The sequence below is a fragment of the Streptomyces sp. NPDC048516 genome, from assembly GCF_043199875.1.
In the GTDB taxonomy this organism is placed as follows: Bacteria; Actinomycetota; Actinomycetes; order Streptomycetales; family Streptomycetaceae; genus Streptomyces.
In genome coordinates, this window is sequence record NZ_JBICWS010000017.1 from 1 (window position 1) to 57,671 (window position 57,671).

Below are 57,671 nucleotides of genomic sequence, written 5' to 3' on the forward strand. Positions count from 1 at the left end.
GGGGCCGCGGCGGTCGGCCCAACCCCGGGTTAAACCCCCCGGCCGGCCCCCCCCCGGGGGCCCCCCCCCCCCCCCGGGGGGGGGGGGCCGCCGTCGTACCGCCTACAGCGCGGCGAACGCCGCGCCCAGCAACACCGCCCCCAACAAACCCATCACCCACGCCGTACGCCGCAGCCGCATCCCCCCGGCCACCACCAGCGCCGCCAGCAGCAACGACCCCGCGAACGGCACCCACGCATGCAGGATCCCGGCCGCCCCGGTCCGCACCGCACGCGCCGTCCCCGGCTCGACCGTCACCTCGACCCGCTCGCCCTTGCCCCCCGCCGCAGCCTCCGCGATCGTCACCCTGGGCCGCGGCCGGCCATCGCCCCCGGTCGGCACATACGAGCCGGTGCACCGCTCCGCCTCACACGCCGACACCGTCATCATCCCGCGCTCCCGCGCCTTGACGAGCATCGCGTACTGCGCCGTGTGCCACGAGGTCCACACCCCCGCCACCAGCAGCAGCAACGCCAGCAGCCCCATCACCCCGGTCCGGGCGAGAAGCAGCGCCCCATAGGCGCTCTCACCGGCCCGCCGGGTACGACTACGTCTGACCGGACGGGTGCGCGTACTGCTTCTGGGCATGGCGGAGATCCTTGGCCATAACCCGCACCCGGTCAACCTCCGACAACGGTTCGTCAGAGCCTGACCCCCGCTGCCCCATTCAGGAGTTGTACGTACTCTGCGCCCGTTCCAGACCGTCCACGATCAGCGTCTCCACCGCATCCGCGGCACGGTCCACGAAGTAGTCCAGCTCGCGCCGCTCCGCCGAGGAAAAATCCTTCAGCACGAAATCAGCGACCTGCATACGGCCCGGCGGACGCCCGATCCCGAACCGCACCCGGTGATACTCCGCACCCAGCGACTTCGTGATCGACTTCAAACCGTTGTGACCGTTGTCACCGCCACCCAGCTTCAGCCGCAACGCGCCGTAATCGATGTCCAACTCATCATGAATCGCAATGATGTTGCCGACCGGCACCTTGTAGAAATCCCGCAACGCCGTCGTCGGCCCACCCGACAGATTCATGAAAGACAACGGCTTCGCCACCACGACACGACGACTCGACGGACCGGGCGCACCACAACGCCCCTCCACCACCTGCGCCCTCGCCTTGTGCGCCTTGAAACGGCCCCCCATCCGCTCCGCCAGCAAATCCGCCACCATGAAACCCACATTGTGGCGATTACGCGCATACTCCGGGCCCGGATTACCCAGCCCCACCACCAGCCACGGATCAGCGTCCGCCATCTCAGCCACTCCCACATCCGCCGGCGACCCCGCACCGGCCCCGACCGCAACTGCCCATGAAACAGCCCAACCGCCACCCCGCGCCCCAAGGCGCGCGGCAGCGGCTGGACCACTCGCCGAGAAAATCCCTCAGCGAAAAACGACTCAGGCCTCGGCGCCTTCGCCCTCACCCTCGGCGGCCTCCTCGGCCGGAGCCTCGGCCTGCGCCGCGACAACCTGCAGCACGACCGCGTCCTCGTCCACGGCCAGCGTCGAACCCGACGGCAGCGTGACGTCCTTGGCCAGCACCGAAGCGCCCGCGTCCAGACCCTGGACGGAAATCGTGACCGACTCCGGGATGTGGGTGGCCTCGGCCTCGATCGGCAGCGCGTTCAGGACGTGCTCCAGAACGTGCTGGCCCGGCGCCAGGTCGCCCTCGACGTGGATCGGAATCTCGACGGAGACCTTCTCGCCCTTCTTCACGGCCAGGAAGTCCACGTGCACCAGGAACTGGCGGATCGCCTCACGCTGCACGGCCTTGGGGATGACCAGCTCGGTCTTGCCCTCGAAGTCCAGACGGATCAGGGCGTTCGGCGTCTTCAGCGCCATCATCAGCGCGTGGTTGTTGATCGCCACGTGCTGCGGCTCGGCACCGTGGCCGTAGATGACAGCCGGAACCAGGTCGGCGCGGCGCGCACGACGCGCGGCACCCTTACCGAAGTCGGTACGAACCTGGGCGGCGAGCTTGACCTCAGCCATAACGGCACTCCTCGTATCGCAGAAAACATCTGGTGGGCGTCACCCGGCCCACGACAGACCTGCTACGAAGAGCGCGTCGATAACGGACAGCCACCACAAAAGGGCGGCCTCCCTCGCCGAGCAACTCGATGAGTCTACCCGGCCGGAAGGCCGCCCCAAAGTCGATCAGCCCCGGACTACCTCACAGGCCGCCCGGAGCCGTCGCTCACTGCTCCTCGAAGAGGCTCGTCACCGAGCCGTCCTCGAACACCTCACGGAGCGCGCGGGCGATCGTCGGTGCCATCGACAGCACCGTGATCTTGTCAAGCTCCAGCTCCGAAGGCGTCGGCAGCGTATTCGTGAACACGAACTCGCTCACCTTCGAATTCTTCAGCCGGTCCGCCGCCGGACCCGACAGCACGCCGTGCGTCGCCGTCACGATCACATCCGACGCGCCATTCGCGAACAGCGCGTCCGCCGCCGCACAGATCGTGCCACCGGTGTCGATCATGTCGTCGACCAGGACACACACCCGGTCCTTCACATCGCCGACGACCTCGTGCACGGTGACCTGGTTCGCCACGTCCTTGTCACGCCGCTTGTGGACGATCGCCAGCGGCGCACCGAGGCGGTCGCACCAGCGGTCCGCGACCCGCACCCGGCCGGCGTCCGGCGACACCACCGTCAGCTTGTCGCGGTCCACCTTCGCGCCCACGTAGTCCGCGAGGACCGGCAGCGCGAAAAGATGATCCACCGGACCGTCGAAGAAGCCCATGATCTGGTCCGTGTGCAGATCCACGGTCACCACACGGTCCGCACCCGCGGTCTTCATCAGATCCGCGATCAGCCGCGCCGAAATCGGCTCACGGCCACGGTGCTTCTTGTCCTGCCGCGCATAACCGTAGAACGGCACGACCACCGTGATGCTCCGGGCCGAAGCCCGCTTCAGCGCATCAATCATGATCAACTGTTCCATGATCCACTTATTGATCGGAGCCGTGTGGCTCTGAATCAAAAAGCAGTCCGCGCCACGCGCCGACTCCTGATAGCGGACATAGATCTCGCCATTGGCGAAGTCGAATGCCTTCGTCGGGACCAGGCCCACACCCAGCTGGTGCGCGACCTCCTCGGCAAGCTCGGGGTGGGCGCGGCCGGAGAAGAGCATCAGCTTCTTCTCGCCGGTCGTCTTGATCCCGGTCACAGCAAATCTCCTCGAATCACAGTTTGCGTGCGTTCATCACGGTACGCCCCGCACGACGCACCCCTTGCACGGTCACCGCTCGCCCTCGGCATCCTGGCGAGCGGCCGAAGCCGCCTGCGCGGCGGCGCTTCCGGGCCGCTTCCGCGCGACCCAACCCTCGATATTCCGCTGCTGGCCACGCGCGACCGCCAGCGAACCCGGGGGCACATCCTTGGTGATGACCGAGCCCGCCGCCGTATAAGCGCCGTCCCCGACCGTGACCGGAGCCACAAACATGTTGTCCGACCCCGTCTTGCAATGCGACCCGACCGTCGTGTGGTGTTTCGCCTCACCGTCGTAGTTCACAAAAACACTCGCCGCACCGATATTGGTGAAGTCACCGATCGTGGCATCTCCCACATACGAAAGATGCGGCACCTTCGTGCCCTCGCCGATCGACGCGTTCTTCATCTCCACATACGTGCCGGCCTTCGCCTTGGGACCCAGATCCGTCCCCGGCCGCAGATAGGCATACGGGCCGACCTGCGCACCCTCACCGATCCGCGCACCCTCGGCCACCGTGAACGACGCCACCGCGCCCGCACCCACCGACGTGTCCGTCAGCCGGGATTGCGGACCCACCTCGGCACCGGTGGCGATATGCGTGGCACCCCGCAGCTCCGTACCCGGGTGGACCGTCGCGTCCGGCTCGAACGTCACCGACACATCCACCCACGTCGACGCCGGATCCACCACCGTCACACCGGCCAGCATCGCCCGCTCCAGCAGCCGGTCGTTCAGCAGCCGCCGCGCCTGCGCCAACTGCACGCGGTTGTTGATCCCCAGGGTCTCCCGGTGGTCGGGGGAGACCGCCGCACCGACCCGGTGCCCGGCCTCCCGCACGATCCCCAGCACGTCGGTCAGGTACTCCTCGCCCTGGCTGTTGTCCGTACGGACCTTGCCGAGCGCATCCACCAGGAGCTGCGCGTCAAAGGCGAAGACACCCGAGTTGATCTCCCGGATCGCGCGCTGGCCCGCGGTGGCGTCCTTGTGCTCGACGATCGCGGTCACCGCGCCGGTACCCGCCTCGCGCACGATGCGCCCGTAGCCCGTGGAGTCCGGGACCTCGGCGGACAGGACGGTCACGGCATTGCCGTCCGCCGCGTGCGTCTCGCTGAGCAGCCGCAGGGTCTCGCCGGTCAGCAGCGGGGTGTCGCCGCAGACGACGATGACGGTGCCGTCGAGGGCGACACCGCTGTTGCTCAGCTCTTCCAGGGCGGTGCGGACCGCGTGGCCGGTGCCCTTCTGCTCGTGCTGCACGGCGGTGCGGGCGGCGGGGTCGACCTCGGCCAGATGCGCCTGCACCTGCTCACGGGCATGGCCGACGACCACGACGAGATGCTCGGGATCCAGCTCTCGGGAGGCGGCGACGACATGTCCGACGAGGGAGCGGCCGCAGAGTGCGTGCAGGACCTTGGGGGTCGCCGACTTCATACGGGTGCCCTCACCCGCTGCGAGAACGACGACGGCTGCCGGGCGGTTGGCGCTCACGGGGATGCCCTTCGGCTTCTTGGCTACTTCGGGTGGTGGTCACCCGAAGGATACCGGTGCGTATAGCAGCCGAAACGCGGGCGGGTCCTGACTTGGTAGTCAGGACCCGAAATTTGCTTGCCCGTAGCAGTTGCTCCCCCACGAGGATTCGAACCTCGACCGACGACACCAAAAGACGTTGTGCTGCCCTTACACCATGGGGGAGGGCATTGTCAAGCGGTCGGCATTTCGCTACGTCGACCGCTTGGCACCCAACACTATGCCGTACCACCAGCCTTCAATGCGACGGTATAGGTCGGCGCTTTGCAGGACGCGGATCACCAGGCAGCCGTGGTACGCCTTCCCGGCGTTCTTGCGGACGGTCTTGGGGTTGTGCTTCTTGATGGTGGTCTTCTGGAGTGCGGCCACATCGACTCCGACGAGATCGGCCCAGTAGTGCTCGGCACCCGCCACGTCGGCGGTGCGGTGGATCATTACCCGGTAGCCGATTCGTTCCGCTTCCACGCCGAGCAGGCTCAACCAGGCCAGGTAGAGCTGGATCACGTTCGGGTCGCTGTTGACGAAGGTGACGCCCTCCCGTCGGGCATGCGGCTTGTCCTTCGTGCCTTCCGCCCAGTAGAGGGCTACACCGGCGATGAAGAGCTCGCGGTCCGAGAGTGCGCCGATTTCCTGCGTGGCGTAGGCCTTGGTCCGCTGCCGCTCCTCGTCGCGCCGCTTGAGGGTTGCCTCCCAGCCGCGCCGGGCGATGGCCGAGGCCTCTTCGGGGGTGCGGGGTGGCGGCTTCGGCAGGTCCCGTACCCACAGCGAGATCGAACTCTTCGAGCAGCCCAGTTCCACCTGGATCTCGTCGTAGGTCCGGCCCTGCTTCCGCAGTGCGCGGGCGCGGTCGCGCAGGCCGTCCTTGGCGTTCGGGCGGCGGGTCCAGTCGGGGGCGGGGACGCCTTCGAGGAGGCGGTTGAGGATGTCGTTGTTGTGGACGTGGAGGCGGTCGCGGATCTGGCGGCGGCTGAGGCCGGCGCGGCGCAGGGCGACGGCCTGGGTGCGTAACGCGTCGTAGTCCGGGCGGCTCCGATGGGTGTTCGGCATGGGAACAGGGTGCCGTGACCAGGCGTGCGGAAGGGGCGAAAATGTGGGCGATTCAACAGTTCGAGCGATAACCGGTGGTAAGGGCTGGTAATGGGCCTGGTCTATGACCGGTAACGGGGCGGGGAATCGGGGGCGGGCGCCCGTAGGCTGGGCGGTATGACCGCGACGGGGGCAAGTGAAGGTGTGGGCGCGCGGGGTGCGCCGGTGACGGGGCCGTGGTGGTGGGCCCGGCGGCGGAGTGCGGCGCTGGATGTGTTTCTGGCGGTGGCTTCCGCGGCGGAGTGTATGTGGGAGGGCATCGATTTCGCGCATGAGGCGCAGGTGCCCGAGCTGCTGGGGATCGTGCTCGGCCTGCTGGCGGGGCCGGTGCTGCTGGTGCGCCGGCGGTGGCCTGTGGTGGTGGTGCTGGTCTCGATCGCGGTGATGCCCGCGGAGATGGGCGGGCTGCTGAGCGTGGTGGGGCTGTACACGCTGGCCGCGTCGGATGTGCCGCGCCGGATCACGGCCCTGCTGGCGGGCATGACGGTGACGGGGACGTTGGTGACGACGTTCCTCAGCCTGCGGGAGGATGTCGCGGCGCAGCAGGACTTCCATCCGCCGATGTGGTTCGTGCCTTTGATGGCGCTGGCGGTGGGGCTGGTGCTGACGGCGCCGCCGGTGCTGTGGGGGATGTATATCGCGGCCCGGCGGCGGCTGGTGGAGAGCTTGCGGGAGCGGGCGGACGGTCTGGAGCGCGAGCTGTCGCTGCTGGCGGACCGGGCCGAGGAGCGGGCCGAGTGGGCCCGTAACGAGGAGCGGACCCGGATCGCGCGGGAGATGCACGATGTGGTCGCGCACCGGGTGAGTCTGATGGTGGTGCACGCGGCCGCGCTGCAGGCGGTGGCACTGAAGGATCCGGAGAAGGCCTCGAAGAACGCGGGGCTGGTGGGCGACATGGGGCGCCAGGCGCTGACCGAGCTGCGGGAGATGCTGGGGGTGTTGCGTACGGCCGAGGCGGCGGGGCGCGGCGGCGCGGCGTCGGGCGCGCCGGAGCGGCTGGCGGCGGTGGCGTCGCAGGCGGGCGCGAAGGCGACGGTGCAGGCGCGGGCGTCCGAGCCGTCCGCGGGCGGGGCATCGGCCTCGTCCGCGGCGACCGGTGGTTCCGGTCCCGGGGCGGCGGCGTCGCCGGTGTCCGGGGCGGGGGACGCGGATGGCGAGGGACCGTGTCTGAGGGAGCTGGCGGATCTGGTGGGCCAGTCCCGGGCGGCCGGGATGGCGGTCGAGCTGATGGTGGACGGGGCTGCGGAAGACGGGTCTGCGGAGGACGGGGCCGCGGAGGGCGGGTCCGCGGGGGAGGGGACGCCTGCCGTGGCCGGGCGCCGGTATGCGGCGCGGGTGGAGCGGACCGTGTACCGCGTGGTGCAGGAAGCGCTCACGAATGTGCACAAGCATGCGCCGGGTGCGCGGGCGCGGGTGCGGCTGGCGCATCGCGACGGCGAGCTCGCCGTGCAGGTGGAGAACGGGCCCTGTGAGGGCGGCGCGGCCGATGCGGGGTTGCCGAGCGGCGGCAACGGCCTGGTGGGGATGCGGGAGCGGGTGACGGCGCTGGGGGGCGTTTTCGTCTCGGGGCCGACGGAGGCGGGTGGGTTCCGGGTGTCGGCGGTTGTTCCGGCCTCCGACGTGGCCGTGCCGCCACGGCCGTGACTTCCCACGTGGCCGTGCCGCGACGGCCGTGACTTCCCACGTGGCCGTGCCGCCCCGGCCGTGACTTCCCACGGTGCCGGGTGATCCGCCGTTTTTCCTTCTGTGGTTCTTTCCCGCCCCCTCCTGTCCGTTGTGGGCTCCACCCCCGGAGGCCCGCCACCGGCACCCACCACGAACAGCAAGCGGCCCGGCCGACGCCTACGGCGTCAGCCGTAAGTCGCGAAGCCGAGCCGGCCCGGCCTCGTGCCCAGCACCAGTGTTCCGAGGGCGCTGTCGAGGTCGGGGCCCAGGTACCAGTCGCCGGTGTGGTCGAGGCTGTAGACGCGGCCTTCGGTGTCGATGGCGAGGGTGGCCTGGCCGTAGGTGGTGCCGTCGGTGGTGAGTTCTTCGCGGCCGAGGGGGGCCACGTCGGTTTGCAGTGCGCGGCCGAGGTCGCCGAGGGTGCGGGCGAGGTGGAGTCCGTGCAGGGGGTTGATGGCGAACGGGGTGGGGGCGATGTGGCGCCCGGGGCCGGGGCCGGTGATGTGCAGGTCGCCGAATTCGGCCCAGGCCTCGACGGCCGCGGGGAAGACGGTGTGGCGGTGGCCGGCGGGGGAGGTGTGGGCGCGGAGGGTGTCGGCCCAGTGTTCGGCCTGCTGTATGTCCCAGCGGCCGGGCTGCCAGCCGGCTTCCTGGAGGGCGACGTCGACGGCGGCGGGGAAGCGGGTCGAGTCGACGCGGTCGTGGGCCGGGGTGCGGGGGCCGGGGGTGGTGGGCGGCATGGTGGCGGTCAGCTTCCTGTGGGCGTGGTGCCGCTGATGGGCATGACGCCGAAGTGGGCGAGGAGTGCGTCGCAGGAGCGACAGGGCGGGGCGTAGCTGCCGTGCTGGGGGTCGCCGTCCTCGCGGATGTGGCGTGCGGTGATCTTGGAGTGTTTCAGGGAGCGGCGGGCTTCGCCATTGGTGAGGGGTTTGCGGGAGGCGCGTTTGCCGCGGTTGCCCTCGACGGCCGTGAGGTGGCGGGAGAGCAGGACGGCTTCGGGGCAGCGTCCGGTGAAACGTTCGCGCTGTGCGGTGGCGAGGGTGTCGAGGAAATCCTGGACCAGCGGGTGCAGCGCGGGGGGCTGTTCGGCCTTGCTCGCGGTGCAGGTGAGGGTTTGTCCGCGTACGGACAGGGCGGCGCCGATGGTGGGGAGGATGCCGTCGCGGCGGTGGTGGAGGGCGGGCGCGCTATGGGCGTCTGTGGTGCCGCTCCAGCCGATGCGTGGGTCGCCGGCGGCGGTGCGGGGATCGCCGGCGGCTGAGTTGTGGTGGCGTGCGGTGGTGCTCATGGTGGTGCTTTCCCTCCCCGAATCCCCGTGGTGCTGGGGGTCTCCCCGCCAATGGTGGGGGAGGGTCAGCCTGCCAAATGTGCTGGGTGTTGCGGTAGTCGGGCGGCCTGTCGGCGATGTCACGGCGAGCTGACGGGGCGTCGGGCGCGGTGGAACGCGGCTGGTGGGCGGGGTGGTGCGCGGGGGGCTCGGGGGTGGTGTGCCGGTGGGTGACGCCGGTGTGTCGCGGGGCTGACGTGTGGGGCAGGCGGGCGGGGGCGGGTGTTGCGGTACGGCATAGGCTGTGCCCCAAAGCCAGCTTTCAGCCAGGGGGCAACCGCGATGACGACAGGTCGGCAAGGGCTGGGGGCACACCCCGGCCCCCAGGTGGTGGGGGGTACCGTCCCACCGAATGCGGCCTATGCCGGACAGGTCGTGCATTTTCCGGATCCGGTCCGGGCCACGCGGTACCCCGCCGGGGTGCGGATGGACGCCCGCGGCTTCCCGGAGTTCTCGCCGTATGCGCGCGCCGCGGCGGAGATCGCCGAGCCGCCGGAGGGTTTCGGCGTCGACGAGCTGCGGCTGACGGACTATGTGTCGGCGAATGCGGCCCTGCACGCGCAGGGGCACGAGCTGTGGATAGATGTACCGGCCGTGGCGACGCCGCACGGCTGGACCTGGCATCACGTGGCCGGTACCCGGCGGATGGAGCTGATCCCGGTCGAGGTGAAGGCGCTGTTGCGCCATCACGGCGGGCTGGCGACGGCCGCGGTGGCACACGACCGGCGTGGTACCCGGCCGCTGCAGGAGACCCGGCCGGTGCATTTCGGGCTGCCGCACCGCGATCTGTCGGTGGGTGAGGAGCAGGTGGCGCAGGCCGAGGAGGCGCTGGGCTACCGGCTGCCGGGTGCCTACCGGTCGTTCCTGAAGGCCGCGGGCGGCTGCGCTCCGGTGGGCGCGGCGCTGGACGCGGAGTTGGGGCTGCTGCTCGACCAGCCGTTCTTCACGGTGCGCGACGACGCGGCGGTCAACGACTTGATCTATGTGAACAAGTGCCTGCGGGACCACTTCACCAAGGACTACCTGGGCGTGGCGTTCGTCCAGGGCGGTGTGGTCGCGGTGAAGGTGCGCGGCGAGGCGCTCGGTTCGGTGTGGTTCTGCCCGTACGACGACGCGCGGGACCAGGACGGCTGGACGGTGCAGGAGCGGGTGGAGCGGCTGCTGTTGCCGTGCGGCGCGGATTTCGATGACTTTCTGCAGCGGCTGGTGGGCAATCCGCCGGAGCTGGACACCGTGGCGAACCTGATGGTCGACGGCGGTTTTGCGTACGCGGTTGCGGTGGGGGGCTGAGCACGGTGGTGACGTTCGCGCAGGCGCAGGAGCGCGCGGAGCTGTGGGTGAACGGCGACGTCCCGGCGCCGCTGCATCGTGAGGTGCGGGTGCGGGAGTTCGATCTGGGCTTCGTGGCCTGGGCCGAGGACCGGGAGGGTGGTCCGTCGACGGACGGCGGCCGGGCCCGGATGGTGATCGCGCGGGACAGCGGGGAGACGACGCTGTGGCCGGGGCTGCCGGTGGGTGAGGTGATCCGGCGTTACGAGGAGACGTACGGCGCTCCCGCGGACGGCGGGTACGGCGCGCCCGAGGTGCCGCCGCAGCGGATCGACCTGGAGGCCACGTCGTTTCTGCTGACGCCGCCGGAGTGGCTGCAGGAGGTGGCGGACACGATCGGCGGGCCGGGCCGGCGGGGTGCCGGGAGCACGGGTGCGACGGGAGCTGCGGGCCCGGCGCCGGCGGCTTCGCCCGGGGCTTCTCCGTCCGCTGCGCCCGCGTCCGCTGGGCCTGCGCCCGCTGCGCCCGCGTCCGCTGCCGAGCCGCCGGCCTCGGACGCCTGGGCGGGGGTGAACGTGAACGGCACCGAGGGTGCGGCCGCCCACGCAGGTGAGGAGGCGGCCGCGGCCCCCGGCGCGGCCGGTGCGCCGACGCCGTGGGCCGGGACGGACACGACCGCCGGTGCGGGGGGCGACGACCGCTCGGTGGGGCTGCCCGCGACGGTCTTCGCGCCGCCGCTGGCCGGTTTCGACGAGGAGGACGACACCCCGCAGGTGCCCCGCGCCCGGCCGGAGGCGAAGACCGAACTGCTGCACGGCGGCAGTCAGTTGCCGCGTACGCAGGTGGCGCCCGCGCTGGACCTGCCGCACGAGGCCGGTCCCGGTGCGGGCCCCGGGGCCGGTCCCGGGGCCGGTCAGGTGCGCCCGGCCGGCGGGCCGGGCGGCGTCCCCGTACCGCCGCCGATGCCTGCCGCGCCGCCCGCCGCTGCGGGGCTGCCGGATCTGCCGCCGCCGTCCGGCCCGCCGGTCGCCGACGTACCGCCCCCGCCGGGTGCCCCTGCGCCCGGTCCCGGGACGCCGCCCGCGCCGCCCGCGGGCGGTGGGGATGCCGGGGTGCATGCCGCGGCGACGATGCTGGCCGATGGTTCGTCGCTGCCCGGTAACGCCGCCGCGGCTCCGCCGCCTCCCGGTGTGCCCGGTCCCGCCGGTGCGGGCCCGTCCGGCGGGCCCGCGGCGTCCGGTCCCGGCGCGTCCGGAGCCCCGGCCGGTGGCTACGTACCGACGCAGATGGTCTCGCAGCTGGATGCGGCGGAGCTGGATCTCAGTGCGGTGGACGGACCGGGCGGGACGGACGGGCCGGGTGCGACCGGTGGTCCCGAGGGGCCCGGCGCTTCCGGCTCCGGCAGTCCGGACGGTCCGCCTCCGCCTCCGCCCGCCGCGCCACCCGCCCCGCCCGCCGCGGGTGGCGCCGGTGGTGGGGTGCATGCCGCGGCGACGATGCTGGCCGATGGTGCGTCGCTGCAGGCCGGTCTCGCGGGTGCCAACGGGCCGGGTGCCAATGGTCCCGGTGCCCACGGGCCCGGCGGCGGTACCGGCGGCCCCGGTATGCCGCCGCCGGCCGGCCCCGTCGCCCCGCCCCAGGCCCCGCCCCAGGCCCCGCCCGGTCAGCCCGCCCAGCCCGCGCCTCCGCAGGGACAGCCCGGAGCGCAGCAGGGTCCCGGTGCCCCGCCCGCCGGCGGCAGCGGCGCGTACGGCTATCCGCAGGCGCCCAGCGGTCAGCCGACCGTCGGTCCGGGCTATATGGCCGTGCTCAGCTACCGCGCGCCGGACGGCTCCGAGCAGAAGATCGTGCGTCGTTCGGCGCCCGGTACGCCGCATCCGGAGTGGCAGCTGCTGCACGAGCTGCGCGGGATGAACGTTCCCCCGCAGCAGGTGCTGGAGCTGCACACGGAGCTGGAGTGCTGCGATCTGCCGGGCGGCTACTGCGCCCGGATGATCCGGGACACCTGGCCGCAGGTGCGGATCAGCCATACCGCCGCGTACGGCAGGGACCATGCCTCCCGCCAGCAGGGCGTACGGCATCTCGTCGAGCATCAGGGCGAGTTGCACCAGGTCGCGGACGGTCCGGCGCGGCCGGCGCCGGTGCGGGTGCCGTTGCCGCATCCGTCGCAGGTGCAGCCGGTGCCCCCGGTGCCGCCGCAGGCGATCGGACAGGAGCTGGAGCAGGCGTTCGGACCGCAGGGGATCTTCCGTTTCGATCAGCGGGCGGTCTCCCGGCACGGCGTGCCCGAGGTGGTGGCGCAGACGCTGGTGTGGTCCGGGCTGCCGGTCGACTTCGGGCCGTTCTTCTGGGCGCAGGCGCAGCCGCACCGGCCGGTGCCGACGCTGGCGGAGCTGGCGGCGGAGCGGATGGTGCAGCCCGCCTCGGATGCCGGGTCGTATCTGGTGATGGGCAATGACTTCGGCCGTCAGTTGTGTGTGCAGTACGGGACCGCGCACATCGTGGCGGTGCCGATGGAGGCCGGTCCCGGCGGTGCGCCCGCGACACCGCAGTTCGTGAACTCCGGTCTGCCGGAGTTCGCGCGGTGTCTGGCGATGCTGGGGCGGATGTGGCGACTGCGGTACGGGCTGACGCCCGAGCAGGCGGGCCGCTGGACCGTGGACTTCCAGGCGCAGCTGGTCGCGCTGGACCCGCCGGCGCTGGGGTCGCCGGAGACCTGGTGGTCGGTGCTGCTGGAGCAGATGTGGGACGGGCTGCTGTAGGGACGGTGGCGGCGCTCCACCGGGGGCGGCGGCGGACTCCGCGGTAGCGGCATGGTCAGGGCGTTCGACGAGCGGTACGGGTCGGGTGCCCTGACCATGCCTATATGGGCCGTCCGATACCCCCGTTGTCGCAGCCGTCGTCGTCGACGCCGGCGACGCTGTACCGGGCGGGGCGGCCGCGCTGGTGGCACCGGCGGCGGACGGCCAGGTCACTGCGCGGGCCGGGCCCGCCCCGGCGCCGGTGGGCGTGGCTCGTCTGGCTCCTGGTGACGCTGCTGGTGCTGGCCGTGGTGGTGGTCGCGATCGGGGCCTGGCTGTACGTCTCGGCGGGGCGGCAGCTGCGGCACCGGGACGCGCTGGCCGACTATCCGGGGCGGCCGCCCGCGGGCAAGGGCACGAACTGGCTGCTGGTCGGCTCGGACAGCCGCGGTGCGCTGACCCCGCGGCAGCGCAAGGACCTGCACGTCGGCAACAACGAGGTGCAGAACACCGACACGATCATGGTGCTGCACTACGGCGATCACGGACCGGCGCTGGTCAGCCTGCCGCGCGACAGCTATGTCCCGATACCGGGCCACGGCAGCCGCAAGATCAACGAGGCCTATGCGGACGGCGGGCCCCAGCTGCTCACCCGAACGGTGGAGCAGGCGACCGGGCTGCGGATGGACCGCTATGCCGAGGTGGACTTCCTGGGCTTCGTGCAGGTCGTGGACGCCCTGGACGGTGTGCGGCTGTGTCTGGACAAGCCGCTGCGGGACGAGAAGTCGGGGGCGGACTTCGCGGCGGGCTGCCGGCGGATGAACGGCGCCCAGGCGCTGGCGTACGTACGGGCCCGGTATGCCGACCCCGACGGTGACCTCGGACGGGTGAAGCGCCAGCGGCAATTGCTCGGTGCGGTTGCCGACGAGATGGCCTCCCCGGACGTCCTGCTCGATCCGTCCCGGCTGCAGCGGGTGCTGCACACCTCGCTGGCGGCGCTGACCGTGGACCGGGGCGCCGACATGGCGCGGGTGCTGGATATGGGCTGGTCGATGAAGCAGATCGCCGGGGGCGGCGGGACGGCGACGACGGTTCCGGTGGTGCGGCCCGGGGTGATGGTGAGCGGCGTCGGGGCGGTGCTGCAGTGGGACGAAACCGGGGCGAGGCGGTTGTTCCAGGCGCTGCGCGCAGATGATCGGATTCCGACTTCTGGCGATAAATAACGCATCCTGGTGGGTGGATTGGACGGAGTGCCGCGAGGTTGCGGCTTTCGGTGCGATCCGCGGGAAGTGCGGGTCACTGCACGGTGCTGCACGGAATCATGCGAGATGAAGCGGAACGCTGCGGGTCGCGCGACTGCTGTGCGCGGCGGAGAGGGGCTTGAGGGATGAGTGCATCGGTTTCGCCTCACGGGTTCGAGGCCGTACGAGGACGTGGCTACCGGCCGGAGGACGTGGACCGCCGGGTCACGGGGCTCTCGGTGGACCGCGACTCCTGCTGGGAGCGCGCCGCACGGCTCACCGTCCTGTCCAAGCAGATGGAGGCCGAACTCGCGGAGCTGCGTGCCTATCTGGCGCAGCAGCCGCCGCAGACGTATGAATCGCTCGGCAGCGACGCCCGGCTGATCCTGACGACCGCGGAGTCCGAGGCGGCACGGCTGCGGGCCGAGGCGGAGCAGGCGGCCGAGCGGACGCGCGGGGAGGCCGCCGCCCACGCGGACGACGTCCGGGACGCGGCCGAGCGGGCGGCCTACGCGCTGCGGGCCGAGGCGGATACCCGGGCCCGGCGCACGGACCGGGCGGCGCGCGGGGAGGCCGCGGAACTGGCGGCCGAGGCGGCCGAGGACGCCGAGCGGCTGCGCAGTGAGGCGGCCGAGGGGCTGGCGGAGGTGCGCCGGCGCACCGCGCAGTTGCTCAGCGATCAGGAGAAGCGGCAGACGGACGAGTGGGACGCGGCCGGGCGGGAGCTCGTGGCGCTGGAGGCGGAGACGGACCGGCACGTCGCGGAGCTGGACGCCCGCGGGAAGGCCCTCCGCGCCGATGCCCGGCGGCTGTACGCGGAGGCGGAGGAAGCCGCCCGGCACCGTCAGGAGGACGGCGAGGACCGCGCCGCCGGACTCCTGGCCCAGGCCCGGGCGGAGGAGGAACGCGCCGAGCGGACCACGGAGCGGATCCTGCGCGAACACGACGCGGAGCGCGAAGAGGTACGCGTCCATATGACCCATGTCCGCAACAGCCTGGCGGTGCTCACCGGGAAGGCGCCGGTGGCGGAGGGGGGCGACGAGGGCGCCGGGAGCGTGGAGGACGGCGGACGGCACGAGGCCACCGGCACCGCCACCGCAGCCGTCACCGCCGCCGGTTCCGGTTCCGGTTCCGGTCCCGGCTCCGACGAGGACGACACCCTGGAGACGCAGCTGCCCCGTCGGCGCGGCGGCCCGGGAGCCTGACCGCACCGCCCGCCCCGCCCGGCCTGCCGCCCGCCCGCGGAGGTAGCCGGTGGCATGGGCGGTGAGGGCGCCGGGGTGCCGGCGCGCATCCGGCCCGGCGCGACACGGCAGGCCCCGGTGTACGGCATGCCGGGGGGCCGCGGCGCGAGGGTGTCCCGGATCACAATGATCCGCGCGCGTCAGGGGTTTGCGTGCATGGAGCCCCTTTTGTGCACCGGACGCATTCGGACATAGTGATCAAGTTGTCTCCTGGGCCGCCATGTCCGGCCTTGCGGAATGCAGGGTTCCCGTGAGGGCGCCCGGGCATTTCCGTTAATTCCCCCTGTGAAACCGCGCCACCACGCTATTTTCCTCCCCGGGGCCGATTTCGTATACGGCTCCTCTGCAGCATGAAATCGGGGAAGGAAACAAGTGAACACGATGCGGACCTCTTTCGGAGGTGTCGTACTGGCCGGCGTCCTCGCTCTGGGGACGGCGGCACCCGCGCTCGCCGCGGCGCCGGCAAAGGAGGCGGTCACGACCGGACCGTCCACCGTGGCGCGGCAGATCTCCGCGGCGGACGTGGCCGGTCCCGCGGTCGGCGGGGCGTACCGGCTGAAGAAGCTCAAGTCGCTGACCAGCAAGGGGCAGGCGTCCCAGGACGCCTGGTTCAAGTACCTCGGGCTGTACCGCTCGGGCTCGAATTACTTCCGTTTCAACTGGAGCACCAACGGCTGCAACAGCTCGCCCGAGAAGCTGCCGGGCGGCTACGACTTCACCTACTCCTGCCACCGCCACGACTTCGGTTACCGCAACTACAAAACCATTGTGGGCAAGCCGGCCTGGCGCCGGGACCACAAGAAGCGCATCGACGACGTATTCCTGCAGGACATGCGCAAGGCCTGCCAGTACAAGCCCTGGGCCGACCCGCTCACCCCGGCGATGCGGAAGAAAATGAAGTCCGCCTGCCTCAAGACCGCGGACAAGTACTACGCCGCGGTCAGGGTCGCCGGCTGATCTGCCGCTCCTGGCTGATCTGCGCCGCTCCGGGCCGGCGGCTCGCGCCGCGGCCGGGAGCGCGTCCCCGGCGCGTGCTGTCCGGCGCGCCGGGGCCCTCCCGGGCTTGCGGCCCGCCCGGGTCGCGGGCGGGCGTACGCTTGGCAACCCCGGCCCGTGAGACGTGTCGGGCTGCTGCGTTGTTCGCCTCGCTGGGACGGAATCTTCTGATGAGCCTGACTGGTCTGCTCGACGCCGTCGTACGGGACCCGGCGCTCGCCGAAGCGCTGCAGGCCGCGGCCGACGGGAACCGGCCGCATCTGGACCTGGTGGGGCCGCCCGCCGCCCGCCCCCTCGCGGTCGCCGCGCTGGCCCGGCAGGCCGGCCGCCCGGTGCTCGCGGTGACCGCCACCGGCCGGGAGGCGGAGGATCTCGCCGCCACGCTGCGCAGCCTGATGCCGGCCGGCGAGGACAACTCCGTCGTGGAGTTCCCGTCCTGGGAGACGCTGCCGCACGAGCGGCTCTCGCCGCGCTCCGACACCGTCGGCCGGCGCCTGGCGGTGCTGCGCCGGCTCGCCCACCCGCGCACCGACGACCCGACGGCCGGCCCCGTCTCCGTCGTCGTCGCGCCCATCCGCTCCGTGCTCCAGCCGCAGGTCAAGGGCCTGGGCGACCTGGAGCCCGTGAGCCTGCGCACCGGGCAGAGCGCCGACCTCGAAGAGATCGTCGACGGCCTGGCGGCGGCTGCGTACGCCCGTGTCGAGCTGGTCGAGAAGCGCGGTGAGTTCGCGGTCCGCGGCGGGATCCTGGACGTCTTCCCGCCGACCGAGGAGCACCCGCTGCGGGTGGAGTTCTGGGGCGACGACGTCGAGGAGATCCGCTACTTCAAGGTCGCCGACCAGCGGTCCCTGGAGGTCGCCGAGCACGGCGTGTGGGCGCCGCCGTGCCGTGAGCTGCTGCTGACCGACACCGTCAGGGAGCGGGCGGCGGCGCTCGCCGAGAAGCATCCCGAACTGGGCGAACTGCTCGGCAAGATCGCCGAGGGGATCGCCGTCGACGGCATGGAGTCGCTGGCCCCGGTCCTGGTGGACGACATGGAGCTGCTGCTGGACGTGCTGCCGGCCGGGAGCATGACGCTGGTGTGCGACCCGGAGCGGGTCCGTACCCGGGCCGCCGACCTGGTGGCGACCAGCCAGGAGTTCCTGCAGGCGTCCTGGGCGGCCAGCGCCGGCGGCGGAGAGGCGCCGATCGATGTGGGCGCGGCCTCCCTGTGGGGCCTCGCGGACGTCCGGGACCGGGCGCGCGAGCTGGGGATGATGTGGTGGTCGGTCAGCCCCTTCGCGTCCGGCGAGGAGCTGGAGGGCGACGGCGACACCCTCAAGCTGGGCATGCACGCCCCCGACACCTACCGCGGAGACACCCAGCGGGCGCTGGCCGACACCAAGCAGTGGCTGGCGGACGGCTGGCGCACGCTGTTCCTCACCGAGGGACACGGCCCGGCGGCCCGTACGGTCGAGGTCCTGGGCGGCGAGGGCATCCCGGCCCGCCTGGACGCCGACCTCGCCACGCTCTCCCCCTCCCTCGTCCATGTCTCCTGCAGCACCCTCGACAACGGCTTCATCGACCCCGGCCTGCGGATCGCGGTCCTCACCGAGACCGACCTCTCCGGCCAGAAGGCGGCCGGCAAGGACGGCGCCCGGATGCCGGCCCGCCGCCGCAAGACCATCGACCCGCTGACCCTGGAAGCCGGCGACTTCATCGTCCACGAGCAGCACGGTGTCGGCCGCTACATCGAGATGGTGCAGCGCACGGTCCAGGGCGCCACCCGCGAATACCTCCTCGTCGAGTACGCGCCCGCCAAGCGCGGCCAGCCCGGCGACCGCCTCTACATTCCCACCGACCAGCTGGAGCAGGTCACCAAGTACGTGGGCGGCGAGGCCCCCACCCTGCACCGGCTCGGCGGCGCCGACTGGACCAAGACCAAGGCGCGCGCCAAGAAGGCCGTCAAGGAGATCGCCGCCGACCTCATCAAGCTGTACTCCGCCCGGATGGCGGCGCCCGGCCACACCTTCGGACCGGACACCCCCTGGCAGCGCGAGCTGGAGGACGCCTTCCCCTACGCGGAGACGCCCGACCAGCTCTCCACCATCGCCGAGGTCAAGGAGGACATGGAGAAGTCGGTCCCCATGGACCGGCTGATCTGCGGCGACGTCGGCTACGGCAAGACGGAGATCGCGGTCCGCGCCGCCTTCAAGGCCGTCCAGGACGGCAAGCAGGTGGCGGTCCTGGTACCGACCACGCTCCTCGTCCAGCAGCACCTCGGCACCTTCACCGAGCGCTACGGCCAGTTCCCGGTCAACGTCCGGGCGCTGTCCCGCTTCCAGACCGACACCGAGGCCAAGGCCGTCCTCGAAGGGCTGCGCGACGGCACCGTCGACCTCGTCATCGGCACCCACCGGCTGTTCTCCTCCGAGACCAAGTTCAAGGACCTGGGCCTGGTCATCGTCGACGAGGAGCAGCGGTTCGGCGTCGAGCACAAGGAACAGCTGAAGAAGCTCCGCGCCAACGTCGACGTCCTGACCATGTCCGCCACGCCCATCCCGCGCACCCTGGAGATGGCGGTCACGGGCATCCGCGAGATGTCCACGATCACCACCCCGCCCGAGGAGCGCCACCCGGTCCTCACCTTCGTCGGCCCCTACGAGCAGAAGCAGATCGGCGCCGCCATCCGCCGTGAACTCCTGCGCGAGGGCCAGGTCTTCTACATCCACAACCGCGTCGAGTCGATCGACCGCGCCGCCGCCCGGCTCCGCGAGATCGTCCCCGAGGCCCGGATCCGGACCGCCCACGGGCAGATGGGCGAGTCGCAGCTGGAGCAGGTCGTCGTCGACTTCTGGGAGAAGAAGTTCGACGTCCTGGTCTCGACGACGATCGTCGAATCGGGCATCGACATCTCCAACGCCAACACCCTGATCGTCGAGCGCGGCGACAACTTCGGCCTCTCCCAGCTCCACCAGCTGCGCGGCCGGGTGGGCCGCGGCCGCGAGCGCGGTTACTCCTACTTCCTCTACCCGCCGGAGAAGCCGCTCACCGAGACCGCCCACGAGCGGCTGGCGACCATCGCCCAGCACACCGAGATGGGCGCGGGCATGTACGTCGCCATGAAGGACCTGGAGATCCGCGGCGCGGGCAACCTCCTCGGCGGCGAGCAGTCCGGCCATATCGCGGGCGTCGGCTTCGACCTCTACGTACGGATGGTGGGCGAGGCGGTCGCCGACTACCGGGCCTCCCTGGAAGGCGGCGTGGAGGAGGAGCCCCCGCTCGAGGTCAAGATCGAGCTCCCCGTCGACGCCCATGTCCCGCACGACTACGCGCCCGGCGAGCGGCTGCGCCTGCAGGCCTACCGCGCCATCGCCTCCGCCTCCTCGGAGGAGGACATCGCGGCCGTCCGCGAGGAGCTGACCGACCGCTACGGCAAACTGCCCGAGCCCGTCGAGAATCTGCTGCTGGTGGCCGGTCTGCGGATGCTCGCCCGCTCCTGCGGCGTCACGGACATCACCCTGCAGGGCTCCAACATCCGCTTCGGGCCGGTGGAGTTGCGCGAATCGCAGGAGCTGCGGCTCAAGCGGCTCCACCCCCGTACGGTCCTCAAGCCGGCCACCCGTCAGATCCTGGTGCCGCGCCCGGCCACCGGCAAGATCGGCGGCAAGCCGCTGGTCGGACGCGAACTGCTGTCGTGGGTGGGGGAGTTCTTGGCCACCATCTTGGGCTCGTAGCCGGTTGGGGCACGTAGCCCTGCTTCCCACGTTGCCGGGTGGGCCCCGCCGGCCACCACTCAGCTACCGGGGCCCCACCACACCACCCACCCCGCTCCCGCCGAAGGCGGGAAAGAACAACGGCAAGAGGAACGGCGGGTCACCCGGCAACGTGGGCGGCGATCCCCCGGGCGCAGACGCCCGGATCGGTGTCGGTGGTGTCGACCTCGATGTCGTAGCGGACGCCCCGGTGCACCAGCGCGGCCTGGGTGGCGGCCATGCCTGCCACCCGGTCCCCGCGGGCGAGTTCGCGGGCGGTGGCGGTGCCGGGATCACAGTGGACGCCGACCCACAGCACCGTCAGGCCGTCCAGCGCCCGGCACCAGCGGTCCTGGCCCGCGCCGCCGTCGAGGAAGACCTCGTCGAGGATGATGCCGGTGCCGGCCCGGGCCATCGCCGCGATGCCGTGCAGCCAGCCGGTCTGCAGCGCGCGGAACGCGGGCCCGACCGAGACCGTGCCGTCGGGCGCGAGGACCAGCCCGTCCGGGGAGGTCATCAGGGCGGGCGGCAGGGCGGCGATAAAGGTGTCGACGCCGAAGGTCAGCCAGGGGCGGGGCAGGGTCTCCTGCAGGGCCCGGGCGAGGGTGGAAGTGCCCGCGCTGGAGCCGCCGTTCAGGACGATCACATCGGTGGTCATCGCGGTACCGTACGCGTTCAGCGGGCGGATGTCCGGTGAAATACGAGCAGGTCCCCGGCGCCTCCCAGGATGACGTAGGTGGACTTGGGGTGGCGGGCGGCGGCATCCGCCAGCGCCTGCCGCGGGGTGCGGTGGTCGCGGAGTTGCACGGCGACGTACTCCGGTGACAGACCGCCGGTGTCGCCGATCCAGAAGACCCGGGTGCGGCCGGCCAGGCGGCTCAGCGGCCGGATGTCGGACTCCACGCTCGCACCGTCGGGTATCCGTGCCAGCAGCTTCTCGGCGGCGGTGACGTCCGGCGGGGTGCGGTAGGTGGCGCCTTCGGTGAGGCGGGCCAGCGGAAGCGTGGTGGTCAGCGCGAGCGCCACGGCCACCACGGCGGCCGGCAGATGGTGGGCGTACGAGCGCAGCCAGGGCCGGGCGGAGACCCGGGCCCCGGGCAGGGCGTCGATCAGGGCGAGGAAGACCACCGGCATCAGGACGGCGTTGTAGTGCCAGTCGATGCCCCAGTAGTGCGGCTCGTGCGACAGGAAACGCCAGCCCAGCGTGGGCAGCGCGACCAGCAGCAGCGGGGAACGCAGCGCGAGCAGGCCGGTGGTGGGCAGCAGCACCCACAGGGTGGTGCGCACGGCCGTGACGAGCGGGATGGTGAGGCCGCCGCCGTCGGCGCCGAACTTGCTCCAGTAGTCGTACGAGCCGGAGCCGTTGAACCCCGGTATGAGCACACCGAGGGTCACGGCGGTGGCGCTGAGGCCGAAGGCGACCAGGCCGATGGCCAGCGGACTGGCCCGCCGGGTACGGATCAGGGCGAGCGCACCGATGACGGCCGCGGTCACCCCCAGATCCTCCTTGACCAGCACCAGCGGCGCGGCCCAGCACACCACCGCGGTCCACCGCCCGCGCAGCACCGCTTCGAGCGCGAAGGCGATCAGCGGCAGCGCGAAGGCGATCTCGTGGAAGTCGAAGTCGACGGCCTTCTGCACACCCCAGGACGTGCCGTAGGCGACGCCGATCGCCAGGCCCGGGACGCGGCCCAGCGTGCGGGCGGCGGCGCGGGTGACCGGTATCGCGGACAGCGCGAAGAGCGCGGCCTGCGCGATCAGCAGGGTCAGCGGGGAGGGGAACAGCCGGTAGAACGGGGCGAGCACGATCAGTACGGGACTGAAGTGGTCACCGAGGATGTTGGTGCCGGGGCCCTTGAGGTCGACGATCGGCGCCCGGAAGTGGGCGTAGCCCCGTATGGCCTGCTCGAAGATGCCCAGGTCCCAGGAGGACGCGGACAGGGTGCGGAAATGGTAGAGCGCCAGCAGCGCGAACGCGACGAAGAAGAACCCCGCCGTCCAGTACGGGTCGAAGCGAGGGGCCCGCAGGGGGGCGGTCCGGGCGCGCAGCCGGTGCGCGGTGCGCCGCAGCCGGCCGGGCTCCTCCGGTGGCGGCGCACCGGCGGCCGTGGCCTCGTGGCCGGCCGGCGGCGGGGCGGACCGGGGCGCCGGTACGGACCCGGCCGGGGCAGCGGTCCGGGGCGGCGGCACAGCGCCGACGTCCTCCCCAAGAATCCGTCCGGGGGCGCCCCCAGCCGTTACTGCGGCCGTGTCCATGCGGATCCTCACTCTCAACTGTCGAAAAGATACTCGAAGCGGAGTCCCGGCCGGCCCGGCGACCGCTGCGACGGTGATGGCGGGGGTGGCAGTGGGCGGCAAGGGGTCGGCAAGAGGGTGGCAGTGGGTCAGACGCGCGCGCCGGGGCGTCCGTTCCAGGGCGGGGCGGGCGAGCGGTGGGCAAGGACGGCCCGGCCCACCGCTCCGAACCACCGGGCGCGGACGCTTCGGTGGCCGTCAGCCAAGACCCAGGAGCGCTCCCACCGTCCCTCCGAGCACCCTGTCACGGACCTCACCGGGAGAGGTGACACGTTCGACCGTGGTACGGGCCAGCAGGGGATCGCCATAGGGGGCGTCCGAGCCGAACAGCGTGCGCTCGGGGATCTCCTGGACCGCCATCCGCACCGCGAAGATCAGATTGGCCGTGGACAGTTCCAGGTACATGCTCGGGGTGTCCCGCACCAGTTCGATGGCCTCCATCCAGTGCATCCCGCCGAGCTGGCTGATCACCAGCGGGACCGCCCGGTACCGAGTGGCGAGCCGGGAGAGGGTACGCAGGTCTTCGGCGGTGGTGGGGGCAAAACCGTGCACCACGACGGGTAGCCCGCCATGGTCGTGCGCGGCCCGCAGCACGGGCTCGATGCGAGCGGCCTGACCTGCCGGAGGAGTGAGCTCGCCGATACCGCGCAGTCCCCGCCCCACCACGTCGCGCTCGACCACGGCCGCGATGCGCTCCTCGGGCAGGTCGAGAGGAACGGCGCCGAACCCGATGAACCGGTCCGGGTGCGCGGCCAGGGCCTCGTCCAGCTCCCGCCGGGCGGTGCGGTAGCCGTCGGCATCGTTTCCCCGGCCTGCCAGGGCGTTGTCGAGGGCGCTCATCTCGTGACGCAGCGAGGCAAGATCGACGGCCCGTTCCGGGTGCGGGCGCGTCGCAAAGAGCACCGTGCGGTCCACCCCGGCGTCGTCAAGGCCGGCGAGATGGTGCTCCACCGGGTCGTGGACATGGCTGTGGGCATCGATGATCACAAGATTCTCCGATTTCTCCGAGGCGGTCCGGCATCCGGAATGCGACCGGGCGGCTCACTGTTGCTCCTTGACACCGTGTGAAGGTCAACTACGGAGAGGGCGGGTGGACGGTGCTCATCGGGGAACTGGCCGAACGGACCGGGACCAGCGAACGTCTGCTGCGCCATTACGAGCGGGTGGGGCTGCTGCGGCCCGGGCGCCTGCCCAACGGATACCGCAGGTACGACGAGGGAGCCGAGGAAGAGGTGCAGCGGATCCGGGCCCTGCTCGCGGCGGGACTGCCGACCCGGGTCATCCGTCAGGTGCTCCCCTGCACCACCGCCGGGGCAACGGTGCTGCCGTGCCCCGGGATTCTGGACGCGCTGCGCACCCAGCTGCGGACGCTGGATCAGCGCTCTGCCGAGATCGCCACGGCCCGGAAGATCCTGCGGCAGACCATCACCACCGCTGAGGCGGCGGCCACGGCGGGGAGCTGACTGCTGACGCGCAGGCCGGCTTACGCGCGGCCCGCTTACGTGCAGGGCTGCTTGCCCGCGGGCCCGCTTGCGCGCAGGGCCGCTTGCGCGCAGGCCGCTTGCGCGCGCGGCGAACCGGCGCCCGGGAGCGGAACCGTCCCCGCCCCAGATCGTTGGCCGAAGCAGTGGCCTGGGCCACGCCGACTCCATAGCATCGATCCACCAAGGTCGAGACTCCGTCGCACGATCTGCCGGGAGGCCATGTGTTCCGCCGTAGGACAGCGCTCTCCGTATCCGCCACCGCCGGCCTGCTGGCCGCGGCCCCGTTGCTCGCGGCCTGTGGCAGCGAGGCCCATCCCGGGGCCGCGGCCCTCGTGGACGGGAAGCGGATCACCGTCTCGCAGTTGCAGGCGAAGGTGAAGGATGTCCGCGCCGCGCAGGCCAGGTCGCCGCAGGGCGACCAGCTCATCATGAACACCGGCCGGCTGAGCCTGGCCACCCTCAACGGCATGATCTTCGACGAGGTGCTGGCCCGCGGCGCGCACGATGCCGGGGTGACGGTCACCCGGCGCGACGTCCAGCGGTGGCGGGCCCAGGCGGAGAAGCAGGCCGGCGGCGCCGACCGGCTGAAGGAGATGTGGCTCCAGCAGGGCATCGCCCCCGACGAGATCGACGCCATGGTCCGCAATCAGCTGCTGCTCGACGGCGTCGCCCAGCGGCTCGGCGCGGACCGCGGCAAGCCGCAGGGCCAGCAGAAGCTCGCCCAGGCACTGGCCAAGACCTCCCGGTCCATGGGGATCGACGTCAATCCCCGGTTCGGCAAGTGGGACGACCACCAGGTCATCCTCGGCGAGACCAAGGACCCGTGGATCACCAGGGAGCCGGTGAAGCAGCAGGCCTGAGCCCGGCTGTCTGCGGGTGGCCGGCGGTATCCGCCCACTGCAGCCGGCTGCCCACTGCCGCCGGCCGTCCATGCCGCCCGCCGCCCACCGGCTCCGGGCGTTGTCGGTGCGGTGCGTTACGTTCGAGGCGTGAACGCTGACGCCTCCGCCGCCGACACCGGCGCCGAAGCCCGCCCCGAGGGCACCGGCACCGGACGCCTGGTCCTGCTCACCACCAGCCACCGGGTCGCCCCCGGACTCCTGTCCTGGCCCGCCTGGCAGATCCTGCGCGGGGCGGACCGGGTGCTGAGCACCGACCCGGACCATCCGCAGCTGCCCTATCTGCGGGAAGCCGGCATCGAGGTGGAGACGGCCGCCCCCGCCGCCCGCGAACTCGTCGACTACTGCGTGCCGGGCGACCGTACGGCCGTCGTCCTGACCTCCGCGGACGGCGAGAGCGCGCTGACCGACGGCCTGGCCCGGCTGGCCGGTTCCGGCCGCGAGACCATGCCGGACCTGGAGCTGCTGCCCGGCTCCTACGACCTGCCCGGCGCCCGGCTGCTCGACCTCGTCCAGGTCATGGACCAGATCCGCGCCGCCTGCCCCTGGAGCAGCATCCGTACGCACCGCGACCTCGCCAAGTACGGCATCGAGGAGGCGTACGAGCTGGTCGAGGCCATTGAGGAGGACGATCGCGAGGCGCTGCGCGAGGAGTTGGGCGATGTCCTCCTCCAGGTCGTCTTCCATGCCCGGATCGCCCAGGACGACCCCGATGAGCCGTTCTCCCTCGACGATGTCGCGGGCGGGATCGTCGAGAAGCTGATCCGCCGCCATCCCCATGTCTTCGGGGAGGCGGACGCGGCGACCCCGGAGGACGTCAGGGCGCAGTGGCTGCGGGTGAAGGCGGAGGAGAAGCAGCGCGATTCGGTGACCGAGGGCGTTCCGCTGGCCCAGCCCGGCCTGGCGCTGGCGGCGAAGCTCGCCGCGCGCGCCCGTACGGCAGGGCTCGAGGTGGCACCCCCGGCCGGCCAGGGCATCGGGTACGAGCTCCTGGCGCTGGCGATGCGGGCCGAGGCGGAGGGGGTGGACCCGGAGGCGGCACTGCGCGCGGCGGCACGGGCCTACCGGGATGCGGTGGTGGCTGCCGAGGGCGAGGCCGGGACCGGGGCCGTCTGAGACCAGGGCTGTCGGAGACCGGGGCCGTCGAAGACCAGGGCCGTCCGAGGCCGGAGACTGTCCGAGTCCGGAGTCGTCTCAGGCCGGGGGCGCCGCCCTGTCACGACGTGACCCGAGCCGCCGCCCCCGTCATGACGTGAGCGGAGCTGCCGTTTCGCCGGTGGCCGACGCTTCCCGCTCCGCGGAGCAGCTCGCCGTCCTGCGACGGTGCCGTAGCCGGTCGGCGAGCCAGAGCGCCGCGACCGTCACCGCCAGTGCGGCGCCCAGCGCGCACACCCCGCCCCAGCCGCCGACGCCCCACACCACCGACGTCAGCGCCGAACCGACCGCCCCGCCCACGAAGTAGCTGGTCATATAGGCCGAGTTGAGGCGGTTGCGGGCCTCGGGGCGTACCGCGTAGACCAGGTTCTGGTTGCTGATGTGCACCGCCTGCGCGGACAGGTCCAGCACGATCACCCCGGCCAGCAGCGCCGCCAGCGACCAGGCTCCGCCCGCCCCGCCGGCCGCGAGCAGGCCCCAGGACCCCAGGAGCAGGAAGGCCGCGGCGCCGGTGACACGGTGCGCCAGACCGCGGTCCGCCAGCCGTCCGGCCACCGAGGCGGACAGCGAACCGGCCGCGCCCACCAGCCCCAGCAGACCGATGGCCGACTCCTGCCAGCCGTAGGCCGGGCCGGACATCAAGAACGCCAGCGCGGTCCACAGCACGCTGAAGCCCGCGAAGGTCAGGGCGCCCAGCGCACCGCGCCACCGCAGCACCGGCTCCTGGGCGAACAGCGCCAGCGTGGAGCGCAGCAGCGCCGGATAGCGCAGCCCGGCGGGGGTGCGCAGTGCGGGCAGCCGGAGCCGCAGCAGCACCGCCATCAGCAGCATCAGCGCCGCGTTGACCCAATACACGGTGCGCCAGCCGCCCAGCTCGGCGAGGAGACCGGCCGCCGTACGGGCCAGCAGGATGCCCAGCAGCAGCCCGGTCATGACGGTGCCGACGGTCCGGCCGCGTTCGGCGGGCGCCGCGAGGGTCGCCGCGTAGGGCACCACGACCTGGGCGGCGACCGAGGCCAGTCCGGTCAGTGCGGTGCCGGTCAGCAGGAGGGCGGCGTTCGGCGCGCTCGCGGTGACGGTGAGGAAGGCCGCGGTCGCCGTGGTCAGGGTGACGGCGAGCCGGCGCCGCTCCAGCAGATCGCCGAGCGGGACGAGCAGCAGCAGGCCGAGGCCGTAGCCGACCTGGGCGACGGTGACGACCAGCGCGGAGGTGGACGCGGACAAGTGCAGATCGCGGCCGATGACGTCCAGCAGCGGCTGGGCGAAGTAGTTGCCCGCGACGGACAGTCCGGTGGCGACCGCCATCAGCAGCAGCGTGCCGCGCCCCAGGCCCGGCCGCGGGTCCGCCGGGCCCCCGGCGGCCGCCTCCGGTATGCGCCCGGTCATGCGCTCGGTCTCCATCAGATGCCCTCCCGTGCGGTGCCCACGGCCACCGTGGCGGCGGGCGTCTCCCAGCCTGGGCCCGGGCCATCGATGAGTCCAACACATTGTTGTCATCTCATCCATCGTGAAAGGAGATGGCTGCTCCTAGGATCGGTGGCATGGAGCTCCAGCAGATGCGCTATGTGGTCGCGGTGGCCGAGGCCGGTGGGTTCACCCGGGCCGCCGAGCGCTGCCATGTGGTGCAGTCCGCGCTCAGTCATCAGATCGCCCGGCTGGAGAAGGAGCTCGGGGCCCGGCTCTTCGACCGGACCAGCCGCAGGGTCCGGCTGACGACCGCCGGTGAGGCCTTCGTTCCGGTGGCGCGGCAGGCGCTGGAGGCCGCCGAACGGGCCCGCGCCGAGGTGGCGGCGGCGACCGGGGAGGTGCGCGGGCGGCTGGCCGTCGGTGCGATCTCCACCGTCGCGGCCGTGGATCTGGCCCGTGAGCTGGGCGCTTTCCGGACGCGCTGTCCCGGGGTGCGGATCAGTCTGCAGATGGAGATGAGTGACCGGCTCCTCGAACAGGTGCGGCAGGGCGCCCTGGACGTCGCCTTCGTCGGGCTGGTGCCCGGCGCCCGCACCGTCGGCGTACGGGAGAAGGAGCTGGCGCGCGGTGAACTGGTCGCCGTGGTGCCGCCGGGGCATCCGCTGGCGGAGCGGGAGTGGACCACGCTGTCGCGGATGGCGCGGGAGACGTTCGTCGACTTCACGGCGGGGTCCGCGGCCCGCAGGCAGCGCGATGAGGCGTTCCGTGCGGCGGGGCTGACGTCGGAGGTGGCGTTCGAGGTGACCACCGTCGAGTTCCTGGCGAAGCTGGTGCGGGCGGGCCTGGGTGTCGGGATGGTGCCGGAGGCCATCGCTTCCGAGCTGGGTGGGCTGCACATCGTGCGGGTGCGGCCGGCGCCCGAGCGCACCGAGCGGGTGGTGTGGAGCGGTCTCGGCCCCTCGCCGGCGGCCGTGGCGTTCCTGACGGGGCTGGGGGTGGATCCGGCGTAGCGCTGGGGGTGCGAGGGGGTGCGGCGGGCGCCGGACAGCGCGCGGGCGCACCACGGTGTGCCCAACGGTTACGGTCGGAAGGTGCACGACAAGCCCGACGCCCCCGATGCCGACGCCTCCGCGGTCCACCCCGATGCCGACGCCTCCGCGGTCCACCCCGATGCGGACGCCGCCGCGGGCCACCCCGCCCCCGATGCCGTCGTGGGCCACCCCGCCCCCGACGACTCCGCGGACCGCCCTGGCCCGGACGTCCCCGCCTCCGCCGGCTGCCCCGCCTCCGACGCCCCCGCGGGCCGTCCATCCCCTGCCGCCGACGCCCCCGCGGGCTGCCCCGCCGCGCCCGCCCCCGAGCTGTTCACCTGGGAGTTCGCCGCCGACCCCTACCCCGCGTACGCCTGGCTGCGGGAGCATGCGCCGGTGCACCGGACCGAGCTGCCCAGCGGCGTCGAGGCCTGGCTGGTGACCCGTTACACCGAGGCGCGGCAGGCGCTCGCCGACGGCCGGCTGTCGAAGAACCCGGTGCACCACAGCGAGGCCGCGCACGGCAAGGGCAAGGTCGGCATCCCCGGTGAGCGCAGCGCCAACCTGATGACGCATCTGCTCAACATCGACCCACCGGACCACACCCGGCTGCGCCGGCTGGTCTCGAAGGCCTTCACCCCGCGCCGGGTGGCCGCCTTCGCCCCGCGCGTCCAGGAGCTGACCGACCACCTCATCGACCAGTTCGCGGCGAAGGGCGAGGCCGACCTCATCCATGAGTTCGCCTTCCCGCTCCCCATCTACGCGATCTGCGATCTGCTGGGGGTGCCGCGCGAGGACCAGGACGACTTCCGCGACTGGGCGGGCATGATGATCCGGCACGGCGGGGGGCCGCGCGGCGGTGTCGCCCGGTCCGTGAAGAAGATGCGCGGCTATCTCGCCGAGCTGATCCACCGTAAGCGCGAGTCGCTGGGGGACACCGCGGAGGCGGACGAGGATCTGATCTCCGGCCTGATCCGCGCCTCGGACCACGGTGAGCACCTCACCGAGAACGAGGCCGCCGCGATGGCCTTCATCTTGCTGTTCGCCGGTTTTGAGACGACCGTGAACTTGATCGGTAACGGCATCTACGCCCTGCTGCGCCACCCGGCCCAGCGCGAGCTGCTGCAGAAGTCGATCACGGCGGGCGACACCGATCTGCTCACCACCGGCATCGAGGAACTGCTCCGTTACGACGGCCCCGTGGAGCTGGCGACCTGGCGGTTCGCGACGCAGGAGCTGACCCTGGGCGGGCAGCGGATCGCGAAGGGCGACCCGGTCCTGGTGGTGCTGGCCGCCGCCGACCGCGATCCGGCGCGCTTCGCCGAGCCGGATGTCCTGGATCTGACCCGTCGTGACAACCAGCACCTGGGGTACGGGCACGGCATCCACTACTGCCTGGGTGCGCCGCTCGCCCGGCTCGAAGGACAGGCCGCTCTGGCGACGCTGCTGACCCGGCTCCCGGACCTCCGGCTCGCCGTGGAGCCGGACGCCTTGCGCTGGCGTGGCGGGCTCATCATGCGCGGACTGCGGTCGCTGCCGGTGGAGTTCCCGCCCGAACGCCCTGACCAGCAACAAGGTCAAAAGTGACAGAGAGTCAGGCGCGTGACCTTCGCGTGATCTGCACTACACCGACTTGTGACTACCCGTGACCCCGGCTACCTTTCCACCGACGATCGACGGGCTTGGCCCGATCGGCCGAAGCGGTGATGTGGGGGACCGGTGTAACGGTGCGCCTCGTGCGCGTCGGCCGGGCTGGTAACCCGTCGAGCAGCTCGCAGAGCTCGTCGTACAACTCAACCGCCGCGCGAAAGGCATCCGCATGCGTTCCGGGAACGGCCGACACCGTCGACCCCGCCAGGCACCGGCCATCTTTGTCACGGCGGGAGTGACCGGCGCCGGTTTCGCCCTGCCACTGCTCGCCGCGAGTGGCGCTCACGCCGCCGACACCGCGACCTGGGACAAGGTCGCCCAGTGTGAGACCGGCGGCGTCTGGAGCGCGGCTTCGGGCAACAGCTACTACGGCGGGCTGCAGCTCACCCAGGAGCTGTGGGACAGCTACGGCGGCTCGTCCTACGCCTCGCGCCCCGACCTCGCCAGCCGCTCCCAGCAGATCGCGGTGGCCGAGTCGATCCTCGACCACCGCGGCCCGGACGTCTGGTCGAGCTGTGCGGTGAGCGCCGGTCTGACCAAGGACGGCCAGGCGCCGGAGGTCGACCCGGGCAGCACCGCCACTCCCTCGCCCGACCCGTCGGACGACGGCGGCTCCCCGGACCCCTGGGACTCGTCCGGCACCCCTGACGCCTCGGACTCCACCGGGACGCACGACCGGCCCGGCGACGAGTCGTCCGATCCGACGCCGTCGCCCGACGCCTCGGACTCAGCCGGGACGCACGAGCCCGGCGACGGGGCCTCCGACCCGGCGACGCCGGGCGACCGGGCCGACGACCCGTCGCGGTCCGCCGACCCGTCAGCCGACCCGTCCGACGACCCGTCGCGGTCCGGCGAACCCTCCGACGAGCCCTCCGGCGGCCCGTCCGACGGCGGCAGCCGTACGGACACCACCGGCACGCCGCGGGAGACGCCCGCGAAGGGCAAGCACCGCGGCGGCACGGGCGACGAGGGTGCCGACGGCGGCGGCAGGTCCTCCGGCGGCCGGCACGCCTCGCGTGGTGACGCCGAGCGCACCGGCCCGGCGGCCGACGGCGACTACACCGTGCGCCCCGGTGACACGCTGTCAGCCATCGCCTCGGCCCACCGGCTGTCCGGCGGCTGGACCGCCCTCTACGACCGCAACGAGGACGTCATCGGCTCCGACGCGGACCTGATCAAGCCGGGCCAACTGCTCGATCTCGGGCACTCCGCGGGGTAATTCGCCGCCGTTCGACCGCTTTTGGGAAAGTGAGACAAGGGTCTCGTTGACTCAGGCGAACCCCGGTGTGTGCCGCCTCGGCAAACCGGGGTTCACCTGCGAGTATGTGACCCACTCGTGATCAAAAGCGGTCAACTTGGTTCAGATGGTGGGGTTTGAACCCCAAGCCCATTACTGCTTAACGTCAGGACCGCTCGCCAAAGCGGGCCCTTTGATCACACGCCGAGTCCTGCCGGTGATCGGAGGCACTTGACGCGCAAGCGCCGAAGGCAGGAGCGGGGGAACCAAGGTAAGTGCCGGCCCCGCCCGTGAAAGCGGGTCAACCGGCTTGGGGTGAAGCCACGTGCGCCACGCGCACACGGCCGGGCGATTCTCACAGCCCGAACCCGACAGCTCACCTCGTAGGCGTCGGTGAGGAAACGAACCAACCATGCTGATCATCAAGGGCAAGCACCGTCGTCCGTCCAAGGCCGTCCGCGTCGCCACCCTCGCCGGCATCGCCGGAGCTGCCGTGGCCGTCCCGCTGATGGGTGCCACCTCCGCCTCCGCCGCCTCCGTCTCCACCTGGGACAAGGTCGCCCAGTGCGAGTCCGGCGGCAACTGGTCGATCAACACCGGTAACGGCTACTACGGTGGCCTGCAGTTCTCCAACTCCAGCTGGGCCGCGGCCGGTGGCACCAAGTACGCCGCGCGCGCCGACCTGGCCAGCAAGTCCCAGCAGATCGCCGCCGCCGAGAAGCTCCTCGCCATCCAGGGCCCGGGCGCCTGGTCCTGCGCCGGCGCCGGCAACCTGACCTCCGGCGGCCCCGCGGCCGACGTCGACACCTCCGGCTCCGCGCAGACCAAGTCCGCGCCCCAGCAGGACCAGGGCTCCGCCAAGGCCGAGACGAAGAAGGCCCCGGCCGCTCCCGAGCAGCACGCCTCGCGCTCGACCGAGCGCAAGTCCATGGGCCACGGCAACTACACCGTCAAGGCGGGCGACACCCTCGCCAAGATCGCCAAGGCGCACGGCAGCGACTGGAAGTCCGTCTACAAGGCCAACAAGTCGGTCATCGGCGGCAACCCGAACCTGATCTTCCCGGGTCAGAAGCTCAACGTCTGAGTCTCCTCTCACCGGGACCAGGTGGGCTCGAGCGGCGGGCCCCCTTCCTGTGTGAGACCGCTGTGAGACAGCTTCCGGTGTGACAGCCCCGCCCGGCGCGCGCTTGCTCCAGCGCGCCGCGGCGGGGCTTCTCTCATCCGGCGCCGTGACCGGGCCGCCGCAGCCGAGGTGGCCGCACGCCGGTGACCGGCGCCGTTCCAGGTTTTTCCCGTTCAGCGAACAATGCCCTCAAATGTCCAGCGAACTGGGCCTTTGGGAAGTTTTCCGGGTCGTTCCGTCCCACGGAGCGGGCCAAGGGCAGGCTGACGCACCCGGGGCCGTTAGGCTCATGCGCAGAACGCCAGACACCCACGAAGGAGACAACGTGCCGTCGATCGACGTCGTCGTAGCCCGCGAAATTCTCGACTCGCGAGGTAATCCCACGGTCGAGGTCGAGGTCGGCCTCGACGACGGCAGCACCGGCCGTGCCGCCGTGCCGTCCGGCGCCTCCACCGGCGCCTTCGAGGCCATCGAGCTTCGTGACGGCGACCCGAACCGCTACCTGGGCAAGGGCGTGGAGAAGGCCGTCCTGGCCGTCATCGAGCAGATCGGCCCGGAGCTCGTCGGCTACGACGCCACCGAGCAGCGGCTGATCGACCAGGCCATGTTCGACCTGGACGCCACCGACAACAAGGGCTCGCTCGGCGCCAACGCCATCCTCGGCGTCTCCCTCGCCGTCGCGCACGCCGCCTCCGAGGCCAGCGACCTCCCGCTGTTCCGCTACCTCGGCGGCCCGAACGCGCACGTCCTGCCCGTCCCGATGATGAACATCCTGAACGGCGGCTCGCACGCCGACTCCAACGTGGACATCCAGGAGTTCATGATCGCCCCGATCGGCGCGGAGTCCTTCTCCGAGGCGCTGCGCTGGGGCGCCGAGGTCTACCACACCCTCAAGAAGGTCCTGAAGGAGCGCGGGCTGTCCACCGGCCTCGGTGACGAGGGCGGCTTCGCCCCGAACCTGGGCTCCAACCGCGAGGCCCTGGACCTCATCCTGGAGGCCGTCAAGCAGGCCGGTTACGCCCCCGGCCAGGACATCGCGCTCGCGCTGGACGTCGCCGCCTCCGAGTTCTACAAGGACGGCAAGTACCAGTTCGAGGGCAAGGACCGCTCGGCCGCCGAGATGACCGAGTACTACGAGGAGCTGGTGGACGCCTACCCGCTCGTCTCCATCGAGGACCCGCTGTTCGAGGACGACTGGGCCGGCTGGAAGGTCATCACCGACAAGCTCGGTGCCAAGGTCCAGCTCGTCGGCGACGACCTGTTCGTCACCAACCCCGAGCGCCTGGCCCGCGGCATCGAGGAGGGCTCCGCCAACGCGCTGCTGGTGAAGGTCAACCAGATCGGCTCGCTGACCGAGACCCTGGACGCCGTCGAGCTGGCCCAGCGCAACGGCTTCAAGTGCATGATGTCGCACCGCTCCGGTGAGACCGAGGACGTCACCATCGCCGACCTCGCCGTCGCCACCAACTGCGGCCAGATCAAGACCGGCGCCCCGGCCCGCTCCGAGCGCGTCGCCAAGTACAACCAGCTGCTGCGCATCGAGGAGATCCTCGACGACGCCGCGGTCTACGCCGGCCGCTCCGCCTTCCCGCGGTTCCGCCACGGCAGCTGACCGCAGACGGCTCGCTGCCCGCCCGACCGGGGCAGAGGGCCGATCGGGCGAGGCAACCGCCCGGCACCCCGTACGTCCCCGGCGACGGTCCCGTACCGTTGCCGGGGACGTAGCTGCTTGAAGCAGTCAGGCGTCCGTCAGTGAAGGGGAGGCGACGTGCCCGCGGACCGGTTCTCGACCGCGACCCGACTCAAGGCGCTCGGCGAGCAGGCCGCCGCCCGCGTCTACCGCGCCCGCCCGCCCCGACGCAACCGCCTCACCGGCCGCGCCGCCCTGCTGGCGCTGGTGATGTGCTCCCTGGTGGTCGCCCTGGCGTACCCGATAAGGCAGTACGTCTCCCAGCGCTCCGACATCGCCGACCAGCGTCGCAAGGCCCAGGAAGCGGGCGCCGCCCTCGACCGGCTGCGCGAGCAGAAGGCCCGCTGGCAGGACCCCGACTTCGTACGCCAGCAGGCCCGGCGGCATCTGCACTACCTCCTGCCGGGCGAGACCGGCTATATCGTCCAGGACGGCTCCGCCGCCGGCTCCGCCCCCAAGGGGCCGCAAGCGGCGCAGCGCCCCTGGTACGAGAATCTGTGGGACACCGTCGACGCGGCCGACAAGCGGTAGCCCCCGGCTGCCCGTACCGCCGCCGGGCGCCGGCCCGTAGTGTCGGGGCCGGACGGCCCGCCCCGCCGCCACCTCACCACTCACCTCACCGAAAGCGCACATGGACACCCCCCCGCCCCAGACCGAGCCCACCGAGCCCACCGACGCGGACATCGCCGCCTTCCGGGAACAGCTCGGCCGCCCGCCGCGCGGCCTGCGCGCCATCGCGCACCGCTGCCCCTGCGGGCAGCCGGATGTCGTCGAGACGGCGCCGCGCCTGGAGGACGGCACGCCCTTCCCCACGCTCTACTACCTCACCTGCCCGCGCGCGGCCTCCGCGATCGGCACGCTGGAGGCCAACGGCGTGATGAAGGAGATGACCGAGCGGCTGGCGACCGACCCTGAGCTGGCTGCCGCCTACCGGGCCGCCCACGAGGACTACATCCGGCGGCGGGACGCCATCGAGGTGCTGCAGGGCTTCCCGAGCGCGGGCGGTATGCCGGACCGGGTCAAGTGCCTGCATGTCCTCGTCGGCCATTCGCTGGCCGCCGGGCCGGGCGTCAACCCGCTCGGCGACGAGGCTCTGGCGATGCTGCCGGAGTGGTGGAAGAAGGGGCCGTGCGTGACCCCCTGCCAGGACACCTCCGGCGGCCAGGACGCCCCCGGAGCCCAGGACGCTGCCGAAGGAGATGCCAAATGAAGCGGGTCGCCGCCATCGACTGCGGTACGAACTCCCTCCGGCTGCTGGTCGCGGACGTCACCGTGCCCGAGGACACCTCCGGGCCCGGGGCGGCGGGAGAGCTCAAGGACCTCGAACGCCGGATGGAGATCGTCCGGCTGGGACAGGACGTGGACCGCACCGGGCGGCTGGCGCCCGAGGCGCTGGAGCGCACCTTCGCGGTCTGCCGCGAGTACGCCGCGGTGATCAAGGGCCTGGGCGCCGAGCAGGTCCGCTTCGTGGCGACCTCCGCCTCCCGGGACGCGGAGAACCGCGAGGACTTCGTCCGCGGTGTGCGGGACATCCTGGGCGTGGAGCCCGAGGTGATCACCGGCGACCAGGAGGCGGAGTTCTCCTTCATCGGCGCCACCAAGGAGCTCACCGGCCGCGCGGATCTGGCGCGTCCCTTCCTGATGGTCGACATCGGCGGCGGCTCGACCGAGTTCGTGCTCGGTGCCGACTCCGTCCGGGCCGCCCGCTCGGTCGACGTCGGCTGCGTCCGGATGACCGAACGGCATCTGGTGCACGGCGGTGAGATCAGCGACCCGCCGACCCCGGGGCAGATCAGCGCCATGAAGGCCGATATCGCCGCGGCGCTGGACCGGGCCGGGGAGACGGTCCCGCTGGACGAGGCCGCCACCCTCGTGGGCCTGGCCGGCTCCGTGACCACGATCGCCGCGATCGCGCGGGGCCTGGAGGGGTACGACTCCGGGGCCATCCACCACTCGGTGATCTCCCTGGCCGAGGTCCGCGAGATCACCGAGCGCCTGCTGTCCTCCACCCATGCCGAGCGTGCCGCCATCCCCGTGATCCACCCGGGCCGGGTCGATGTGATCGGCGCGGGGGCGCTGGTGCTGCTGTCGGTCATGGAGCGGACGGGCGCCGAGCAGGTCATCGCCAGTGAGCACGACATCCTCGACGGCATCGCCTGGAGCCTCGCCGGCTGAGGGGTGCGCGAGAAGCGGCAGAGGCCGGCAACGGCCTCTGCCGAGGAGCCTTTTGAGCGGGTGTGATGCCCGTCTGAGCGCGCTTCGGGGGGCTCGGGAAGGCTCCGCGGAGGGGGCAGCGGAGAAAGTTCGTGAAATCCTTCACATGAAAATCCCTCCCGTTGGGCGAACAATCTGATCGTCCGACCCTCATTCGAAGGCTCCAGGGCCTCTCGACCCGGAAAATGCGCGGCGGCCGGTGCGCGGGCGACGCGCTCGCGGAGGCGGTGGTTCACCCGCCCGGCGGACGACAATCCCTGATCAACAGGGGTCTCCAACGCCTCGTGTCATACGGTGGTTCCGGTTTGGACTATGGCGTCGGTCACGAAGGCGGCGGAGTGTAGCAGATGCCTTTCGGTTGCTTGTGAAGGGGCTCACGAGCGACCCCCCATGTGGGGGTGGATACTCGATTGCATGAGCACCACGGAGCGTCCCAGGATCCTCGTTGTAGGCGGTGGGTACGTAGGCCTGTACGCGGCACGTCGCATCCTCAAGCAGATGCGGTACGGCGAGGCGACCGTCACGGTCGTCGACCCGCGCTCGTACATGACGTACCAGCCCTTCCTCCCTGAAGCTGCAGCCGGCAGCATCTCCCCCCGCCATGTCGTGGTGCCGCTACGACGTGTGCTGCCCAAGGCGGAGGTTCTCACCGGCCGGGTCACCACCATCGATCAGGACCGCAAGGTCGCCACGATCGCCCCGCTGGTCGGCGAGGCGTACGAGCTGCCCTTCGACTACCTGGTCATCGCGATGGGCGCGGTCTCCCGTACCTTCCCGATCCCCGGCCTGGCCGAGAACGGCATCGGCATGAAGGGCGTGGAAGAGGCCATCGGCCTGCGCAACCACGTGCTGGAGCAGCTGGACAAGGCCGACTCCACGACCGACGAGGACGTCCGCCGCAAGGCGCTGACCTTCGTCTTCGTGGGCGGTGGCTTCGCGGGTGCGGAGACCGTCGGTGAGGTCGAGGACATGGCCCGCGACGCCGCCAAGTACTACAACAACGTGAAGCGCGAGGACATGCGCTTCCTGCTGGTCGACGTCGCCGACAAGATCCTCCCCGAGGTCGGCCCCAAGCTCGGTGCCTACGGCAAGGAGCACCTCGAGAGCCGCGGCGTCGAGGTCTACCTCAAGACCGGCATGGACTCCTGCGTCGACGGCCACGTGAAGCTCAACAACGGCCTCGAGGTCGACTCCAACACCATCGTGTGGACCGCCGGCGTCAAGCCGAACCCGGCGCTGGCCCGCTTCGGTCTGCCGCTCGGCCCGCGTGGCCACGTCGACACCGGCACCACCCTCCAGGTGCAGGGCACCGACTACATCTGGGCGGCCGGCGACAACGCCCAGGTTCCGGACGTGGTCGGCCGCAAGAACGGCAACGAGAACGCCTGGTGCCCGCCGAACGCGCAGCACGCGCTGCGGCAGGCCAAGGTCCTCGGCGACAACGTGCTCTCCGGCATGCGGGGCTTCCCGCAGAAGGAGTACAGCCACGCCAACAAGGGTGCGGTCGCCGGTCTGGGCCTGCACAAGGGCGTCGCGATGATCGTCATGGGCAAGGTGAAGATCAAGCTCAAGGGCCGTCTCGCCTGGTACATGCACCGCGCGTACCACGGCATGGCGATGCCGACGTTCAACCGCAAGATCCGGGTCTTCGCGGACTGGACGCTGGCCATGTTCCTCAAGCGCGAGGTCGTCTCGCTCGGCGCCATGGAGAACCCCCGCGAGGAGTTCTACGAGGCAGCCAAGCCGGCGCCGGCCCCGCCGACCGCCGCCGAGGCCGGGGACAAGACCAAGGCCAAGGCTTCCTGAATCCCCGGTCGGGTACTCCGACCAGCCCGAAGGGCGTCCGCCATCCGTGGGGCGGGCGCCCTTTGGCGTGTCCGCTCTGGCGAAAACCGGCCGGTGTGCGGTTCTCTTGCGTGTGAACGGGACTATCCGGGCGCCCCATTGGCGTTTACGTGGTGGGTGAATCTTCTTTGCCCGACTCGTCAACACGGAGGTGTGCGACATGGCCGACGCCGCTGGACGGCTCACCAAGCTCGCCGAGGAGGTGCTGGGAGTTCCGCTCCCGGTGCGCATCCGAGCCTGGGACCGCAGCGAGTCGGGTCCGCCGGGGGCCCCCACACTCGTCATCCGCCATCGCCGGGCGCTGCGCCGGATGATGTTCAGGCCGGGCGAGCTGGGCCTGGCCCGCGCCTGGGTGGCCGGCGACCTCGACATCGAGGGCGATCTCTACGAAGCGCTCGACCGGCTCGCCGGACTGATCTGGGAGCGCAGCGACGCCCCCACGCCGCACCGCGCCCCCGCGCTGCGCGCCCTGGCCCGCCCCGAGATCCGCGCCGCCGCCCGGGAACTGCTGACCCTGGCCGGCGCCCCCGTCCCGCCGGCGCCGCCCGCGGAGGAGGTCAGACGCCGCCGCGGACCGCTGCACACCCTGCGGCGCGACAAGGAAGCCATCAGCCACCACTACGACGTCGGCAACGACTTCTACGCCCTGGTGCTCGGCCCGTCCATGGTCTACTCCTGCGCATACTGGGGGACCGCCGAGGACGGCGTCGCCACCCTGGAGGACGCCCAGCGCGACAAGCTGGACCTGATCTGCCGCAAGCTCGGTCTCCGAACCGGCCTGCGGCTGCTGGACGTCGGCTGCGGCTGGGGCTCGATGGTGCTGCACGCGGCCCGCGAGTACGGCGTTCGGGCGGTCGGCATCACCCTCTCCGAGGAGCAGGCCACCTTCGCCCGTAAGCGCATCGCCGAAGCCGGGCTGGCCGACCGCGTCGAGATCCGGGTGCAGGACTACCGCGAGATCCATGACGAGCCGTTCGACGCGATCTCCTCGGTCGGGATGGCCGAGCACGTCGGCCGCACCCAGTACGCGGAGTACGCCGACGCCCTGTACGCGCGGCTCAAGCCCGGCGGGCGGCTGCTCAACCACCAGATCGCCCGGCGGCCGGTCCCGGACGAGGAGGCGTACCACGTCGACGAGTTCATCGACCGCTATGTGTTCCCGGACGGCGAACTGGCGCCGCTCGGCCGCACCGTCGGCCAGCTGGAGGAGGCCGGATTCGAGGTGCGGGACGTGGAGGCGATCCGGGAGCACTACGCCCTGACGCTGCGGCGCTGGGTCACCAACCTGGAGGAGCACTGGGACGAGGCGGCGCGGCTCACCTCCGTGGGCCGGGCCCGGGTGTGGCGGCTGTACATGGCCGCGTCCGCGCTGTCCTTCGAGCGCAACCGGATAGGAGTCAACCAGGTGCTGGCCGTCCGTACACCGGAGCCCGGGGCCTCGCACATGCCGTTGCGGGCGCGTGAGTGGCGCACCGACACCCACCGCGGCTGAACGACGCCGCCCACCGCGGCTGAACGACACCCGCCCGCCCGCTGCCGTGAAGGAGCGGGCGGGCGGGCAACGGGGCCGGCGCCGGGGCGCTATTCGGCCTTGATGGCGGCCAGCATGTTCAGCCTCGCCGCCCGGAACGCCGGCCACAGGGCGGCCAGTACGCCGACGAGCGCGGCCAGCCCGAGGAAGATGCCCATCCGGGCCCACGGCAGCACCAGTTCGTAGGTCGGCAGGTGGGCGCCGATCAGCTCACCGACGGCCCAGCCCATGAACACGCCGAGCCCGATGCCGAGCACCCCGCCGAACAGCGAGATGACCAGCGACTCCAGTCGCACCATCCGCTTGATGCCGCGCCGGTCCAGGCCGATCGCCCGCAGCATGCCGATCTCCTGCGAGCGCTCGAAGACCGACATCGCCAGGGTGTTGACGACCCCGAGCACCGCGACGATCACGGCCATGGCCAGCAGGCCGTAGAGCATGTTCAGCAGCAGGGTGAACATCGAGGCGATGGCGTTCGAGACGTCCTTCTTGTCCGCGACGGTGACCGCCGGGTTCTTGCCGAGCGCCTTGACCAGGTTGTTCTTGTGCGCGTCGGTGGCGCCGCCGGACATCTTCACCAGGAGCCGGCTGTCGCTGATGTCCTTCTGGTGCGGAGCCAGGGTGCGGTTGTCCAGGTAGACGCCGCGGAACATGTCGTTGCCCCGGTAGACGCCCCCGACCGTCAGCGTGGACTTCTTGCCGTCCTGGAACGTCACGGGGAGCCGCGAGCCGGCCCGCCAGCCGTTGCGGGTGGCGGTGTCCCGGTCCACCAGGACGCGGTCGCCGCGCAGGGTGCCGGACGCCCCCTCGCTGATGTCGAGCCGGACGAGCGAGCCGAACTGTGCGCCGTCGACGCCGGTCAGTGGGGTCGGCCGCCGGCCGGCGTCGCCGGTGCCGATCGCCGCCATGCCCTCGCGCAGCGGGGTGACGGCGGTGACGCCGGCCACCTCGCGGACCTTCTTCTCCGAGGTGGTGGGCAGTTGGGTGTGGCCCTCCATGGAGATGGTGTAGTCGGCCTTCAGCGCATCGACGGCCAGCTTGTCGATGGCCTGCTGCGTACCGCCCGCGATCACCGTCATGCCGGTGATCAGGGTCAGCCCGATCATCAGCGCGGAGGCGGTGGTGGCGGTACGGCGCGGATTGCGCAGCGCGTTCTGCCGGGCGAGGCGGCCGGAGGTGCCGAAGGCACGCAGGACGGGGGTGGCCAGCGCGATCAGTGGACGGGACAGCAGCGGCGTCAGGATGAACACGCCGATCAGTAGCAGCATCCCGCCACCGCCCAGCATCATCTTGCTGGTGTCGTCGCCGTCGTACATGGAAGTGGCGGCTATCACCGCGGCCGTACCGGCGCCCGCGACGAGCGCACCGAGGGTGTTGCGGACCAGCAGCGACTTGGTGGTGGCGACGGCGTGCACGCTGTTCATCGCGGCGACCGGCGGGACCTTCGCGCCGCGCCGGGCGGGCAGCCAGGCGGCCAGCACCGTGATGACGGTGCCGATGCCCAGGGCGGCGACGGCCGTGGAGGGCGAGACCACCAGCGGCCCCTCGGGGAACTTCGCGACGAAGCCGTTCAGCACCTCCCGCAGCAGTGCGGCGAGGCCGATTCCGGCCGCCAGGCCCGAGACACCGGCGATCGCACCGACCAGGAACGCCTCGATCAGCACCGAGCGGGTGACCTGGCGCCGGCTCGCGCCGACCGCCCGCAGCAGCGCCAGTTCCTTGGTGCGCTGGGCGACCAGCATGGTGAAGGTGTTGGCGATGAGGAAGATGCCGACGAAGAGCGCGACGGCGGCGAAGGCCAGCAGCGCGGTCCTCATGCCCTGCATGTTGTCGTCGATCGCCTTGGCTTCGGCGTCGGCGAGTTCCTTGCCGGTGGCGGTGGTGGCGCTGCCTTGGGGCAGCGCCTTGTCGATCGCCTGCCGCAGTGCGGACTGGGACGTCCCGGCCGCGGCCTTGACGTCGATCTCGGTGTATCCGCCGGACAGTCCGAACAGCTTCTGCGCGGTCCCGGTGTCGAACAGGGCAAGTGAGCCGCCGGCCGCGACCCGGCCGTCGTCGGTGGTGAAGATGCCGGTCAGCTTCTGCTGCCGGACCGGTCCGTCGGCGGATATCCGGACGGTGTCGCCGACGTGGTAGCCGCCCTTCGCCGCGGTGCCCGCGTCCAGCGCGAACTGGTCCGCGCCGGTGGGGGCCGTGCCCTGCTTCAGCGGATAGCGGGCGTCCTTGCCGTCCTTGCCGGGGAAGTAGTTGCTGCCGCGGCTGTTCTGGCCGGACGCGATCAGCTTGCCGTCCTTGTCGCTGATCCCGGTGAAGCCGTTGGCGGTGCCGGTGACGGAGGCGGCGCCGGGGAGCCGGGCCAGGGCGCCGAGCGCCTTGCCGTCCAGGCGGGGGTCCTTGGCAGTGGTGCCGGCGGGCCCGTCGGGCGACGCCGGCATCACGGCGACATCGACGTTGTCGAAGCTCTTCCGGGAGCTGGTGCGGAAGGCGTCGGAGATGGTCGAGGTGAAGACCAGGGTGCCGGAGACAAAGGCCACGCCGAGCATCACGGCGAGGACGGTCATCAGCAGCCGGGCCTTGTGCGCAAGCACGTTGCGCAAGGCGGTACGGAACATGGTGGGTCCTGGAGAAGAGGTCCGGAGTTCTGGCGGCGGCTGCTGATCAGGTCGTACGAGGCCGGGCGTCGAAGCCCTTCATGCGTTCCAGCACCATGTCGGCGGTCGGGTCGGGGAGGTCGTCGACGATCCGGCCGTCGGCGAGGAAGACCACACGGTCCGCGTAGGAGGCGGCGACCGGGTCGTGGGTCACCATCACCACGGTCTGGCCCAGTTCGCGCACGGAGTTGCGCAGGAAGCCGAGCACTTCGGAGCCGGAGCGCGAGTCGAGGTTCCCGGTCGGCTCGTCGGCGAAGATGATCTCGGGCCGGGAGGCCAGCGCACGGGCGACCGCGACGCGCTGCTGCTGGCCGCCGGAGAGCTGGCTGGGGCGGTGCTTGAGCCGGCCGGCCAGGCCGACGGTCTCCACGACGCGGTCCAGCCAGGCCCGGTCGGGCTTCCGGCCCGCTATGTCCATGGGCAGGGTGATGTTCTCCAGGGCGTTCAGGGTCGGCAGCAGGTTGAACGCCTGGAAGATGAAGCCGATCTTGTCGCGCCGGAGCTGGGTGAGCTTCTTGTCCTTCAGCCCGGTCAGTTCGGTGTCGCCGATCCTGGCGGAGCCGCCGGAGATCGAGTCCAGCCCTGCCATGCAGTGCATCAGGGTCGACTTGCCGGACCCGGAGGGGCCCATGATCGCGGTGAACTGGGCCTGCCGGAATTCGACGGAGACCGCGTCCAGGGCGACCACCTGGGTCTCGCCCTGTCCGTAGACCTTGCTGAGGTCCGTGGCGCGGGCGGCCGCCGCGGTGGCGCGGGGGGCGGTGGCGACGCCGGTGTGGGTGGTGGTCACGGGACGGGGCTCCTGTCGGGACGAAGGACCATCGCATCCGCGACGGCCATGAGGGCAGCTACCGCGGACGGAAGCGGACCTCTCCATCGTGGGACAGGGCGAGGGGCGCGGACGTCAACCCTTGTGCCCGTCCTGGGCCACACCTGGGAGGTAGCCGTGGAGCGCGTGTCATCCCTGGGGAGGAGCGGAACCCTGACGGGCGCTACTGCGCCCGGAGGGGTCGGACGGCCGGCGCCGCGGCGGCGCGGGGGCACGGAGAGGGCGTCGAGTTTCCGTCAATTCGGACAAGAAATTACGTTGCGGGGTCTCATGGCGAAGGCGGGCCTCAGGCATGTGCCCAAGGCCTGTACCCGGCGCTGATGCTCCCTCAGTTGCCAATAAAATAAGACAACCTCGGGAAGAGCGGCCGACTTGTGTCGTGCGCTGCGGGCTACGCTCGTGCTGCCTCTTTAGGGGTGGCATGGGGGAGCCCAGGCCCGGATGGTGGAATGCAGACACGGCGAGCTTAAACCTCGCTGGCCTACGGGCCGTGCCGGTTCAAGTCCGGCTCCGGGCACCGCTCAGCCGCAGCCTTGAGACCTTGAACAAACAACCATATAGATCCAAGGCCCCTGCCGCTCACCGGAACACGCCGGCAACACAGGGACTTTGACGGTGTGGACGACGGGAGTCGTGCGCGGAAAAGCGTGCCGGAAATATCCCGGGTTACCAAGTGAAGTGCCGCCATGACGGTATCGGGCAAACGCCTCTGCGGCCTGCCCTGAGCGCACCCCGTTCCTGCCGTGTCCCTGCGGACGGGGCCGCCCGTGATCTGCTGAGAAGCCGTCAACTGGACTGATCCGAGGCGAGCTTCGGGAGCGTCGGCCGGCCGTGGCGGGCAAGGCCCGCCGACGAGGTGACCGGCGGACGTGTGGGTTCTCCGCCTTCATGGCGCGGTGCTCGCCCCGAACGGGCAACGAGGGGCGCACTCCTGGCGCATACCCGCGGTAACTTGAATATTGGATTTTTCCTGCCCCGGTGAGTGCGATACCCGGCACCGCGCACTTCCTCTCCGGTGCCATCCGGCCGGCCGGTCCGTCCCGATCCGGAAAGTGTCATGCCACTTGTGTTGTCCGGGCTCGCTTTTGCCTTCTTCGCGCCGGGGTGTGGACGGCGAACGCGCCGGACGCCGAGGCGATCGCCGGGATTTCGGGAGTTTTGCGGCGTGAAAAGAAATGGCACCCAATCGCCTTCGGATGCGGTGCGGTGCGGTGCGATGCGGTGCGATGTGGCGGCCGCGCGCGAGGACGGGCGGCCCGCTCCGGCGTTCGAGGACGGCCGGCGGTTCCGAAACGGACGTGCTGTATGCCTGCCGCGGCCCGGCCCGGCCCGGCCCGGAATGGGCGAGCGGAATGGAGGAGCGGAATGGGCGGGCGGAGCGGGCGGGCGGATCGCGGTGGATTGTGCCGGCGCGGAGAGCGTGCGCGTTGTTGTGGGAGAGTCACAATGTACCGTCGCCGAAATCGGTCTGCTTGCCCCCTGTTTGGCGAGCTCAACGCTGCGATGATCTCTACGGGCCCGCCATGGGCTTTGTGCGGTTTCTATGAGATCAGAGGAGACGAAGATGACCGAGAACGGTCAGGTGCTGGTGACGGGTATCGGAGCGATGACTCCGGTCGGCGCCGATGCGTCATCGTCCTGGTCGGGGCTGCTGGCGGGAAAGTCCGGCGTGCGCGCGCTGGAGGAGGAGTGGGCCACGGACCTCCCGGTGAGCGTCGCGGCCGGACTCACCGAGGATCCGGCCGCCGCGCTGCCGCGTACGGAGGCCCGGAAGCTGGACCGCAGCGAGCAGTTGGCGATACTCACCTCGCGCGAGGCCTGGCAGGACGCCGGTGCACCCGAGGTCGAGCCCGAACGGCTGGCCGTGGTCATCGGTACCGGCACCGGCGGTGTGCTCACCACCCTCGGCCAGGACGACCTCTTCGAGAAGTCCGGGGCACGCCGGCTCTCGCCCTTCGCGGTTCCCATGCTGATGCCCAACGGACCGGCCGCCTGGGTGAGCATGGACCTGGGCGCCAAGGGCGGGGCCAGGACGCCCGTCAGCGCCTGTGCGTCCGGCGCCGAGGCGCTGGCGATGGGCCTCGACCTGCTCCGCGCCGGGCGGGTGGACGTGGTGGTCGCGGGCGGCGTCGAGGCCTGTCTGCACCCGTTCACCCTCGCCGCCTTCGCCCAGATGAAGGCGCTCTCCCCGCAGTCCGCGGACCCGGAGTCGGTGTCCCGCCCGTTCGATGCGGCCCGCAGCGGCTTCGTCATGGGCGAGGGCGCGGGAATCATGGTCCTGGAGCGCGCCGGGTTCGCCCGGGCCCGCGGCGCCACGGCGTACGGCACGCTGGCCGGCAGCGCCGTCAGCTCCAGCGCGAACCACATCACGGCCTCCGACGCGGCGGGCCAGGTCCACGCCATCGAACTGGCCCTGCGCGATGCGGACCTGTCCCCGCGGGACATCGGCCATGTGCACGCCCATGCCACCTCCACCGAGTCCGGCGACCTGGCCGAGGCCGAGGCGATCGGCCGTGCCGTGGGCACCCATGCCTCCGTCACCGCCACGAAGTCCATGACCGGCCACATGCTGGGTGCCTCCGGCGCGGTGGGCGCGATGGCGGCGCTGCTGGCGCTCAGGGACGGCGTGGCGCCGGCCGTCCGCAACCTCGACACCCTCGACCCGAGGATCGACCTGGACGTGGTGCAGGGCGGGAACCGGACCGGCCGCTGGAACGCCGCACTCGCCAACTCCTTCGGCTTCGGCGGTCACAACGTGAGCCTGCTCTTCACCAAGTGACCCCACGGGGAGGGGCCGCCACGGATGACGTGGCGGCCCCTCCCCGTGTGCAGTTGCCGGCTCAGCGCCGCGCGGGCGTCAGCGCCCTGCGGCGGCAGCGCCCGCGCTCAGCGCTCCACCAGCGTGAACAGGGCCTCCCAGCGGCCGACGACCTCGTCCGTGGAGAAGCGCTGGATGTTCTCCCTGGCCGCTTCGCCCATGGTGTCGCGGAGGTCCTTGTCGGACATCAGGGTGTCGAGATGCCGGGCGAATTCGGTGATGTTGCCCGGGGGAGCGAGGAGGCCGTCCACGCCGTCCGAGATGATCTCGTGGACGCCCGGTGCCACGTCGAACGCCACACACGGCACGGCCGTCGCCATGGCCTCCATGGGGGCCAGCGGGAAGCCCTCGCCCCGCGAGCTGAGGGCGAAAACCGCGCTCTGTCGCAGTGCGCCCGGCACATCGGCCGTCCGGCCCATCCAGGCGACCGTGTCCGCGATCCCCAGGTCGGCGGCCTGCTTGCGCAGCGTCTCCTCTTCCTCGCCGGAGCCGTAGATCCGCAGCGTCCAGTCGGGGTGCTGCGGCGCGACCTTGGCCCAGGCCTCCAGCAGCAGGTCCACGCCCTTCTCCTCGTGGAGCCGGCCGATGCTGACCACATTCTTGCAGGAGCGGTCCGAGGGGACCTCCGGGAAGAACGGCAGCGGGTTCGGCATGAAGCCGACATTGTCCATCCGCTGCCGGATCCAGCGGTCGGCGTCCTCCCGGGTGAGCGTCAGCATCCGGTCGACATCCGCGTAAAACCGCTTGACCCGGCCGAAGCGGGACGACCTACGGCAGGTTTCGAAGGATTCATGGCTCATACCGATCACGCTCAGACCGGCGGTGTCGGCCAGAGCCACCCACTCCATCGCCCACACCTGCGTGACGATCACGACGCCGCCCGGCTTCGCCGCCCGGAACAGCGCGCTCATCTTGGCCGCCTGCTCCTGCATACCCGCCTCGCGGGCGGCGCGGCGGCGCTGCTCGACGAGGTTGAGCTTGCCCTTGAGGCCCCTGAGGGGACGGACGGACGGCGGGTGCTGGGAGTAGAGCGTGGTGGTCTTGAACGGCAGGCCGGCCGCCAGCTCGTGGACCCGCTCCTCGGGGGGCGGCACCACGCCGACGATGTGCACCCGGTGGCCCCGCTCGCTGAACAGGCGCGCCATCTGGTGCGACCAACTGGTGACGCCACCCACCTCGTTGACGCTGTTGGAGACGAAGAAGATGTCCCGCGGCTCGGCTGCGTACGACTCGGTCATCAACGGCTCCACTGCGCGAAAAACTGATCGACGATGCTCTGGGCGGCGTTGCCCTGGTCGTATTCCCCGAACTTGGCGACGAATTCCTTGCGGCTCTTCGCGTATTCCGAGGACTGCGACTCGAAGGTCTTGATCGCCTGGTGGAAATCGTCCTCGGTGTGGACCACCGGGCCCGGTGCGTGCTCCAGCAGATCGAAGTAGGTGCCACGGTCCTCGTGCACATACTCGTCGTAGTCGTAGGTGAAGAACACCAGTGGCCGGTCGAGCAGCGCATAGTCGAACATCACCGAGGAATAGTCGGTGATCAGACCGTCGGCCAGCTCCAGCACCGGGGTCACATCGTGGTGCGCCGATACGTCGATGACCCGGCCCTGCACGGTCGGCGGCAGCACCACATGATTGAGGTAGTGCGAACGCACCAGGAGGACATAGCGGTCGCCGAACCGATCGGCGAAACGCTCCACGTCGAAGGGCAATTCGAAGCGCCCGTGCCGGCCGCCGGCCTTACGGAAGGTCGGCGCGTAAAGCAGCACGGTCTTGTCGTCGGGAATGCCCAACGTCGCTGCCAGCGGCCCGCGTTCGCGCACGCCCAGGTCCGCCTCCCGCTGCCGGGCGCGCACCAGCGCGTCGTTGCGCGGGTACCCCACCCGCAGCAGGGTCTTCTCCTTGAGCCGGAAGGCCCTGGCGAGGGTGTGCACATCGTGCTCGGAGCGGATCAGGAACCGGTCGAAGCGGTCCAGCGAACGCTGCTGCTCCGCCTGCTGCTGCCGGGTCTGCGCCTTCAGCGCCGGCTGGTCGAAGCCCATGTTCTTCAGCGCCGAGCCGTGCCAGGTCTGGAGGTAGGTGGTCTCCGGGCGCTTGGTGAGCTTGAGCGGGTAGCTCTGGTTGTCCACCCAGAACTCGGCCTGTGCCAGCGCCTTGAGGTAGGGCAGCGACCAGCGCTTGACGAGCGTGGCGTCCTTGGGGAAGCCCTTGGGGGAGCCCGCGTACGACCAGATGGCCTCGAACTTCAGGCCCTGCCGGCGCATCTCCTCGTAGAGGGCGCGCGGACTGTCGCTGTACTGCTTGCCCAGGTGGCTTTCGAAGACCACCGTGCGCTTCTTGACCGGCAGCCGGCTGAACACCTCGTGATAGGCGCGGATCTTGTTGTCGCCCGAGAGGACCTTGCCGCGCAGCGCCTTCGCCTTGCGGTAGCCGGTCTTGGCCAGCGTCCCCGGCTTGCCGTGCACCCCGCGGGTGATCAGTTCCTGTACGCGCTCGGCCTTGTCGCCCTCGCTGACCAGGCGGAAGGCCAGATGGCCCTTGGCCGAGACATGCGGTTCGAGGTGGTCGGCGACCATCCGGGTCAGCCGCGGCCGCACCGGCAGCGCCCCGGACAGCGCGGTGTCGGCGACGGTGAGCCGGCTCGTGGTGCGCACGCCGTCCACCTCCAGGCGCAGCCGTACGTCCCAGATGGTGTCGACGATGCCCAGCGGGCGCAGCTTCGCGGTGAGGTCGGCGACGGCCTCCCAGTGGATGGCGTCCCCGTCGTGGCGCAGCTCCTGCACCGGGAAGTGGAAGGTCTGCAGACTGCGCCGCCGGGCACTGAACTCCAGCCGGCCCTTGAGCCGCGCACCGGGCGGGATGACGCCGAGCGGGTTGGTGACCCTGCCGGTCAGCGAGACGGCCCGGCCTGACTCGCTGAAGCCGGTGAGCTGATTGCGCAGGAAAAGCTGGTTGACCGGCTTCTCGTGGTAGCCGATGTCGGTCACGTCCAGCACGCCGCGCCCGAACGCGTCGTCGAGGTGACCGCCGCACCAGTAGATCCGGCCGTCGTGCTCGGTGAGCGGCGAGGAGAGCTTGTTGCGGTTGATGAGCGTGTCGACCGCCGGGATCAGGTTGTCCCAGTCACCCTGCTGGAGCAGATACGCACAGATGGCCTGTATCGGCTGGACGTGCTCGTACGCCTCGGGAGCCACGCCGGCGAGGTATTCCCGGGAGAGCTCGGCGAACTCCCGGCGGTAGGCCTCGTCCCGGAACGGCAGATCCCGCAGATGCAGCACCAGGTCGTGCTTGAGGAATTTGATGTCCTTGGCGAGCTTCATCTCGGTGAGCCCGCGCTCCGCCAGCATGGCATCGATCCGCTTGTGGACCTCCAGCCGGTGGACGTAATTCCTCATCTCGTGCCGGCGGTTTGTCACCGACTTCACGGCGCCCTGCGTGTAGACATTCCAGAAATAGACCTGATTGGGGATCAGGGTGATGCGTTCCGCGGCGAGGTAGGCATCCGCGATAAACAGCAGGTCCTCGTAGAACAATCCCTTGGCGAAGTGGAGATTGTGTTCGATGAGGAATTCGCGCCGATAGCACTTGTTGGTGGAGAGGGTGTCCCACACGAACAGGTCCGGAAATTCCGTTACGGAATCGATGGTCCGGGTGGTGGAATACAGCCAGGAATACCACTCGTCCCGCTTCTGATTGCGGGTGTCCACGTGCAGTCGTACGCACTGACCGGAAACGATGTCGGAGCCGGTTTTCTCGGCGGCCTCCAGCATATTCCGGCACGCATTGGGTTCCAGGACGTCATCGCTGTCCAGGAACATGACGTAGCGGCCCTGGGTGTGCTGGATGCCGGCGTTGCGCGGCTCGCCGCATCCACCGCTGTTCTCCGGCAGCTGGAAGGCCCTGGCCCGCCCTGGGTGATCAGCGGCGAGTCGCTGCGCCACTTCGAAAGAACGGTCGGTGCTGCAGTCGTCGACGATCACCACCTCGACGTCCCGGAGCGTTTGATCCAGCACGGACTGAACCGCGGTCGGCAACCGGTCGGCGTCGTTGTAGACGATGACGACTACTGAGACGTCAGGCACAGGCACCTCAACCCTCTTTCGCTACTGTTTCCCGCCAGAATAGCCCTATCTGTACCCCCGGATAACAACCGGTCGCATCCATAGCGCTACGGACGGTGAGTCGGGGGAGAGCGGTGAGGGGTACTCCGGCGTTCGGATCTTGACCATGCGTCAGCCCTGCAGATCCACCCGCCGGGGCAGGACCGGCCGCCAGGGAAGACGGGTCCCCCCGCGAATCGGTTGCCTGCCGTGTCATGTGACGTCCGTTGCGATCAGACATTTATCGGATTCCGTGCGAAGTGGTCCGGGGAAGGGGTCCCCGGGGCGGCGGACGGAAATGGCAGTTCGAGCACGGCGGCTTCCCGCGACGACAACGGACGGCAACAAGAGGGCAACAAGAGGGCAACAAGAGAGCGGCAAGAGAGCGGCAAGAGCGTGAGGGGACACGGCGAGAGCACGGCAAGAGCACAGCAAGAGATCGAATATCCCGAATGACGAGTACGGGGGCGGGGAGACGGTGTAGCGGCAGGGGCGCCCTGCCCGTCGCGTGCCGCCTGTCCGGGCGGCCCTGCGGGCACCTCTCCGTCCTCTCGAACGTCCTCCTCACGGAGGAGGTGTCCGGGCGGGTTCGGGGAAAGATCCTGCTCGAGAACTAGCGACGCCCCTTTGCCAAGCCATTACGCTTGCCGTCGAGGCCGCGCAGGGCGGCCATGGAGGAGTGAGATGAGGAGCAGCAACCCGGTCTTCTCGCGACGGGGGTTCAGCCGCGCCACCGGCTACGCGGGCTTCAACGCACCGCCGCAGGCCGGGGCCGCCGCGAACCCGTACGCCGGAGCCAACCCCTACGCGCAGGGCGGCAACCCCTACGCCCAGGACCAGCAGCAGGTAACCCAGGCACCGCCGCAGTACAGCCCGCAGACCCGCCCGATGACGATGGACGACGTCGTCATGCGCACAGGCATGACGCTCGGCACGCTCGTCGTGGGCGCCACCGTCGGCTGGCTGTTCCTGACCGGGAGCCTCGGCTTCGCGTTCGGCGCGGGCCTGGTCGCGATGGTGCTGGGCGTCATCCAGTCCTTCAAGCGCACGCCGTCGCCCGCCCTGATCCTCGGGTACGCGGCGCTGGAGGGCCTCTTCCTCGGGGCGCTCAGCGGCTTCATCAACGACCTGCCGCAGCTGCACGGCGCCCCCATGCAGGCGGTGCTGGGCACGATGGCGGTGTTCGTCGCCATGCTGGTCGCCTACAAGACGCGGATCATCCGGGTCACCGCCCGGTTCACCCGCTTCGTGATCATCGCTGCCCTGGGCTTCTTCCTGCTGTCGATGGTCAACGTCCTGTTCATGGTGTTCAGCGGGAATGACGGCCTCGGCTTCCGCAGCGGCGGCATGGGCATCGCCTTCGGCATCGTGGGCGTGGTCCTCGGCGCGCTCTTCCTGGCGCTGGACTTCAAGCAGGTCGAGGACGGTGTCGCCTACGGTGCGCCGCGCGAGGAGTCCTGGCTGGCGGCGTTCGGCCTGACCACGACCCTGGTGTGGATCTACGTGGAGATGCTCCGGCTGATCTCCATCCTCCGGGGCGACTGACCCCGCACGAGGCCGGGCGCGCAAGGCGCCGTACGCGGCCTGTACGCCGTACGAAGGGCCCGCGGGCATCATGCCCGCGGGCCCTTCGGCGTGGTGAAGGAGGAGTGTCCTGAGCCGGACCGGGGCGGGGCCCCGTCACCGCGGATCAGAACTTGCGCGCGGCGCGCCTGAGGTCGTGTTCATGGACAATTGCCTTGGCGTGGCCGTAGGCGAGATTGTGCTCGCCACGGAGCCAGCTGACCTTTTCGTCGAAGCGGAAGAGAGCGGGGCCTTCCTCAACGGTGCGGAGCCAGTCGGAGATTTCCCGGCCGGTGCAGTGCGGGATACGGGAGAGCATGTTCCGGTGGGTCTCTTCTGAGAAGAGCTGAGACATCGGCGCCTCCGGACGCGGTCGATGCTGGTTCTTCAGCCCACCGTGCCTGAGCGTTCGGGCGTTGGCAACCACCCCGGGGTGGCGCATAGGCTCACGTCGTGCTTGACGTGACCCCCTTGCAGACCGCCGTGGACGCCCTCGCCGACCGGCTCCGATCGCTGCCGCAGAGCAGGCTCCACCAGGGGGCCGCGGCGGAAGGTCTGGCGCTGGCACGGCAGTTGGCGACCCGCGCGCAGCTGATCGAGCGGCCGGGTGAGCCTCCGCGGGAGCTGCCGGACGCCGGGGTGTTCGCGGCCGGCGACCAGCTGGCGGTGGCCGGCCACGATCTTGTCGAGGCGCTGCGCGCCGCGGCGGTGCGGATGGCCGGCGCAGCGGGGGATTCTGACGCGAAAAGGGCCCCCGCCGACGAACTGGCGGAGGCCGTGCGATGCGTCCGGGCGGCGGCGGAACGCTGCTGACGCGGACCGCCGCGCCGGGTCAGAGCGAGGCGATGACGCGGTCGGCGAGGATGTAGACGCTCTCCTCGCGGCTCTCGCCCCAGGAGAAGGTCAGCGCGTAGGCACCGGAGATACCGGAGCCGCCCAGCAGTACGGGCGTGTGCCCCGCCTGCAGTGCGCCGGCGACGCGCTCCGCGGTCTCGCGCTGCCCGGGGGTCAGGCAGAGCGTGGTGCCGTCGGTGAAGACGTAGACGTCCAGGGTGCCCAGCGGGCCGGGGCGGACGTCCGCGAGCGGGGTCGCCAGCTGCGCCAGTTCCTCCAGGCGCGCGACGGTGCGCTCGTGATCACTGATCACCGGGGACGGGGAGAAGTCGGGGTGCGAGGGGTGGCGCCGGCGCGCGGCGGCCAGCTCGGCGGACTCGGTCTCCTCGACCGGCTCCAACTCCGGCGCGTCCAGGGCGTCCATGGACTCCAGCGCGTCCATCGCTTCCAGGGCGTCCGGGCCCAGCAGCGGCTCCAGCCCGGCCAGATCCGCCTGGCGGGGCAGGAACGGCTGGATGTCGAACCGGTCGGCATCCTGGCGCTCGGGCAGCTCGCGCTGGTCGGCGCGGCCGTCGAGGAGTTCGTCGCCGAGGCCGGCTAGACCGCCCAGCAGCGACGGGGCGTCGGCGGCGTCCCTGGCCTCCTGCGCGGCCCAGAAGGCGCGGGCCTCGGCCAGTTCGCGTTCCCGCTCCTCGGCCAGGGCATCGGCGACGGCGGCGCGTATGTCGGCGAGCGGGGTCTCGGCGGCCGGGGTGGCGCGGGCGGCGGGGATGGCCACCGCGGCCGGGTGCACCGTCCCGGTGCCCGCGACAGCGTCCTGCCGGGCCGCGCTGAGCTCGGCGTGCAGCTCGGCGAGCTGGCGGCGCAGGGCGCGGGCGGTGTGCAGGGCGGCGGCGCCCAGCGCCACGGCGACGGCCGCGGCCAGCAGCAGGACGAGGGTGGTGACGCTCATGCCGAAACCTCTCTTCGTTCGGTCCCGCACGGGCGAGACGCGCACCCCTCGGGGATGCGCCCCCGGCCGGTGGCCGAGGGGTCCCCCGGGTGACGCTCGCTCATGCGTCCTCCCCACTTCGCTCGGCGGCCCTCACCTCTTCGCACGGGCCGCGCATCGGTACGTGGACTTCACCCGGCCTTCGGCCGGGGTGACCCCCTTGATGCGCTCACTCACGGGATCACTCCTGGTAGCGCCTCACTCACCGGCGTACTCCCGTTAGCAGAATGTTCTCCGACTTCCTACATCAGGCTGCCGGTGGTCGGCGACCGCTCCGGGTGCACTATGTCCCGAAAAGGAGGGGAGCCGGGGGCTCGTTCGCCCGGGCGGACCCCGCTTGACCTGCAAGAACGCCTCTCCCCCAGGGCGTTGGTCACAATCCTGGGGGAGATTGGGTCGCGATCTCGTTAACGAGTGGCGCAGGTCACGCCATGTCGCCGCCCGTATCCGGACGACAGCGATGGGTGTGCGCCGGGCGGTAGTTGGTCCGTTTTGTCGCGCTCCCTTGCGGGCGGCGCGAGGGCGGGCGCATGCGCCCGCGCGCGGGCCCGGCCGCCACCCTCTGCTACGACTCCGGCCGGCCGCGCCTGCTGCAGCTCAGCTCAGCCGCGCGTGCTTGTGGTCGCGCTGAGCTTCGCCTCCGCTGCGGGCAGGTGCCGGGCACTCGTTCCTCGCGCCCGACCCCTACCCTCCGCTGCAGCTCAGCTCAGCCGCTCGATGACCATCGCCATGCCCTGGCCGCCGCCGACGCACATCGTCTCCAGGCCGAACTGCTTGTCGTGCCACTGGAGGGAGTTGATGAGGGTGGTGGTGATGCGGGCGCCGGTCATGCCGAAGGGGTGGCCGACGGCGATCGCGCCGCCGTTGACGTTCAGGCGGTCCAGGTCGATGCCCAAGTCGCGGTAGGACGGGATCACCTGGGCGGCGAACGCCTCGTTGATCTCGACCAGGTCGATGTCGGAGACCGAGAGGCCGGCCCGCCGCAGCGCCTGCTTGCTGGCCTCGACCGGGCCGTAACCCATGATCTCGGGGGAGAGGCCGGAGACGCCGGTGGAGACGATCCGGGCCAGCGGCGTCAGGCCCAGCTCGCGCGCCTTGGTGTCGGACATGATGACCAGCGCCGCGGCGCCGTCGTTCAGCGGGCAGCAGTTGCCCGCGGTCACCAGGCCGTCGGGGCGGAAGACCGGCTTGAGGCCGGAGACGCCCTCGGCGGTGACGCCGGCGCGCGGGCCGTCGTCCTTGGCGACGACCGTGCCGTCGGGCAGCGTGACCGGGGTGATCTCCCGCTGCCAGAAACCGTCGTTGATCGCCTTCTCGGCGAGGTTCTGGGAACGCACGCCGAACTCGTCCATGTCCTGGCGGGTGACGCCCTTGAGGCGGGCGAGGTTCTCCGCGGTCTGGCCCATCGAGATGTAGGCGTCCGGGATCAGGCCGTCCTCGCGCGGGTCGTGCCAGTCGGCGCCCTCCTGCTCGGCGCGCGCCGCGGTACGGGCCTCGGCGTCGGCGAAGAGCGGGTTGTGGGTGTCGGGCAGGCCGTCGGAGCTGCCCTTGACGCTGCGCGAGACGGTCTCGACGCCGGCCGAGATGAAGACGTCGCCCTCGCCGGCCTTGATGGCGTGCAGGGCCATGCGGGTCGTCTGGAGCGAGGAGGAACAGTAGCGGGTGACGGTGCAGCCCGGGAGGTGGTCCATCCCCATCTGGACGGCCACGATGCGGCCGAGGTTGTGGCCCTGCTCGCCGCCGGGGAGGCCGCAGCCGAGCATCAGGTCGTCGATGTCCTTGGGGTCCAGCTCGGGGACCTTGGCGAGGGCGGTCTCGATGATCTTCGCGGTCAGGTCATCCGGCCGCAGATCCTTGAGCGAACCCTTGAAGGCGCGGCCGATCGGGGAGCGGGCGGCTGAGACGATCACGGCTTCGGGCATCACACGGCTCCAAGTGCGCAGGAATTGGGCGGACTGTGAGGGAAGTTACCTGCACGTAGTGCTGAGGTCACGGGGTCCGCGCTGTGATGCGGGCCTCTTTTCTAAGCGGGCGCTTATGTGAACGAGGAGAGGCCGCGGGGTATTCCCCCGCGGCCCCTGCCCGGAGGGTGCCTCCCTCCCCACCGCCTACCGCCGGCCGCTGCCCGGGGCGTGACGGGGCGGCCGCCCCGTCACGGGGTGACCGAGGACGGGTCCGTCGGCTCCGGCGCCGGCAGCTGGCGGCGCCTGCGGTGCTTGAGCAGCGCCCAGGGCGCGCGGGAGGCGGTGACCTCCGTGCCGCCCTCGGAGGCCGCCTCGGCGGCCGCCTGCTCGACCGGGAGCAGCCCCTCGCCGCGTGCGGGCTCCGGCTGCTCCTTCTCCGGCCACAGGCCGAGCGAGGCACACAGCGTCGGCAGCACGGCCATCGCGGCGGTGGCATAGCCCTCGGCCGACGGGTGGTAGTTGTCCGGCCCGAACAGCTCCCGTGGGCGCGCCTCGAATTCGGGGCCGAGCAGATCGCCGAGCGAGACCGTACGGCCGCCGCTCTCGATCACCCCGATGGTCTGGGCCGCGGCGAGCTGCCGGGAGAGCCGCCGGGCCACCCAGCGCAGCGGCTGGTAGACCGGCTCGATGGTGCCCAGGTCCGGGCAGGTGCCGACGACCACCTGGCAGCCTGCCGCACGCAGTGCGCGCACCGCCTCGGAGAGATGGCGGACGGACTGCGCGGGCGGCATCCGGTGGGTGACGTCGTTCGCGCCGATCATGATGACGCAGACGTCCGGGGTCTTGGTGCCGTCCGCCAGCATCAGCTCCACCTGGCGCGCCAGGTCGTCCGACTGCGCGCCGGGCAGCGCCACATTGCGGAAGTCGACGGGCAGCTCGGAGAGCGCGGCCAGGCCGGAGGCGAGCAGCGCGCCGGGCGTCTGGCGGGCGCGGTGGACGCCCTGGCCCGCGGCGGTGGAGTCGCCGAGGAAGCCGAGCCGCAGCGGCGCGCGGTCGGTGCGGTGGTCGAAGGCGGCGCCGTAACGGCCGTCGGCGCACGGCGGAATGTCGCTGGAGCCGCCGACCGTACGGCGCGCCAGCCGGACCTCGGTCAGCAGCACCCCGACGGTGGCCACCCCGAGCAGCCCGATCCCGCCGCCGCCGAAAGCGGCGGCGGTCGCGATCCGCCGGGCCACTCTGGCCCTGGACATCGTCATCGGCATGGGCCGGGCACCTCCCCGCGCAGTGCGGGCGCGCCCTGGCTCCGGGGCCGGACGCGCTCTTGAATCGGCAAGAACTCCTACAACAGGGTGTTGCCCGTTCCTGCACGGAACGCAACGCACCCCTCCTCTAACGGACCCGGGCAATAGGCTGGCCGTACGGGCGCAGGAGAGCGTGCCCCTGACCGCGGAGACCACCGTGCAGTTTTACGATTCGATGATTGAGCTGGTCGGCAACACCCCGCTCGTGCGGCTCAACAACGTCACTCGAGGGATCCAGGCCACCGTCCTGGCGAAGGTCGAGTACTTCAACCCCGGCGGGTCGGTCAAGGACCGGATCGCCGTACGGATGATCGAGGCCGCCGAGCAGTCGGGTGAGCTGCAGCCCGGCGGCACCATCGTCGAGCCGACATCCGGCAACACCGGTGTGGGCCTGGCGATCGTCGCCCAGCAAAAGGGTTACAAGTGCATCTTCGTCTGCCCGGACAAGGTGTCCACGGACAAGATCAATGTGTTGCGGGCCTACGGTGCCGAGGTGGTGGTCTGCCCGACCGCCGTCGACCCCGAGCACCCGGACTCGTACTACAACGTCTCGGACCGGCTGGTGCGCGAGACGCCCGGTGCCTGGAAGCCGGACCAGTACAGCAACCCGAACAACCCGCGCTCCCACTACGAGAGCACCGGTCCCGAGCTGTGGGAGCAGACCGCGGGGCGGATCACCCACTTCGTGGCGGGTGTCGGCACCGGCGGCACGATCAGCGGCACCGGCCGCTACCTGAAGGACGCCAGTGACGGCAAGGTCAAGGTGATCGGCGCCGACCCGGAGGGCTCCGTCTACAGCGGCGGCTCCGGGCGGCCGTATCTGATCGAGGGCGTCGGCGAGGACTTCTGGCCGACCGCCTACGACCGCACCGTCGCGGACGAGATCGTGGCGGTCTCGGACAAGGACGCCTTCCAGATGACCCGGCGGCTCGCCAAGGAGGAGGGCCTGCTGGTCGGCGGCTCCTGCGGGATGGCCGTGGTGGGTGCGCTGGAGGTCGCCGCCAAGCTCGGCCCGGACGACGTGGTGGTCGTG

Annotated in this window: 44 protein-coding genes, 2 tRNA genes and 1 riboswitch (1 of these 47 running past the window's edge); of the genes, 25 read left to right on the forward strand and 21 right to left on the reverse strand. The window is 71.3% G+C overall.

Annotation, left to right across the window (positions count from 1 at the left end):
• Positions 1-102 precede the first annotated feature (102 nt).
• The 7 genes from ACGFR7_RS28565 to ACGFR7_RS28595 all read right to left on the reverse strand — a co-directional run bounded on the left by ACGFR7_RS28565 (position 103) and on the right by ACGFR7_RS28595 (position 5,828).
• Positions 103-627 carry a hypothetical protein gene (locus ACGFR7_RS28565; RefSeq protein WP_393324842.1) on the reverse strand — a complete coding sequence of 175 codons (525 nt, stop codon included), beginning with the start codon at positions 625-627 and terminating at the stop codon, positions 103-105.
• Between the two features lie 79 nt (positions 628-706).
• Complete coding sequence (pth, locus tag ACGFR7_RS28570; RefSeq protein ID WP_159481256.1) at positions 707-1,294, reverse strand: aminoacyl-tRNA hydrolase; 588 nt, start codon at positions 1,292-1,294, stop codon at positions 707-709.
• Positions 1,295-1,438: 144 nt separating this feature from the next.
• Positions 1,439-2,032, reverse strand: a complete 594-nt coding sequence (locus tag ACGFR7_RS28575; protein WP_393324843.1) for a 50S ribosomal protein L25/general stress protein Ctc — start codon at positions 2,030-2,032, stop codon at positions 1,439-1,441.
• Positions 2,033-2,237: 205 nt separating this feature from the next.
• Positions 2,238-3,212: a ribose-phosphate diphosphokinase gene (locus ACGFR7_RS28580; protein ID WP_006605140.1), complete on the reverse strand. Its 975-nt coding sequence runs from the start codon at positions 3,210-3,212 to the stop codon at positions 2,238-2,240.
• A gap of 72 nt (positions 3,213-3,284) precedes the next feature.
• Positions 3,285-4,742 carry a bifunctional UDP-N-acetylglucosamine diphosphorylase/glucosamine-1-phosphate N-acetyltransferase GlmU gene (glmU, locus tag ACGFR7_RS28585; protein WP_393324845.1) on the reverse strand — a complete coding sequence of 486 codons (1,458 nt, stop codon included), beginning with the start codon at positions 4,740-4,742 and terminating at the stop codon, positions 3,285-3,287.
• A 133-nt stretch (positions 4,743-4,875) separates the two neighbouring features.
• Positions 4,876-4,946 (reverse strand) — tRNA-Gln (locus ACGFR7_RS28590).
• Positions 4,947-4,973: 27 nt separating this feature from the next.
• Positions 4,974-5,828 (reverse strand): hypothetical protein, encoded by an 855-nt coding sequence (locus ACGFR7_RS28595; protein WP_393324847.1) that lies wholly within the window; start codon positions 5,826-5,828, stop codon positions 4,974-4,976.
• Positions 5,829-5,984: 156 nt separating this feature from the next.
• Here ACGFR7_RS28595 and ACGFR7_RS28600 point away from each other — a divergent pair, with 156 nt between their 5' ends.
• Entirely contained in the window at positions 5,985-7,511 is a 1,527-nt protein-coding gene (locus ACGFR7_RS28600) for a sensor histidine kinase (RefSeq protein WP_393324849.1), read from the forward strand.
• A 206-nt stretch (positions 7,512-7,717) separates the two neighbouring features.
• Here ACGFR7_RS28600 and ACGFR7_RS28605 read toward each other — a convergent pair whose 3' ends face one another.
• Complete coding sequence (locus ACGFR7_RS28605; protein ID WP_393324851.1) at positions 7,718-8,272, reverse strand: SUKH-3 domain-containing protein; 555 nt, start codon at positions 8,270-8,272, stop codon at positions 7,718-7,720.
• An 8-nt stretch (positions 8,273-8,280) separates the two neighbouring features.
• Positions 8,281-8,820 carry a YwqJ-related putative deaminase gene (locus ACGFR7_RS28610; RefSeq protein WP_393324852.1) on the reverse strand — a complete coding sequence of 180 codons (540 nt, stop codon included), beginning with the start codon at positions 8,818-8,820 and terminating at the stop codon, positions 8,281-8,283.
• 321 nt (positions 8,821-9,141) lie between these two features.
• Here ACGFR7_RS28610 and ACGFR7_RS28615 point away from each other — a divergent pair, with 321 nt between their 5' ends.
• From ACGFR7_RS28615 to mfd, 6 genes are all read left to right on the forward strand, one after another.
• The gene (locus ACGFR7_RS28615) at positions 9,142-10,149 is read left to right on the forward strand and encodes an SMI1/KNR4 family protein (protein ID WP_393324854.1); all 1,008 of its coding nucleotides are present in this window, start codon (positions 9,142-9,144) and stop codon (positions 10,147-10,149) included.
• 5 nt (positions 10,150-10,154) lie between these two features.
• On the forward strand, positions 10,155-12,890 hold the full coding sequence (locus ACGFR7_RS28620) for an SUKH-4 family immunity protein (protein ID WP_393324856.1): 2,736 nt from the start codon (positions 10,155-10,157) through the stop codon (positions 12,888-12,890).
• Positions 12,891-13,156: 266 nt separating this feature from the next.
• Positions 13,157-14,092, forward strand: coding sequence for an LCP family protein (locus ACGFR7_RS28625; protein WP_393325027.1), 936 nt, complete (start codon positions 13,157-13,159; stop codon positions 14,090-14,092).
• 164 nt (positions 14,093-14,256) lie between these two features.
• Positions 14,257-15,315 (forward strand): cellulose-binding protein, encoded by a 1,059-nt coding sequence (locus tag ACGFR7_RS28630; RefSeq protein WP_393324858.1) that lies wholly within the window; start codon positions 14,257-14,259, stop codon positions 15,313-15,315.
• A gap of 420 nt (positions 15,316-15,735) precedes the next feature.
• Entirely contained in the window at positions 15,736-16,311 is a 576-nt protein-coding gene (locus ACGFR7_RS28635) for a phospholipase A2 (protein ID WP_393324859.1), read from the forward strand.
• Positions 16,312-16,520: 209 nt separating this feature from the next.
• Positions 16,521-20,066, forward strand: coding sequence for a transcription-repair coupling factor (mfd, locus tag ACGFR7_RS28640; RefSeq protein ID WP_393324861.1), 3,546 nt, complete (start codon positions 16,521-16,523; stop codon positions 20,064-20,066).
• A gap of 139 nt (positions 20,067-20,205) precedes the next feature.
• On the opposite strand, the gene cpt is transcribed toward mfd, so the two are convergent.
• The 3 genes from cpt to ACGFR7_RS28655 form a co-directional block, all read right to left on the reverse strand.
• Positions 20,206-20,742 (reverse strand): chloramphenicol phosphotransferase CPT, encoded by a 537-nt coding sequence (gene cpt / locus ACGFR7_RS28645; protein WP_393324863.1) that lies wholly within the window; start codon positions 20,740-20,742, stop codon positions 20,206-20,208.
• A gap of 17 nt (positions 20,743-20,759) precedes the next feature.
• Positions 20,760-22,340 (reverse strand): DUF2079 domain-containing protein, encoded by a 1,581-nt coding sequence (locus ACGFR7_RS28650; RefSeq protein ID WP_393324865.1) that lies wholly within the window; start codon positions 22,338-22,340, stop codon positions 20,760-20,762.
• A 237-nt stretch (positions 22,341-22,577) separates the two neighbouring features.
• Positions 22,578-23,366 (reverse strand): amidohydrolase family protein, encoded by a 789-nt coding sequence (locus ACGFR7_RS28655; protein WP_393324867.1) that lies wholly within the window; start codon positions 23,364-23,366, stop codon positions 22,578-22,580.
• Positions 23,367-23,443: 77 nt separating this feature from the next.
• Between ACGFR7_RS28655 and ACGFR7_RS28660 the strand changes: the two genes are divergently transcribed.
• The 3 genes from ACGFR7_RS28660 to ACGFR7_RS28670 all read left to right on the forward strand — a co-directional run bounded on the left by ACGFR7_RS28660 (position 23,444) and on the right by ACGFR7_RS28670 (position 25,878).
• A complete protein-coding gene (locus ACGFR7_RS28660; protein WP_393324869.1) occupies positions 23,444-23,842 on the forward strand; it encodes a MerR family transcriptional regulator in 399 nt (132 codons plus the stop codon).
• Positions 23,843-24,084: 242 nt separating this feature from the next.
• Positions 24,085-24,723, forward strand: coding sequence for a SurA N-terminal domain-containing protein (locus ACGFR7_RS28665; protein ID WP_393324871.1), 639 nt, complete (start codon positions 24,085-24,087; stop codon positions 24,721-24,723).
• 129 nt (positions 24,724-24,852) lie between these two features.
• Entirely contained in the window at positions 24,853-25,878 is a 1,026-nt protein-coding gene (locus ACGFR7_RS28670) for a nucleoside triphosphate pyrophosphohydrolase (protein ID WP_393324873.1), read from the forward strand.
• Positions 25,879-26,007: 129 nt separating this feature from the next.
• Here the strand turns inward: ACGFR7_RS28670 and ACGFR7_RS28675 are convergent, their stop codons facing one another.
• Positions 26,008-27,303 (reverse strand): MFS transporter, encoded by a 1,296-nt coding sequence (locus ACGFR7_RS28675; RefSeq protein ID WP_393324875.1) that lies wholly within the window; start codon positions 27,301-27,303, stop codon positions 26,008-26,010.
• Between the two features lie 155 nt (positions 27,304-27,458).
• On the opposite strand from ACGFR7_RS28675, the gene ACGFR7_RS28680 reads away from it, so the two are divergent.
• The 10 genes from ACGFR7_RS28680 to ACGFR7_RS28725 all read left to right on the forward strand — a co-directional run bounded on the left by ACGFR7_RS28680 (position 27,459) and on the right by ACGFR7_RS28725 (position 39,606).
• Positions 27,459-28,334, forward strand: coding sequence for a LysR family transcriptional regulator (locus ACGFR7_RS28680; RefSeq protein WP_393324877.1), 876 nt, complete (start codon positions 27,459-27,461; stop codon positions 28,332-28,334).
• A 351-nt stretch (positions 28,335-28,685) separates the two neighbouring features.
• On the forward strand, positions 28,686-29,942 hold the full coding sequence (locus ACGFR7_RS28685) for a cytochrome P450 (RefSeq protein ID WP_393325029.1): 1,257 nt from the start codon (positions 28,686-28,688) through the stop codon (positions 29,940-29,942).
• 298 nt (positions 29,943-30,240) lie between these two features.
• Positions 30,241-31,224: a transglycosylase family protein gene (locus ACGFR7_RS28690; RefSeq protein WP_393324879.1), complete on the forward strand. Its 984-nt coding sequence runs from the start codon at positions 30,241-30,243 to the stop codon at positions 31,222-31,224.
• A 251-nt stretch (positions 31,225-31,475) separates the two neighbouring features.
• Positions 31,476-31,647, forward strand: a riboswitch (cyclic di-AMP (ydaO/yuaA leader).
• 7 nt (positions 31,648-31,654) lie between these two features.
• Positions 31,655-32,326: a transglycosylase family protein gene (locus ACGFR7_RS28695; RefSeq protein ID WP_350251333.1), complete on the forward strand. Its 672-nt coding sequence runs from the start codon at positions 31,655-31,657 to the stop codon at positions 32,324-32,326.
• A gap of 328 nt (positions 32,327-32,654) precedes the next feature.
• Positions 32,655-33,977, forward strand: a complete 1,323-nt coding sequence (gene eno, locus ACGFR7_RS28700) for a phosphopyruvate hydratase (RefSeq protein WP_393324881.1) — start codon at positions 32,655-32,657, stop codon at positions 33,975-33,977.
• A 156-nt stretch (positions 33,978-34,133) separates the two neighbouring features.
• On the forward strand, positions 34,134-34,586 hold the full coding sequence (locus tag ACGFR7_RS28705; protein WP_393324883.1) for a septum formation initiator family protein: 453 nt from the start codon (positions 34,134-34,136) through the stop codon (positions 34,584-34,586).
• Between the two features lie 100 nt (positions 34,587-34,686).
• On the forward strand, positions 34,687-35,265 hold the full coding sequence (locus tag ACGFR7_RS28710) for a DUF501 domain-containing protein (protein WP_393324885.1): 579 nt from the start codon (positions 34,687-34,689) through the stop codon (positions 35,263-35,265).
• Positions 35,262-36,230, forward strand: a complete 969-nt coding sequence (locus ACGFR7_RS28715; protein ID WP_393324887.1) for an exopolyphosphatase — start codon at positions 35,262-35,264, stop codon at positions 36,228-36,230. Before ACGFR7_RS28710 ends, ACGFR7_RS28715 begins: the two co-directional genes overlap by 4 nt.
• A gap of 453 nt (positions 36,231-36,683) precedes the next feature.
• A complete protein-coding gene (locus tag ACGFR7_RS28720; protein ID WP_393324888.1) occupies positions 36,684-38,075 on the forward strand; it encodes an NAD(P)/FAD-dependent oxidoreductase in 1,392 nt (463 codons plus the stop codon).
• A 199-nt stretch (positions 38,076-38,274) separates the two neighbouring features.
• Positions 38,275-39,606: a class I SAM-dependent methyltransferase gene (locus ACGFR7_RS28725; protein WP_393324890.1), complete on the forward strand. Its 1,332-nt coding sequence runs from the start codon at positions 38,275-38,277 to the stop codon at positions 39,604-39,606.
• An 89-nt stretch (positions 39,607-39,695) separates the two neighbouring features.
• Here ACGFR7_RS28725 and ACGFR7_RS28730 read toward each other — a convergent pair whose 3' ends face one another.
• Positions 39,696-42,257 (reverse strand): ABC transporter permease, encoded by a 2,562-nt coding sequence (locus ACGFR7_RS28730; RefSeq protein ID WP_393324892.1) that lies wholly within the window; start codon positions 42,255-42,257, stop codon positions 39,696-39,698.
• Positions 42,258-42,303: 46 nt separating this feature from the next.
• A complete protein-coding gene (locus ACGFR7_RS28735; protein ID WP_393324894.1) occupies positions 42,304-43,086 on the reverse strand; it encodes an ABC transporter ATP-binding protein in 783 nt (260 codons plus the stop codon).
• Positions 43,087-43,560: 474 nt separating this feature from the next.
• Here ACGFR7_RS28735 and ACGFR7_RS28740 point away from each other — a divergent pair.
• Both ACGFR7_RS28740 and ACGFR7_RS28745 read left to right on the forward strand, forming a co-directional pair.
• A tRNA-Leu gene (locus ACGFR7_RS28740) sits at positions 43,561-43,642 on the forward strand.
• 1,047 nt (positions 43,643-44,689) lie between these two features.
• Complete coding sequence (locus ACGFR7_RS28745) at positions 44,690-45,904, forward strand: beta-ketoacyl-[acyl-carrier-protein] synthase family protein (protein ID WP_393324896.1); 1,215 nt, start codon at positions 44,690-44,692, stop codon at positions 45,902-45,904.
• Between the two features lie 107 nt (positions 45,905-46,011).
• Here ACGFR7_RS28745 and ACGFR7_RS28750 read toward each other — a convergent pair whose 3' ends face one another.
• Together ACGFR7_RS28750 and ACGFR7_RS28755 are read right to left on the reverse strand one after the other, a co-directional pair.
• Positions 46,012-47,181, reverse strand: coding sequence for a glycosyltransferase (locus ACGFR7_RS28750; RefSeq protein WP_393324897.1), 1,170 nt, complete (start codon positions 47,179-47,181; stop codon positions 46,012-46,014).
• Positions 47,181-50,027, reverse strand: a complete 2,847-nt coding sequence (locus ACGFR7_RS28755; RefSeq protein WP_393325030.1) for a CDP-glycerol glycerophosphotransferase family protein — start codon at positions 50,025-50,027, stop codon at positions 47,181-47,183. Before ACGFR7_RS28755 ends, ACGFR7_RS28750 begins: the two co-directional genes overlap by 1 nt.
• Positions 50,028-50,729: 702 nt before the next feature.
• Here ACGFR7_RS28755 and ACGFR7_RS28760 point away from each other — a divergent pair.
• Positions 50,730-51,590, forward strand: a complete 861-nt coding sequence (locus ACGFR7_RS28760) for a Bax inhibitor-1/YccA family protein (protein WP_393324899.1) — start codon at positions 50,730-50,732, stop codon at positions 51,588-51,590.
• A gap of 145 nt (positions 51,591-51,735) precedes the next feature.
• Here ACGFR7_RS28760 and ACGFR7_RS28765 read toward each other — a convergent pair whose 3' ends face one another.
• Complete coding sequence (locus ACGFR7_RS28765; RefSeq protein ID WP_030088455.1) at positions 51,736-51,963, reverse strand: DUF4287 domain-containing protein; 228 nt, start codon at positions 51,961-51,963, stop codon at positions 51,736-51,738.
• Positions 51,964-52,061: 98 nt separating this feature from the next.
• Between ACGFR7_RS28765 and ACGFR7_RS28770 the strand changes: the two genes are divergently transcribed.
• Positions 52,062-52,421: a hypothetical protein gene (locus ACGFR7_RS28770; protein ID WP_328386446.1), complete on the forward strand. Its 360-nt coding sequence runs from the start codon at positions 52,062-52,064 to the stop codon at positions 52,419-52,421.
• A gap of 19 nt (positions 52,422-52,440) precedes the next feature.
• On the opposite strand, the gene ACGFR7_RS28775 is transcribed toward ACGFR7_RS28770, so the two are convergent.
• The 3 genes from ACGFR7_RS28775 to ACGFR7_RS28785 form a co-directional block, all read right to left on the reverse strand.
• Entirely contained in the window at positions 52,441-53,394 is a 954-nt protein-coding gene (locus ACGFR7_RS28775) for a hypothetical protein (protein WP_393324901.1), read from the reverse strand.
• A gap of 740 nt (positions 53,395-54,134) precedes the next feature.
• Positions 54,135-55,355 (reverse strand): acetyl-CoA C-acetyltransferase, encoded by a 1,221-nt coding sequence (locus ACGFR7_RS28780; protein ID WP_393324903.1) that lies wholly within the window; start codon positions 55,353-55,355, stop codon positions 54,135-54,137.
• Between the two features lie 230 nt (positions 55,356-55,585).
• Positions 55,586-56,599 (reverse strand): SGNH/GDSL hydrolase family protein, encoded by a 1,014-nt coding sequence (locus ACGFR7_RS28785; RefSeq protein WP_393324905.1) that lies wholly within the window; start codon positions 56,597-56,599, stop codon positions 55,586-55,588.
• A gap of 196 nt (positions 56,600-56,795) precedes the next feature.
• Between ACGFR7_RS28785 and ACGFR7_RS28790 the strand changes: the two genes are divergently transcribed.
• Positions 56,796-57,671: the 5' portion of a cystathionine beta-synthase gene (locus ACGFR7_RS28790; RefSeq protein ID WP_393324907.1), read on the forward strand. It continues 513 nt past the right edge of the window; 876 of the gene's 1,389 nt are visible here — the first part of the coding sequence; the start codon lies at positions 56,796-56,798; its stop codon lies beyond the right edge, outside the window.

Coding starts and splice junctions, on each gene's coding strand:
- ACGFR7_RS28750 (WP_393324897.1), bottom strand. CDS start 47,181: ATGACCGAGTCGTACGCAGCCGAGCCGCGGGACATCTTCTTCGTCTCC.
- ACGFR7_RS28600 (WP_393324849.1), top strand. CDS start 5,985: ATGACCGCGACGGGGGCAAGTGAAGGTGTGGGCGCGCGGGGTGCGCCG.
- ACGFR7_RS28605 (WP_393324851.1), bottom strand. CDS start 8,272: ATGCCGCCCACCACCCCCGGCCCCCGCACCCCGGCCCACGACCGCGTC.
- ACGFR7_RS28720 (WP_393324888.1), top strand. CDS start 36,684: ATGAGCACCACGGAGCGTCCCAGGATCCTCGTTGTAGGCGGTGGGTAC.
- ACGFR7_RS28635 (WP_393324859.1), top strand. CDS start 15,736: ATGCGGACCTCTTTCGGAGGTGTCGTACTGGCCGGCGTCCTCGCTCTG.
- ACGFR7_RS28785 (WP_393324905.1), bottom strand. CDS start 56,599: ATGCCGATGACGATGTCCAGGGCCAGAGTGGCCCGGCGGATCGCGACC.
- ACGFR7_RS28675 (WP_393324875.1), bottom strand. CDS start 27,303: ATGACCGGGCGCATACCGGAGGCGGCCGCCGGGGGCCCGGCGGACCCG.
- ACGFR7_RS28730 (WP_393324892.1), bottom strand. CDS start 42,257: ATGTTCCGTACCGCCTTGCGCAACGTGCTTGCGCACAAGGCCCGGCTG.
- ACGFR7_RS28760 (WP_393324899.1), top strand. CDS start 50,730: ATGAGGAGCAGCAACCCGGTCTTCTCGCGACGGGGGTTCAGCCGCGCC.
- ACGFR7_RS28765 (WP_030088455.1), bottom strand. CDS start 51,963: ATGTCTCAGCTCTTCTCAGAAGAGACCCACCGGAACATGCTCTCCCGT.
- ACGFR7_RS28775 (WP_393324901.1), bottom strand. CDS start 53,394: ATGAGCGTCACCACCCTCGTCCTGCTGCTGGCCGCGGCCGTCGCCGTG.
- ACGFR7_RS28615 (WP_393324854.1), top strand. CDS start 9,142: ATGACGACAGGTCGGCAAGGGCTGGGGGCACACCCCGGCCCCCAGGTG.
- ACGFR7_RS28630 (WP_393324858.1), top strand. CDS start 14,257: ATGAGTGCATCGGTTTCGCCTCACGGGTTCGAGGCCGTACGAGGACGT.
- ACGFR7_RS28745 (WP_393324896.1), top strand. CDS start 44,690: ATGACCGAGAACGGTCAGGTGCTGGTGACGGGTATCGGAGCGATGACT.
- ACGFR7_RS28680 (WP_393324877.1), top strand. CDS start 27,459: ATGGAGCTCCAGCAGATGCGCTATGTGGTCGCGGTGGCCGAGGCCGGT.
- eno (WP_393324881.1), top strand. CDS start 32,655: ATGCGCAGAACGCCAGACACCCACGAAGGAGACAACGTGCCGTCGATC.
- pth (WP_159481256.1), bottom strand. CDS start 1,294: ATGGCGGACGCTGATCCGTGGCTGGTGGTGGGGCTGGGTAATCCGGGC.
- mfd (WP_393324861.1), top strand. CDS start 16,521: ATGAGCCTGACTGGTCTGCTCGACGCCGTCGTACGGGACCCGGCGCTC.
- ACGFR7_RS28725 (WP_393324890.1), top strand. CDS start 38,275: ATGGCCGACGCCGCTGGACGGCTCACCAAGCTCGCCGAGGAGGTGCTG.
- ACGFR7_RS28710 (WP_393324885.1), top strand. CDS start 34,687: ATGGACACCCCCCCGCCCCAGACCGAGCCCACCGAGCCCACCGACGCG.
- ACGFR7_RS28575 (WP_393324843.1), bottom strand. CDS start 2,032: ATGGCTGAGGTCAAGCTCGCCGCCCAGGTTCGTACCGACTTCGGTAAG.
- ACGFR7_RS28650 (WP_393324865.1), bottom strand. CDS start 22,340: ATGGACACGGCCGCAGTAACGGCTGGGGGCGCCCCCGGACGGATTCTT.
- ACGFR7_RS28695 (WP_350251333.1), top strand. CDS start 31,655: ATGCTGATCATCAAGGGCAAGCACCGTCGTCCGTCCAAGGCCGTCCGC.
- ACGFR7_RS28610 (WP_393324852.1), bottom strand. CDS start 8,820: ATGAGCACCACCGCACGCCACCACAACTCAGCCGCCGGCGATCCCCGC.
- ACGFR7_RS28595 (WP_393324847.1), bottom strand. CDS start 5,828: ATGCCGAACACCCATCGGAGCCGCCCGGACTACGACGCGTTACGCACC.
- ACGFR7_RS28565 (WP_393324842.1), bottom strand. CDS start 627: ATGCCCAGAAGCAGTACGCGCACCCGTCCGGTCAGACGTAGTCGTACC.
- ACGFR7_RS28715 (WP_393324887.1), top strand. CDS start 35,262: ATGAAGCGGGTCGCCGCCATCGACTGCGGTACGAACTCCCTCCGGCTG.
- cpt (WP_393324863.1), bottom strand. CDS start 20,742: ATGACCACCGATGTGATCGTCCTGAACGGCGGCTCCAGCGCGGGCACT.
- ACGFR7_RS28780 (WP_393324903.1), bottom strand. CDS start 55,355: ATGCCCGAAGCCGTGATCGTCTCAGCCGCCCGCTCCCCGATCGGCCGC.